Annotated in this window: 49 protein-coding genes, 1 pseudogene and 2 riboswitches (2 of these 52 running past the window's edge); of the genes and pseudogenes, 23 read left to right on the plus strand and 27 right to left on the minus strand. The window is 66.2% G+C overall.

Annotation, left to right across the window (positions count from 1 at the left end; genetic code table 11):
- The 14 genes from AC5I49_RS11565 to AC5I49_RS11630 all read left to right on the plus strand — a co-directional run.
- Nucleotides 1-170, plus strand: the final stretch of a protein-coding gene (locus AC5I49_RS11565; RefSeq protein ID WP_495789360.1) for a phage protein Gp36 family protein. It extends 337 nt beyond the left edge of the window; the window shows 170 of its 507 coding nt (coding positions 338-507); the start codon falls outside the window, past its left edge; the stop codon is at nucleotides 168-170.
- Nucleotides 170-655 (plus strand): phage tail terminator protein, encoded by a 486-nt coding sequence (locus AC5I49_RS11570; RefSeq protein ID WP_495789361.1) that lies wholly within the window; start codon nucleotides 170-172, stop codon nucleotides 653-655. Before AC5I49_RS11565 ends, AC5I49_RS11570 begins: the two co-directional genes overlap by 1 nt.
- Before the next feature lies 1 nt (nucleotide 656).
- Nucleotides 657-1421: a phage tail tube protein gene (locus tag AC5I49_RS11575; protein WP_495789362.1), complete on the plus strand. Its 765-nt coding sequence runs from the start codon at nucleotides 657-659 to the stop codon at nucleotides 1419-1421.
- An 81-nt stretch (nucleotides 1422-1502) separates the two neighbouring features.
- Nucleotides 1503-4916, plus strand: coding sequence for a tape measure protein (locus AC5I49_RS11580; RefSeq protein ID WP_495789363.1), 3414 nt, complete (start codon nucleotides 1503-1505; stop codon nucleotides 4914-4916).
- Nucleotides 4913-5296, plus strand: a complete 384-nt coding sequence (locus AC5I49_RS11585) for a hypothetical protein (protein WP_495789364.1) — start codon at nucleotides 4913-4915, stop codon at nucleotides 5294-5296. The genes AC5I49_RS11580 and AC5I49_RS11585 overlap by 4 nt, the downstream gene beginning before the upstream one ends.
- A 1-nt stretch (nucleotide 5297) precedes the next feature.
- Nucleotides 5298-6995, plus strand: a complete 1698-nt coding sequence (locus AC5I49_RS11590; RefSeq protein WP_495789365.1) for a hypothetical protein — start codon at nucleotides 5298-5300, stop codon at nucleotides 6993-6995.
- Between the two features lie 9 nt (nucleotides 6996-7004).
- Nucleotides 7005-8927, plus strand: coding sequence for a hypothetical protein (locus tag AC5I49_RS11595; protein WP_495789366.1), 1923 nt, complete (start codon nucleotides 7005-7007; stop codon nucleotides 8925-8927).
- A gap of 26 nt (nucleotides 8928-8953) precedes the next feature.
- Nucleotides 8954-10114, plus strand: a complete 1161-nt coding sequence (locus AC5I49_RS11600) for a hypothetical protein (protein WP_495789367.1) — start codon at nucleotides 8954-8956, stop codon at nucleotides 10112-10114.
- Between the two features lie 2 nt (nucleotides 10115-10116).
- On the plus strand, nucleotides 10117-10914 hold the full coding sequence (locus AC5I49_RS11605; protein ID WP_495789368.1) for a hypothetical protein: 798 nt from the start codon (nucleotides 10117-10119) through the stop codon (nucleotides 10912-10914).
- On the plus strand, nucleotides 10911-11351 hold the full coding sequence (locus AC5I49_RS11610) for a hypothetical protein (RefSeq protein WP_495789369.1): 441 nt from the start codon (nucleotides 10911-10913) through the stop codon (nucleotides 11349-11351). The genes AC5I49_RS11605 and AC5I49_RS11610 overlap by 4 nt, the downstream gene beginning before the upstream one ends.
- 7 nt (nucleotides 11352-11358) lie before the next feature.
- The gene (locus AC5I49_RS11615) at nucleotides 11359-13257 is read left to right on the plus strand and encodes a hypothetical protein (protein ID WP_495789370.1); all 1899 of its coding nucleotides are present in this window, start codon (nucleotides 11359-11361) and stop codon (nucleotides 13255-13257) included.
- Complete coding sequence (locus AC5I49_RS11620) at nucleotides 13250-13471, plus strand: hypothetical protein (RefSeq protein WP_495789371.1); 222 nt, start codon at nucleotides 13250-13252, stop codon at nucleotides 13469-13471. Before AC5I49_RS11615 ends, AC5I49_RS11620 begins: the two co-directional genes overlap by 8 nt.
- A 145-nt stretch (nucleotides 13472-13616) precedes the next feature.
- On the plus strand, nucleotides 13617-13820 hold the full coding sequence (locus AC5I49_RS11625; protein ID WP_495789372.1) for a Com family DNA-binding transcriptional regulator: 204 nt from the start codon (nucleotides 13617-13619) through the stop codon (nucleotides 13818-13820).
- The gene (locus AC5I49_RS11630; RefSeq protein ID WP_495789373.1) at nucleotides 13777-14790 is read left to right on the plus strand and encodes a hypothetical protein; all 1014 of its coding nucleotides are present in this window, start codon (nucleotides 13777-13779) and stop codon (nucleotides 14788-14790) included. The genes AC5I49_RS11625 and AC5I49_RS11630 overlap by 44 nt, the downstream gene beginning before the upstream one ends.
- A 75-nt stretch (nucleotides 14791-14865) precedes the next feature.
- On the opposite strand, the gene AC5I49_RS11635 is transcribed toward AC5I49_RS11630, so the two are convergent.
- The 15 genes and pseudogenes from AC5I49_RS11635 to gcvT all read right to left on the minus strand — a co-directional run bounded on the left by AC5I49_RS11635 (nucleotide 14866) and on the right by gcvT (nucleotide 33321).
- A complete protein-coding gene (locus AC5I49_RS11635; protein WP_495789374.1) occupies nucleotides 14866-15102 on the minus strand; it encodes a hypothetical protein in 237 nt (78 codons plus the stop codon).
- 175 nt (nucleotides 15103-15277) lie between these two features.
- Nucleotides 15278-17113, minus strand: a pseudogene (gene ligD / locus AC5I49_RS11640) (non-homologous end-joining DNA ligase); the annotation flags it as partial.
- Between the two features lie 134 nt (nucleotides 17114-17247).
- Nucleotides 17248-18222 carry a hypothetical protein gene (locus AC5I49_RS11645; protein ID WP_495789375.1) on the minus strand — a complete coding sequence of 325 codons (975 nt, stop codon included), beginning with the start codon at nucleotides 18220-18222 and terminating at the stop codon, nucleotides 17248-17250.
- 292 nt (nucleotides 18223-18514) lie between these two features.
- Nucleotides 18515-19291, minus strand: a complete 777-nt coding sequence (locus tag AC5I49_RS11650) for an SDR family NAD(P)-dependent oxidoreductase (RefSeq protein WP_047327489.1) — start codon at nucleotides 19289-19291, stop codon at nucleotides 18515-18517.
- The gene (gene pdxK / locus AC5I49_RS11655) at nucleotides 19288-20208 is read right to left on the minus strand and encodes a pyridoxine/pyridoxal/pyridoxamine kinase (protein ID WP_495789376.1); all 921 of its coding nucleotides are present in this window, start codon (nucleotides 20206-20208) and stop codon (nucleotides 19288-19290) included. Before pdxK ends, AC5I49_RS11650 begins: the two co-directional genes overlap by 4 nt.
- Nucleotides 20209-20375: 167 nt before the next feature.
- Entirely contained in the window at nucleotides 20376-21077 is a 702-nt protein-coding gene (locus AC5I49_RS11660; protein WP_026062223.1) for an ABC transporter ATP-binding protein, read from the minus strand.
- An 8-nt stretch (nucleotides 21078-21085) separates the two neighbouring features.
- A complete protein-coding gene (livG, locus tag AC5I49_RS11665; protein ID WP_016446336.1) occupies nucleotides 21086-21853 on the minus strand; it encodes a high-affinity branched-chain amino acid ABC transporter ATP-binding protein LivG in 768 nt (255 codons plus the stop codon).
- 52 nt (nucleotides 21854-21905) lie between these two features.
- A complete protein-coding gene (locus tag AC5I49_RS11670) occupies nucleotides 21906-23144 on the minus strand; it encodes a high-affinity branched-chain amino acid ABC transporter permease LivM (RefSeq protein WP_016451503.1) in 1239 nt (412 codons plus the stop codon).
- On the minus strand, nucleotides 23144-24070 hold the full coding sequence (gene livH, locus AC5I49_RS11675; RefSeq protein ID WP_016446334.1) for a high-affinity branched-chain amino acid ABC transporter permease LivH: 927 nt from the start codon (nucleotides 24068-24070) through the stop codon (nucleotides 23144-23146). The genes AC5I49_RS11670 and livH overlap by 1 nt, the downstream gene beginning before the upstream one ends.
- A gap of 100 nt (nucleotides 24071-24170) precedes the next feature.
- Nucleotides 24171-25292, minus strand: coding sequence for a branched-chain amino acid ABC transporter substrate-binding protein (locus AC5I49_RS11680; protein ID WP_016446333.1), 1122 nt, complete (start codon nucleotides 25290-25292; stop codon nucleotides 24171-24173).
- Between the two features lie 340 nt (nucleotides 25293-25632).
- Nucleotides 25633-26334, minus strand: a complete 702-nt coding sequence (locus AC5I49_RS11685; protein ID WP_016446332.1) for an RluA family pseudouridine synthase — start codon at nucleotides 26332-26334, stop codon at nucleotides 25633-25635.
- Nucleotides 26331-28559 carry a PAS domain-containing hybrid sensor histidine kinase/response regulator gene (locus AC5I49_RS11690; RefSeq protein WP_495789377.1) on the minus strand — a complete coding sequence of 743 codons (2229 nt, stop codon included), beginning with the start codon at nucleotides 28557-28559 and terminating at the stop codon, nucleotides 26331-26333. Before AC5I49_RS11690 ends, AC5I49_RS11685 begins: the two co-directional genes overlap by 4 nt.
- 155 nt (nucleotides 28560-28714) lie before the next feature.
- Nucleotides 28715-31606, minus strand: coding sequence for an aminomethyl-transferring glycine dehydrogenase (gene gcvP / locus AC5I49_RS11695; RefSeq protein WP_495789378.1), 2892 nt, complete (start codon nucleotides 31604-31606; stop codon nucleotides 28715-28717).
- 71 nt (nucleotides 31607-31677) lie between these two features.
- Nucleotides 31678-32052 carry a glycine cleavage system protein GcvH gene (gene gcvH / locus AC5I49_RS11700; RefSeq protein WP_012206130.1) on the minus strand — a complete coding sequence of 125 codons (375 nt, stop codon included), beginning with the start codon at nucleotides 32050-32052 and terminating at the stop codon, nucleotides 31678-31680.
- Between the two features lie 135 nt (nucleotides 32053-32187).
- Nucleotides 32188-33321, minus strand: coding sequence for a glycine cleavage system aminomethyltransferase GcvT (gene gcvT / locus AC5I49_RS11705; RefSeq protein ID WP_495789379.1), 1134 nt, complete (start codon nucleotides 33319-33321; stop codon nucleotides 32188-32190).
- 58 nt (nucleotides 33322-33379) lie between these two features.
- A riboswitch (glycine riboswitch) is annotated at nucleotides 33380-33498 on the minus strand.
- A gap of 15 nt (nucleotides 33499-33513) precedes the next feature.
- Nucleotides 33514-33625: riboswitch (glycine riboswitch) on the minus strand.
- A 169-nt stretch (nucleotides 33626-33794) separates the two neighbouring features.
- On the opposite strand from gcvT, the gene AC5I49_RS11710 reads away from it, so the two are divergent.
- Nucleotides 33795-35399 carry a fatty acid--CoA ligase gene (locus AC5I49_RS11710; RefSeq protein ID WP_392444514.1) on the plus strand — a complete coding sequence of 535 codons (1605 nt, stop codon included), beginning with the start codon at nucleotides 33795-33797 and terminating at the stop codon, nucleotides 35397-35399.
- 15 nt (nucleotides 35400-35414) lie between these two features.
- Here the strand turns inward: AC5I49_RS11710 and AC5I49_RS11715 are convergent, their stop codons facing one another.
- Nucleotides 35415-36344, minus strand: coding sequence for a LysR family transcriptional regulator (locus AC5I49_RS11715; RefSeq protein WP_461608111.1), 930 nt, complete (start codon nucleotides 36342-36344; stop codon nucleotides 35415-35417).
- Nucleotides 36345-36442: 98 nt separating this feature from the next.
- Here AC5I49_RS11715 and AC5I49_RS11720 point away from each other — a divergent pair, with 98 nt between their 5' ends.
- Nucleotides 36443-36934, plus strand: a complete 492-nt coding sequence (locus AC5I49_RS11720; protein ID WP_313282487.1) for a DMT family transporter — start codon at nucleotides 36443-36445, stop codon at nucleotides 36932-36934.
- Between the two features lie 51 nt (nucleotides 36935-36985).
- Here AC5I49_RS11720 and AC5I49_RS11725 read toward each other — a convergent pair whose 3' ends face one another.
- Nucleotides 36986-38632, minus strand: a complete 1647-nt coding sequence (locus tag AC5I49_RS11725; RefSeq protein WP_495789380.1) for a sensor histidine kinase — start codon at nucleotides 38630-38632, stop codon at nucleotides 36986-36988.
- A 458-nt stretch (nucleotides 38633-39090) separates the two neighbouring features.
- On the opposite strand from AC5I49_RS11725, the gene AC5I49_RS11730 reads away from it, so the two are divergent.
- The 3 genes from AC5I49_RS11730 (at nucleotide 39091) to AC5I49_RS11740 (ending at nucleotide 40761) form a co-directional block, all read left to right on the plus strand.
- A complete protein-coding gene (locus AC5I49_RS11730) occupies nucleotides 39091-39546 on the plus strand; it encodes an Lrp/AsnC family transcriptional regulator (RefSeq protein WP_012206124.1) in 456 nt (151 codons plus the stop codon).
- Nucleotides 39547-39551: 5 nt separating this feature from the next.
- Nucleotides 39552-40319 carry a helix-turn-helix domain-containing protein gene (locus AC5I49_RS11735; RefSeq protein WP_209668887.1) on the plus strand — a complete coding sequence of 256 codons (768 nt, stop codon included), beginning with the start codon at nucleotides 39552-39554 and terminating at the stop codon, nucleotides 40317-40319.
- Nucleotides 40320-40404: 85 nt separating this feature from the next.
- The gene (locus AC5I49_RS11740) at nucleotides 40405-40761 is read left to right on the plus strand and encodes a VOC family protein (protein ID WP_016451512.1); all 357 of its coding nucleotides are present in this window, start codon (nucleotides 40405-40407) and stop codon (nucleotides 40759-40761) included.
- 50 nt (nucleotides 40762-40811) lie between these two features.
- On the opposite strand, the gene AC5I49_RS11745 is transcribed toward AC5I49_RS11740, so the two are convergent.
- Both AC5I49_RS11745 and AC5I49_RS11750 read right to left on the minus strand, forming a co-directional pair.
- Entirely contained in the window at nucleotides 40812-42293 is a 1482-nt protein-coding gene (locus AC5I49_RS11745; protein WP_016446321.1) for an amino acid permease, read from the minus strand.
- A gap of 257 nt (nucleotides 42294-42550) precedes the next feature.
- Nucleotides 42551-43441, minus strand: coding sequence for a LysR family transcriptional regulator (locus AC5I49_RS11750; protein ID WP_016446320.1), 891 nt, complete (start codon nucleotides 43439-43441; stop codon nucleotides 42551-42553).
- A 91-nt stretch (nucleotides 43442-43532) separates the two neighbouring features.
- On the opposite strand from AC5I49_RS11750, the gene AC5I49_RS11755 reads away from it, so the two are divergent.
- The 3 genes from AC5I49_RS11755 to AC5I49_RS11765 all read left to right on the plus strand — a co-directional run bounded on the left by AC5I49_RS11755 (nucleotide 43533) and on the right by AC5I49_RS11765 (nucleotide 46332).
- Nucleotides 43533-44996, plus strand: a complete 1464-nt coding sequence (locus AC5I49_RS11755; protein WP_034366161.1) for an MFS transporter — start codon at nucleotides 43533-43535, stop codon at nucleotides 44994-44996.
- A 60-nt stretch (nucleotides 44997-45056) separates the two neighbouring features.
- Nucleotides 45057-45869, plus strand: a complete 813-nt coding sequence (locus AC5I49_RS11760) for an AraC family transcriptional regulator (protein WP_495789381.1) — start codon at nucleotides 45057-45059, stop codon at nucleotides 45867-45869.
- A gap of 76 nt (nucleotides 45870-45945) precedes the next feature.
- Nucleotides 45946-46332, plus strand: coding sequence for a cupin domain-containing protein (locus AC5I49_RS11765; protein ID WP_203400798.1), 387 nt, complete (start codon nucleotides 45946-45948; stop codon nucleotides 46330-46332).
- A 38-nt stretch (nucleotides 46333-46370) separates the two neighbouring features.
- On the opposite strand, the gene AC5I49_RS11770 is transcribed toward AC5I49_RS11765, so the two are convergent.
- The 5 genes from AC5I49_RS11770 to AC5I49_RS11790 form a co-directional block, all read right to left on the minus strand.
- The gene (locus AC5I49_RS11770) at nucleotides 46371-47303 is read right to left on the minus strand and encodes an ankyrin repeat domain-containing protein (protein WP_047216916.1); all 933 of its coding nucleotides are present in this window, start codon (nucleotides 47301-47303) and stop codon (nucleotides 46371-46373) included.
- Between the two features lie 102 nt (nucleotides 47304-47405).
- Nucleotides 47406-48200 (minus strand): ABC transporter ATP-binding protein, encoded by a 795-nt coding sequence (locus AC5I49_RS11775; protein ID WP_016446316.1) that lies wholly within the window; start codon nucleotides 48198-48200, stop codon nucleotides 47406-47408.
- Between the two features lie 169 nt (nucleotides 48201-48369).
- On the minus strand, nucleotides 48370-49254 hold the full coding sequence (locus AC5I49_RS11780; protein ID WP_016446315.1) for an ABC transporter permease: 885 nt from the start codon (nucleotides 49252-49254) through the stop codon (nucleotides 48370-48372).
- 124 nt (nucleotides 49255-49378) lie between these two features.
- Nucleotides 49379-50350, minus strand: coding sequence for an ABC transporter substrate-binding protein (locus tag AC5I49_RS11785; RefSeq protein WP_016446314.1), 972 nt, complete (start codon nucleotides 50348-50350; stop codon nucleotides 49379-49381).
- Nucleotides 50351-50754: 404 nt separating this feature from the next.
- The gene (locus AC5I49_RS11790; RefSeq protein ID WP_016446313.1) at nucleotides 50755-52455 is read right to left on the minus strand and encodes an electron transfer flavoprotein-ubiquinone oxidoreductase; all 1701 of its coding nucleotides are present in this window, start codon (nucleotides 52453-52455) and stop codon (nucleotides 50755-50757) included.
- A gap of 217 nt (nucleotides 52456-52672) precedes the next feature.
- On the opposite strand from AC5I49_RS11790, the gene AC5I49_RS11795 reads away from it, so the two are divergent.
- On the plus strand, nucleotides 52673-53110 hold the full coding sequence (locus tag AC5I49_RS11795; RefSeq protein WP_016446312.1) for an acyl-CoA thioesterase: 438 nt from the start codon (nucleotides 52673-52675) through the stop codon (nucleotides 53108-53110).
- Between the two features lie 168 nt (nucleotides 53111-53278).
- Here AC5I49_RS11795 and AC5I49_RS11800 read toward each other — a convergent pair whose 3' ends face one another.
- The 3 genes from AC5I49_RS11800 to AC5I49_RS11810 form a co-directional block, all read right to left on the minus strand.
- The gene (locus AC5I49_RS11800; RefSeq protein WP_017404854.1) at nucleotides 53279-54304 is read right to left on the minus strand and encodes a methionine synthase; all 1026 of its coding nucleotides are present in this window, start codon (nucleotides 54302-54304) and stop codon (nucleotides 53279-53281) included.
- A gap of 103 nt (nucleotides 54305-54407) precedes the next feature.
- A complete protein-coding gene (locus AC5I49_RS11805) occupies nucleotides 54408-55391 on the minus strand; it encodes a DUF1852 domain-containing protein (protein ID WP_034366714.1) in 984 nt (327 codons plus the stop codon).
- A 208-nt stretch (nucleotides 55392-55599) separates the two neighbouring features.
- Nucleotides 55600-56367, minus strand: the 3' portion of a protein-coding gene (locus AC5I49_RS11810; protein WP_016446309.1) for a LacI family DNA-binding transcriptional regulator. The gene runs 249 nt beyond the window's last position; 768 of the gene's 1017 nt are visible here — the last part of the coding sequence; its start codon lies off the right edge, out of view — the gene reads right to left on this strand; its stop codon occupies nucleotides 55600-55602.

Consider the following 56367-nt stretch of genomic DNA (forward strand, 5'->3'; position numbering starts at 1 on the left):
CGTCGGTGCCCGAGGATCTGCGCCGTGGTTCCGCCTGGGCGGATGACTACCTGGCCGGGTTGTCGAAGGGTACGGTCAGCCTGGGCGGTGGAGATGCCGACGTCGCGCAGCCGCCCGGCCGAATGGTTACACGTGCCCCGTCCAGTGCCTTCGATTGGGGAGCGTACTGATGTCTACGACCACCGCAGCCGCCACGGCGCACCCCAACAACTTCCTGGAGCCCGAGCCTCATATCGTCGCGCGCATCAAGTCGCTCCTGCCAGGCGTGCATGTCCTGACCGGCGCGGATCTGGCCGCAACGAAAGAGGAGTCGCAGCCGGTCCCTGCTGTGCATGTGATCTGGAACGGCTTTCGGGTACTGGAGACGCGGATTGACGGGCGAGTTTCTCGCCTCGATCACGAATGGCTGATCGTGTCGGCCGTTCGCAATGTGCGCGGGCTCAAGTCCGGCGCCGATGCGCGCGTCGAAGCCGGCGAACTGTCAGCCCGGGCTGGCGCCGCCGTGATGGGGTTTCGTCCGCCGAACGTCGCCGGGCCGATGCGCCTGGCGCCGTCGCCCGGCTCGGGCTACAGCCAGGCCGGCTATCTCTACCTGCCGCTCGCCTTCCTGGTGGAGTCGGTTTTCCAAAGCGCTGAATATTTCAAAGGAGCCTGACATGGCCGTCGAAGTCACCAAGCAAATCTACAAACCGTCCATGACCGTGGGGCAAGTCTATGCACGCGTCTATGGCTCTGCCGGACTGCCGCTGCCGATCGGCAACGTCCTGGAGCTGGCCCTGGAGCATTCCGAGGATGTTCAGACGCAGGAAGACATGACGCGCCTGGGCGGCGGCACGCACGCCGAAGTGCGCCGCGTCAAAGAAGTGAAGCTCAAGGCCAAGCTGGCGGACCTGAACGTCGTCAACATGGCTCGCAGTGTCTTCGGCACCGTGGAAGCGATCGGCGCCGGCACGGTGCAGGCTGCGCCCTACATCGCCACGCGCGGCGGCCTGCTGCCGATCGCCCACATCAGCCCCACGGCCGTGGAGGTCAAGAAAGGCACCGATGCGGCCAGTGCGACTCCCGTGCCCATGGCCGGCAACTACGAAGTCCGACCTGAGGGCATCTTCCTGCTCGCAGATGCGCCGGGCATCGCCGACTCGGACAAGCTCTGGGTGGACTACAGCTATGGGGCATATGCGGCGATCGAGGCCCTGACAACCAAGGCCGTGGAGCTGAACCTGGTGTTCGGCGGCTTGAACGAGGCCGACAGTGGCAATCCGCAGGTCGTGGACATCTTCCGCGCCAGCCAGGGCATCACCAAGGCCCTGACCCTCATCGGCAAGGGCTTCAACGCGCTCGACGTCGAGGGGACCGTGCTCATGGACCCGACGAAATCGGGGGACGGCGTCAGCCGCTACTACCGCACCCGCATGGGCTGATCACCACCGTCCGGCACCCGGGCCGCCGCCGCTGCATAGGCGGTGTGCGGCCCATCTTCTTTTTCTTGTTCGCCTTTCCCCATGTCCAACGACAACAAGCTCGAATTCCAAGTCAGCATCAAGCGCGACGGCGTGGGCGAGCTCGCGCAGGACCTGACAAAAGTCGAGTCGAGTGCTGAGGGCGCAGGCAAGGCTGGCGCGCAAGCCGGTACCGCGCTCGACAGGCTTGAGGACGCGGCCAAGCAAGCAGGGACTGGGCTGGACCAACTGGCCGCAGCAGAGGGCAAGGCAGAGCAGCAAGGCGCGCAGCTCAGCGCGGGAGCGAGCACAGCAGGCCAAGGCATGGCCGCGATGGGCCAGACTGCGGCTCAAGCCGGCCAGGGCCTGGCAGAAGTGGGTGGTGCGGCAAATAATGCCGAAGGCGAATTGGCCGGACTGCGTAAAGCGGTGGATGCCAAGACGCAGGCCATCAAGGCGGGACTGCAGGTCGAGCAAAGCGAGATCGAGCTGCAGCGGCAGCACCTGGCTGCCACCCGTGCCGAGCAGCAGGCGCGCCTACAGGCGGCCCAGGCCCAGGGCGATGAGGCTGCGGCAACGCAGGCGGGCAATGCCCTGCGCCAGATCGAGTCCGATCAGCTGGCGCTTGTGGCTCGGGCCAAGCGCGCAGAAGCCACGGCCATCCAGCAGGCCACAGATGCGCGGCGCGAGGAGCTTGGCGCTGTAGGTCCGTTGACAGCGGCACAAGACAAGGAGCTCCAGGCTGCCGAGAACCTAGCCAAGGCTCTGCGTGTAGAGGCAGCCGCAGCTGATCAAGCATCCCAACGTGCACGAGAGCTGGGCACAGCACACCAACGCAGCGCCTCGGCAGCCGATCAGTTGAACGGCCGGATCGCGAACCTCACCCAGATGCTGGGCCAGATGGCAGCGGCTCTGGGTGCTGCATTCACGTTCCGTGAGATGGTCACCGCCGCAGCGCAAATGGAGCAGTTGCGCAGCGGCCTGGCGGCAGTCACAGGTGATGCCGAGAAGGCCGGGAAAGAGCTGGAGTTCGTCCGCGTCGTGGCGTCGCGTATTGGCTCCGATGTCACCGAGGTTGGTAAAGCGTTCCTGGGGCTTTCTGCCGCAACGCGTGGCACAGCGGTCGAAGGAGAGCCGACGCGGCAAGTGTTTGAAGCCGTGGCAGCAGCTATGGGCAAGGCGGGCAAGTCGAGCGCAGAAACTGGCAACGCGCTCATGGCACTGTCGCAGATGGCAAGCAAGGGCGTTGTGCAGTCCGAAGAGCTGCGCGGCCAGCTCGGCGAAGCTCTGCCTGGCGCGCTGAATGCCGCAGCCAAGGGGCTGGGCCTGACAACGGCCGAGATGATGAAGCTGGTGGAAGAGGGCAAGATCACCGCTCAGGACATCTTCCCGGCTCTGGCACAAGGCCTAAACGAGCTGTATGGCGGCGCCCCGCAAGCGCAGACGCTGAGCCAAGAGTTCGTGAACGTCAAGAACGCCGCTGTCGATATGTCCGACCGTATTGGCCAAGCGGGCGGCCTGCGTGTGCTGAAGGTGGGCGCGGAGTTGGCACAAACGGCCATCCTTTTGCTGGGCGAGGGATTGGTCTCCACAGGTCAGCGCATTGGCGTGCTCATGGGCGCCCTGGCAACGCTGGACTTCAAGGGCGTCAAGCAGGCCTTTGCAGACATCGAAGCCGAGAGCCGCGACAAGCTGCTCAAGGCAGCCCAACACAACGGTGTGCTGCGAGACGCGATCATGGTGCTGGGGTCGGATGCAGAGAAGACCGCGCTCGCTCAACGGGAGCAGGCCCAGGCAACGATTTCTTCGGCCGCTGCTGCCAACCAGGCGAGTCCATCCTGGGTGAAGCTGCAGAGCGACTACGGCAAGGTCACGGAGTCCATCCGCGAGCAAATTGCCGAGACCGACAAGAGCGTCATTGCCCGCAATGCTGAAGGCAAGGCAGCGGTTGCGCTCGCAGATGCCTTTGGAACAGAACGCGAGCAGCGGGTCGCGCAAGTCAAAGCATCCGAGGACAACGCGGCCGCTCTGAACAAACTGGCAGCCCTCAAGGCGACAGAGCTGGCTGTGATGAAAGCAGAGCTTGAAGCCTTGCAGATGCTCTACAAGGAGAAAGCCAACCAATCGCCAGAACGCAAGAAAGAGCTGGAGGAACTGCAAAAGAAGATCGACCTGCGGCAGCAGGACACGGACAAAGCCGTTGCACAGGCTCAGGCATCGCGCCTGGCTGTCGAGCAGTCGAAGGCCGAAGCCGAGGCGAACAAAGACAACAGCAAACGCGTCATCGAGCTACGTGAAGCCTGGGAGCGTGCTCGGCAGGAGCTGGATCGTGTCCGTGCTGCGAAAGCTGCGGGCAAAGCCACCACAGAAGAACTAGAAAAGGCCGAGCTGGCGGCGGGCAAGGCTGCGTATGTCTACCGCGATGCCCTGCAGGACCAGCTCAAGACCATTGAGGCCAAGCGCAACCTGGCGCAGGCCGACATCGATGTCCAGTCGGCAACTGTGCGCGTCGCCATCGAACATCAGCGCGCAATCTATGAAGTCGCCAAGGCCCGAGGTGATGAGCAGACCGCCATGGCCGCTCAGAACGAGATCCGCCGCTTGGAGATCGAGTTGCTCACACTCACGGCACAGGCCAAGCGCCTGGAGGCGGATGCGGCCATCGCCGCCGCCGAAGCCAAGAAGGCCGAGCTGATCGCCTCGGGCGAGTACACGGGCGCCAAGAAACTGGAGATCGAAGCCGCAATCAAGGCCGCAGAAGTGAAACGCAAGGAGGGTGACATTGCCGAGATCACCGCCAACAAGCTGCGAAATCTTGCTCGCGTGCAAGACGATGTCAAAAACTCGGCGGACAAATCGACAGATTCCATCAACAAGCAGGCTGATGCCATGGAGCGCCTGGGCGACGGCGTGGAGAAAGTCGGTTCCGGATACCGCAACAAAGATGGCTTCACTTCGGATGCCAAGGGCAACGTCCAGTCCCAGTTCGTCTGGACGCGCGCCATGATCATCGACTACCTCAAGCAGGCTGGGCTCGACGAAAAGGTCGCCGCCGAGTTGTCCAAGCAGTTTGTGGATGCCAACGGCAATGTGCCCTACGAAGCCTCGGATGTGCAAAAGAAATGGGGCGGCAACTACGGCACGCTTGCGACAGCACTGGGCAAGATGGCCGAGTACTACAAGTACGACGACTCCGGCAAGCACGAAGCCGCGTACATGCTTGAGCAAGCCAACGGCAAAGACAAGCCCACGAAGCCCGCACCTGGTCCATCGCCAGCCCCCGGCCCGGCACCCGCACCTGGCCCAGCACCAGCCCCTGGCCAGGGCGGCAACACCTACGTCAACAACATCACGATCAACGGCGTGGAGCCCTGGGGCTTCTTGAGCGGCACGACGAGCCACACCAGCAAGCAGAGTGCAGACACCGAGGTCGATCTCATGCGCAAGCTGGCACAGGCGAAGGGAGTGGCCCAATGATCACGCTCACCCGCGCCGGAACGACGCTGGACCTGTCTGACCGCCTGATCTGGACGGACGAGTACGCCTGGAGCCCGGCCGTCACCGAGACACGCTACAGCACTAGCGGCGCGCTGCATGTGCATGTAGGGCTGCGCCAGGCCGGGCGGCCGATCACGCTCGATGGCCGCGATTCTCAGGCCTGGATCTCCCGTGCGCTGTGCGACCAGCTCAGGGCCTGGCAAGCCCTGCCCGGCGAGACGTTCCGGCTTGTGGTGCGGGGCGCACCGCGCACGGTGCTGTTCATGGAGTTTCTGGCCAATCCTATTTGGCGCCTGCTCGACGCCGAGCACACGGCCGAACTGCAGTACGTGCCGTCCTTTAAGTTCATGGAGATTTGATATGCCGCTACTCGCAGGCGATATCCGTTTTGCGCGCTCGGCGAATATGGCCGACGTCCCCGAGGGAGGAGGTCCGCCGTCCGCGCGGCTGCTCACATCGGGCAAATCGAATGAGATATTCCCCGACATTTCCGAAGAGACCCGGACCACGGGCCGGGTCGAGATCTATCAAATCTTCGGCGTGTTGCGCAATACGGATCGCACGCAATTCCTGGGCAGCAACGTGATTCTTGCGGAGCCACCTGCAGACCCGAATGTGTCGGTCACCCTGTTGTCGCTCAAGAACCCCTTTGCGACACGCGCTGATATCGCACGGCGCATTGAGTCCGGCATGGCAGCTGGCAGTGAGTTCGCGGGCTACTTGCTCGAAAACCACTACACGACGATGCGCAGCATCCAGATTTTTCAACGTCCCGGCATGCCGCCTCCGGCTATCGGACGCACCTTCGTGCTGGTCTATAACGAAGGGCTTGCTGGCGAGCGCCGGCAGCGCATCCGCGTGAAGGCCACGGACACGGTGATCCGCATGTTCACCGAACTGGTGGGTGGGCAACTGGTGGATTTCCAGGCCCAGGTGACCACATGTGAGCTGTTCGATGGGCTCCTATTTGACTTCCCCGGCTCCCCTGCAACGCGCACTTTCGCCCGTGCTGCAGGCAAGACGCTGTTGCGCGAGACCGTCTATAGCGACTCTGGACTGTTTTACAGCGCTACGCGCCTGACGGCCGCGACCGGTATCAATGACGCATGGCTCCAGCTGGCAAGCATCTACACGCAAGTGGTGCCCAACAGCCGCAGCGAAGTGGCCTCCGTCGACCAGATGCCAGCGGCACGGCGCAGCATCGTGCTTGCCGAGGCCCCCCGGCGCGTGGAAGTCGGTATCACGCCGCACACGCAAAGGTATGTGATCGACGAGGCGAGCGCTGGGCTGACATTCGTCTGGCAGTGCAACCCCTTGCCGGAGCCGGGCACGGTCTTCATCGACTTCTGGGCGCTGGGACAGCGCTACACATTGACTGATGACGGCGCGGGAAAGCTCGTAGGAGCAGGCGGCGGCGCGGTCAACTACCTGACCGGCAGCATCAGCGCCACGCTCAAATCCATCCCTGACATCGGCAGTTCGATCGCGCTGACCCATGGCGCCCGCGTGTCGTACACCTCGCGTGCAAACCAGGGCGCTGCGATCCGCCCCCCGGAGTATTGCTGGGTGGTCGGAGGGCAGGACGAAGCAACAAAGCACGACCGCATTGTTCCCGGCACGTTGGTGGTCAAGTACCCAAGTGCCGGCGTGGTGCGGACTGTCTCCGAGGCCGGCGCGGGCAAGCTGGCGGGCGATGCTGCAGGCGTTGTCGACTACCACAGCCGCACCGTGTTGCTGCGGCCGAACTTCATGCCCGACCCGGGCGCGGAGTTGCAGGTCGACTGCAAGCTGGAGACGATGGTGACCGAGATCATTCCCGGGGTCGGTCCTGATGCCGCCGGTTTCGCCGCATTTGGCCTGGCGCAACAACCGGCGGCCGGCACGCTGCAAATCGAGTGGTGCGTCGCGCGTGCGGTGAGCCAGACCGCAGGCGGAAGTTTGACAACCACCACAGCGAGCAAGACCGCAGACACCTCTTATGTGTTCAAGGCGGTCCCCGAGTGGCAGGAGCCGCAGTCACCGGGCCAGAACATCGCCATCAGAGCCGCATACGCATAGGACACCCCAATGGCTTACGAAATGATTTCTCGGCCTTTTGCCGTGACGACCACAAACGCCAGCAGCGCGAGTCTGACAGAACAAAGCGGCACCACCGCTGACAACCGTCTGGTCTCAATCAAGACCGTCACCGATGACGGCGCCGGCCGATTTGCCGCGGGCCTGGGCACTGTGGATTACGTGGGCAAACAGGTCTCGCTCAAGATGATCGAGTTCGACCGCAGAACTGAGGCCTACCGAAGCGACTATGAGGATGCAAAGCAGTTCTCGCGTGCCGTGAGCGATGGTGCGGGCGCGTGGCAGGACAACGGCCGCAAGGGCGGCACCTATGGCACGGCCGGGGTGGGCGAGGAAATGCTTGGAGGCTCCAGCATCGTCGCGCGCTACCGTGTCGGCGCCAGCGCACCACGCAACCACAGCGAAACATACAAGCCCGCCGAGGTCACGATGGACTTGTGCCCTTACACGTCGCAGCGCATCGTCGCGGGTAGCGTGCAGTTCAGGTGGATGGGCCAGGTCTACACGGACTTCGACGGCCTGATCTATCGAGGGCGCACCGCCATCGACCCGGGCATTGCAAGCGGCAAGATCGATTACGAGGCCGGCACCGTGGGCATGTACGACTATGTCGTGGGCGGAAGCGGTGCAACGGACTTCCAGCTGCAGAGCCTTTGGACGCAGGCGGGCCAATGGTCCACCGCCAGCGTGTTTTTCAACACAGATGCTGCGCCGCTACGGGCAGGAGCAGGCGGCTTCGTCCTGACCGTTGTAGACACGCGAGGCAACACGCTGACGGCCAACGTCGACGGGCAAGGCAATGTCACAGGCTCGCATATGTGGGGCCGCGTCGATTTCTCGCGCGGCGGTGTGCAGTTGATGTTCGGCGACTTCGTGTTCGACGCGGACCTCAGTGCCGAGGAAAAGGCCGAGTGGTGGTACAACGCGGCCGACGTAGGCGCGGTCCAACCTGGCCGGATCTGGCGGCCGTGGCCGGTCGACCCGACGACGCTGCGCTACAGCGCAGTGAGCTACATCTATCTGCCCGTCGACGTGACGCTGATGGGCATCGACCCGGCCGCGCTGCCATCGGACGGCCGAGTCGCGTTTGCCCGGCCTGGTGACACGTGCGTCATTGGCGTCACCCACGGCGGCGTCCAGTTCGCTCCCCAGGTCGGACAGACTTTCAGCCTTGGACACGAGCGCCTCTCGTTCGTCCAGGTGCTTGATGCGTCCACTGGCGCTGAGATCCGCACGGGCTACACCGCCGACCTGGATGCCGGCACCGTCAAGTTTGTGGACCTGACCGGCTACCCCGCAGCGGTCAAGGTCATCGGCCGTACCGAGGTCTATCGCCAGATCGCCGAGGTGCGGATCGACGGCAAGGTGAAGCTCACGCAGCCTGTGGGCTATGCCTTCCCGGCAGGAGCCGTCTTCTCGACAGCGCTGCGCTTCGGTGACCGCTTCTCGCGCGTGTCCCGGACCTACGACCAAGCTTCTTGGAGTGGCACGACCTGGTATGACGGCGTTGACCCGGCCAAAGGGGAAGCGGCCGCAACGTACAACGCGGCGGGTTTCCCAATTGAGGTCTCCAACCTTGGCGCGATCACCGAGCGCTGGGCCCTGCGCTTGCGCAGCGACAACATCACATTCGATCTCATAGGCCAACACCTTGGGCAGATCGCCAGCGGCACGATCAATGCTGACTTCAGCCCGCTGAACACTGCGGCTGGCGCGCCCTACATGACCGTGCGCGCGGCAGGCTGGGGCGCGGGTTGGGTGTCTGGCAATGTTCTGTTCGTTGACACGGTAGGCACCGAGGCTGCGATTGACGTGATCCGTTGCACGCAGCCGTCGAGCCCGGCTGGCATTGACGACAGCTGCTGGTTGGTGCAGCGCGGCGACGTGGGCCGCGCGCCCGAATCCGACTTTTAACCCCTCACTCAATACACCTGGTCATCATGATCTATCACTACGACTCGACCATGCCGGGCGCGCTGTCCTTGAGCGGCACGGCGGGCTCCTTGAAGGCTTTACTCAAGACCTACCTGGTGGACGGCGCGGGCACTGGTCCGGTCGCCTCGCTCACCGTGAGCGCGGGCGTTGCGTTGGCGTCCTACTCGTCCGGGCACCCCTTCCGTGCGGGACGCATTGCGCAGTTTGCTGGCGCCACGCCTGTGGCGCTCAATGGCCTCAAGATGGTATTGAGCACCACAGCGAACTCCGTGACTTTTGCGGCTGCAGGTGTGCCGGATGGCCCGGCTGCGGGCACCATCACCAGCAAGCTGGCGCCAGCAGGCTGGACGGAGCTGTATCCTGGCACCGCAAACGTGCTCGCACTCAGGCCGAGTTCCCCAGCAGCCTCCGGCTGTGTCTTGCGCGTCGACGACACGGGGACATTGACAGCACGGGTCCGGGGCTATGAGTCCATGACGGATGTGTCCACCGGGATGGGGCCAATACCGTTGGAGTCTCAAGCCAGTGGCGGCCTGCGCTGGCTCAAGAGCGCTGCTGCAAGCGCCGACGCTCGGGGCTGGACGCTGATTGCTGACGAGCGTGCGTTCTACCTGGCTGTCGACGCAGCAGGCAACGGGCGCTGCACGGTGTACCTGTGCGGAGACATCCAGAGCGTTAAATCGGGCGATGCTTGGCCCTGGGTGCTGACAGGGAACACCACTGAAGGCAGCACCACCTCATCGCCCCTCACAGGCTGCGTTGGCTATGCAGGACGCTCTGCCAGAGATGGTGCATACATTGCCAGGGCGCACACGGGCATCGGTGCTGCAATGCTGGCTCAGCGCATCGGACAGGCCCAAAACGGTACGGCCAGCGAGGCCTACAGCGGCACTGCCAATTACTCGATGCTGGGGCTTGGCCCCAATGGTCCCAACAATGGTCTGATCACATGTCCCGTGGAGTTGATCGTGCTGGGTCAGCGTGGCACCCTCCCTGGCTTGCATCACCTGCGCTCAGACTGGTCTGGTGCCATCGGCAATGGGTCGGTGATCGAAGGGACCGACGACCTGGCGGGGCGCAAGCTACTTTCTATCGCCGCTGGCCCCCCGGCCGGAAACGTCACACCAGGCGTCGTGATGGTCGACATCACCGGACCGTGGAGGTAGCCGTGGCAGTCTCCGCGCGCTTTTGGCGCCTGCTGTTCACTTCGGGCAACGGCAACGATATCTGGCTGGCCGAAGTCGAGTTTCTTGATGCCGCTGCATCTCTTGTCTCTCCAGCTGGCGCCGCTGTGATCAGTGGGGGCGACTGGGGTGCAGGCTACGAAAAGGAAAACGCCTTCGACGGGGTCAAGAGCGCCAGCAACAACGGCTGGGCGTCCAAGCCGGCTTTTCCGGCATGGATCGGGCTTGCATTTCCCTCACCAGTAGCTGTCTCCACCGCAAAAATCTACCTCTCGCCCATTGCAAGCGCATGGGACGAACTGCCAGTGCCAGGGCACGTTCATCTGCAGCACAGCGACGATGGGTGGCGTTGGGGCAACACGTTCCAGCGATTTAACGGGGACTATGTGGTCGGCGGCATTCTGTTGTCTCAGCCAGGAGGCCCCCTCACCATGTCCAACAACCATGCCCTGCTTGCCGCCAGCGCAGCGTTGGGCAGCACGCATGTCATGGGCTCACGCGCATTGCTCGCACGGGATATGGAGTTCGGGGGCGCGGGCCGTGTGTGGGGCACCAATCAGATCGAGCTGACAGGCGGCGCGCTGGTCCCTGCAGGTGGGCGTGTGGTGCTGCTGCGCCAGCGCGACAAGCTGGTCGTGCGCGAAACATGGGCAGACCCCATCACTGGCGCCTGGGAGTTCAGGGGCCTGGACACTCGGCAGGATTTCCTGGCCCTGGCGGAGGATCTGGCGGGCAACTATCGGCCCGTGGCGGCGAGCAGGCTCACTCCGGAGGTGCCATGAGTGTCAGCGGTGACTGGGAAATCAGCGCCGTCACTGCGTTGGCGCAACTGGCTGCGATCGTCGTGCGTGCGGACGTGGGCCCTGCCAACGCCCGACTGGCGCTCTACACGACAACGCGGCCGACGCTCATCACCGACATCCACGCAGACCCGGCACAGGCGCAGATCGTGCTGGCCAAGCCCTGCGGTGCCATCGTTGACGGCGCCTTGATCCTGCACGTGCGCGACCTGGCCGGCGCCCTGGTGCAGTTCAATGGTCAGCCTCGTTGGGCGGAGTGGATCGCGGCGGACGGCGCCGTGCTGACGCGCTGCGATGTCTCGGACATGGATAGCGGAGGCGGCATACGCATCATCGGCGGCACCACACCCGAGGGCCAGACATCGCCCATGCTGTACGCGGGCGGGCTGGTGCAGCTCGGCTTGGTTGCCCTGACTTGATAGACCCATGGCACAAGTACAGCTTGTCTTCAACCAGCAGGGCCAGCCCATCACTGGCGGCCCCGTGCGCCTGGTGTTCGGCGCCAGCGGCGGCGGGCCACAGCGGCCTGTGGTCGCGGAGGGCAGCGGCCGCATTACCGGGCTGCGTGGTCACCTGCGCATGCGTGTGGGCGTGCAGGCGTCAGCCGCAGCGCGCATCACCGGGCTGCGCGGCCATCTTCGCACTCGTTGGGACTCGAACGTCAGCCGGACCACTCGCGCAGTACTTGGCACAGGTTGGCAGACGGCTACGCCTGCAGCTGCCGCTTTGCACACGGCCTGGCAGGAGACAGCGGTGCTGCGCGTCGTGACTGCGAACCGATGGCAGCAGGCGCGTCCCCAGCACGGTGGCCTGCAGCCTCTATGGCACGAAGCGCTGCGCGAACGCGGAGCCGTCGTGAGCCAGTGGCAGCAGGGCGAGCCGGGCCGGGCCGGGCTGGACCTTTCCTGGCAAGAGGCCCAGCGACTGCGAGCTGTGAGTCTGATGGCCTGGCAGCAGGCTGACCTGCGCCGGGGCGCCTTGACCACGGCGTGGCAAGAGACCTTGCATCTTCGTGCCGCTATTCGTCGCCACTGGCAAGAGGCCGAGCAACTGCGGGCGTCCATTCGCAGCAGCTATGGCGATGGACAGCAGCTGCGCATCACGCTGCTGTCACGCTGGCAAGAGGCCATTCGGCCCGCCTCCGGCCAAAGCATCATCGTGTTGCCACCCGTGCGCCCGTGCTACGAGCCCACGCTGCCGGCGCGCCTGGTGTTCAAGCTACCGGCCAGCGGCGGGCTACCGGCGCGCCTGGTGTTTGTGTGTGATGGACATGGCAACCCCAACCCCCAGCCCGGCATCGTGGTGCCGGCGCGTAGGACCTACATCATGATCAACTCCGTCGAGATCCGGCGCGCGGACGCCCTGGCCGGCGACCCGCTGCCCAGCGAGAGCTTTCAGATGTCGCTCAACCGGCAATCATGGACATGGACTTTCTCGGCGAGCTTCCACGCCGCTGCGCGCGATGCGCTCATGCCCGGCCCAGGTGGTCAGCCCGTCGAGCTGGAGGTGCGCGTAAACGGTCAGCCGTTTCGGATGCAGGGCGAGCGTATCGGCCGCAGCAAGCGATTTCCCGAGCACCTGGTCACCGTGTCGGGCCGGGGCAAGGCCGCGCTGCTGGACGCGCCGCACGCTCCCGTGCAGACGTTCACGCACACGCTGGACCGCACGGCGCAGCAGCTCATGAGCGAGGTGCTGACGGTCAACGGTGTGGGCTTCGGATGGAGCGTGGATTTCCAACTGACGGATTGGCTGGTGCCGGGGGGGATCTGGATGCACCAGGGCACCTACATCAGCGCGTTGACCGATATCGCAACCAGCGTGGGCGGCTACCTGCAGCCGCACGACACGGCCCCCGTCCTACATGCGCTGCCGGCGTGGCCGCTGCCCTGGTGGCGGTGGAGCGAACTGGTGCCCGACATCGATCTGCCGGAGGGCATTGCCGAGGTGGACGAGACCGAGGTGATCGATGTGCCCGAGTACAACCGCATCTTCGTCGCAGGCGAGGCGGGCGGCGTCATGGGCGACCTGACCCGCACCGGCACCGCTGGCGACGTGCTCAAGCAGCCGATGGCCGTGCATCCACTCATTACGACCATCGGCGCCGCAAGGGCCCGCGCAATTGCCGAGTTGGCTGAATCCGGTCGACAGCTCAAACACAAGATGACGCTGCCCGTGCTTGCAGAAACGGGCGTGATCAAGCCAGGCCGCGTGCTGCGCTACTACGACGACTCAGGCACGCGGCGCCTGGGCATCGTGCGCGGCACGTCGATCTCGCAGCAGTACCCGGTTTTGACGCAGGCGCTGGAGGTCGACAGCCATGTCTAACCTCTACCTGCAGCTCAAAGAAATCCTCGCGCCTGGCCGCGTACAGATTGGCAAGGTCGTGGCCGTCGCCGATGGCGCGGTCACTGTGGAGCTGCCTGGCGCGGGCCGGGTTCGCGTCAAGGGCCAGGCCACCGAGGGGACCAGTGTTTTTGTTTTGGAAGGAGTGATCCAGGGGCCGGCGCCCGACCTGCCTGTTTATATAGACGTGATCTGAAAAAAGACGGGCGACCCGGCCAGGTGCGGTAACACCAGGTCGAACCCCGAACCTGCAGAACGTGCCTGCAAGCCCGGCCAGGCCCGCCACCCTCGCGAGAGCGGCGCCAGCATACCGGATTTTCCGTATAGGAAAGATGCTTGCAATGGAAGAAATACGCTGCGGCTCCTGCCGCCGCAAGCTCGCGGAGGGTGAGTACACCCGCCTGAGCATCAAATGCCCCCGCTGTGGAGCATTCAATCAACTGAGCGCCGAGAGCGCCCCCTCTGAACGCCCCTTGAGCGTCAAACAAAACCTAAGCTCAAATGACAGACGTTCAATTCCCGACTTTCACACAGCCCAACGATGACGCCGCCGTCAGCCTCGGCCGGGCACCTTCACTCGCAGACCGCTATCTTGCTGCCCCGTTCTCACTGCTGGACGCGCGCGCAGGCTGGTGGCGTGAGCGCAAGGCGGCCTGGTTATCTACCGGCATTCAATCAGAGTTGGGGCGCGCGGGTGGCCTTCTGTTCTCTACGTCAGCGCAGCCCCCTGCAACCTACGCTGCCAAGAATGCCTTCGAATCAACCCTCGGCCGCAAGGCGACTTGGTCAGAGTTCTCCCAAGCCCACCCCGACCAGATCAAACAACATGGCACGAGCGTTTTTGACCCCGTGCTGTGTGAGCTGATCTATCGCTGGTTCTCGGCGCCTGGGCACCAAGTGCTCGACCCGTTCGCAGGCGGCAGTGTTCGCGGCATCGTGGCCGCAGCCACCGGGCGGCACTACGCTGGCGTTGATCTGCGGGGTGAGCAGGTCGAGGCCAACCGAGCTCAATGGCAGATTCTTGGTCGGTCGAACATGCCGGCGCCGGAATGGGTTCAGGGCGATGCGCTGGAAGTGCGCCAGGCGTTGCCGGGTCTGCAGGCGGATCTACTGTTCTCGTGCCCTCCCTATGGCAATCTGGAGCGCTACAGTGACGACAAGGCCGATCTCTCGACCATGCGCTACCCGCGCTTCTTGCAGACATACCGATCCATCATCAAGGAGTCGGTGTCAATGCTTCGTCAGGACAGGTTCGCCTGTTTCGTCGTGGGTGACCTGCGTGACGGTCAGGGCCTCTATCGGGGCTTCGTCAGCGACACCATCGCAGCTTTCCGCGACGCGGGAGCTCACCTCTACAACGATGCCATCCTGGTGACTCAAGCGGGCTCTCTGCCGATCCGCATGGGGCGAGGCTTCGAGCTGTCGCGCAAGCTGGGCAAGACGCACCAGCATGTCCTCGTCTTCGTCAAGGGCGATCCAAGGCGTGCGACCGCTGCATGTGGTCCTGTCCGCTGAGGGCTTGGCTCTCCCCTGAAATGAAAACGCGCCAGGTTCATCTGGCGCGTTCTTTTTTGGGAAAGCTCATTCAAATTAGGTGAACCGCTCTCTCAACGCGGCATGCCCGGCCTCCTTGGCCGAGTCTGGATCGATGCCAAGCTGCTGGAGCCATCGGGGGTTCGTGTAGGCTGTGCGTGCGTCAAGGATGGCCGTGCGGTGCTTGTCCAGTTGACCGAACGCGGCAGCCATCCGTATGGCTTCAGCCCAGCGGCCGGCCGCCATGTGCTCACGGACTTGCGAGGCCTTGGATTGCGGGGGGGTGGTTTTCATCTCGGGCTCCTAAAGTCGGTCGGACTCTAGATGCAAGCCCCGCAAGGTGCGAGTCCGGAGAACTGCGGACGTGCCCCGTGATGTAGCGGCCGGACGGCGCTGGTTTGCAATTTGTTTTCTCAGTGCGCAACACAGCGGATCATGCATTTATTGCGCTGATGGCGGCGCATTTATCGCGGCGCGCTTCAATCTTGGTGATGCCGGTGGAGGGGTCGATGACACGCTCGGCATGGGTGATGGCGATCGTGGCGGGCAGGCGCGCCGCCTTGGCCATGCGGGGCGGGGCGGCTTTGTGGCGGGTTGCGGTGCGGGGTGAAGATGCGGTCGATGGCACGTGCTGTGGCTCCTCTTTTGCGATGCGGCGCGCAGGCTTGTCCGTGCGCAGGCCCTGGAATACGGCGTGGCGGATGCGGCCGTCCGCGGTCCATTGCGCGAACGAGACTTCGGCCAGCAGGGTGGGGCGCACCCAGTGCACCTGGCTGCCAAGGCCCCGGGTGTCTGCCAGCGGGGATGTGCCGGTGGCCAGGCCGTCCAGGCGCTGGCGCAGGTCGGCCAGGGTGCGTGCGTTGAAACCCGTGCCGACCTTGCCGGCCGCGTGCAGCTGCCCGTCCTCGCCATGCACGGCGAGGACCAGGGCCCCCAGGCCGGTGCGCGAGCCCTGGGGATCGGTATAGCCGGCGATCACGAACTCCTGGCGGTGGCCGCACTTGAGCTTGATCCAGTCCATGCTGCGCCGCGAGACGTAGGCGCTGCCGCGCCGCTTGCCGATCACGCCCTCCAGGCCCAGCCGGCAGGCGGCGGCCATCAGGTCGGCGGGCGGGGCGTCAAAGGCCTGGCTGAACCGAACGCGGTCCGACGGCGCCTTGTGCAGCAGCTCCTGCAACCGCTGGCGGCGCTGTTCCACGGGCTGCTGGCGCAGGTCCTGGCCGTCGTGCCACAGCAGGTCGAAGGCGAAGAAGACCAGCAGGTCGGTGTGCTCGCCGTCGAAGGCATTTTGCAGGGCCTGGAAGTCGGGGCGGTCGTCGCTGTCCAGCATCAGCACCTCGCCGTCGATCCAGCCTGTTTGCAAGGGCAGGGCCGCCAAGGCGCGGGCCAGGGCAGGCATTCTGGCGGTCCAGTCCTTGCCGTTGCGCGTGACAAGCCGCACGGTACCGCTGTCGATGCGGGCCAGCAGGCGGTAGCCGTCGAACTTGCTCTCGAAGATCCATTGCCCGGCCTCCGTGGGCGGGCGGTCCACCAAGGTCGCCAGCTGGGGGGCGATCTCCTGCGGCATGGTCGCGGTGCCAGCGTGCTGCTTTCGTGCTGCCGCTGGCGCTGTTGCTGTTGCTGTTGTTGTTTCTGTCGTTGCCGCTGCTGCAGGTTCCAGGGGAAGGCCGGCCACGCTGTCGGGCATGTCCTCGACCACGCTGAATTCGCCGGCGGCGCGTTCCAGCCCGTCATGCTCCTTGATCAGCAGCCACGCGGGTTTTTTGGCATCGTCCTTGCCGCGCATGCGCACCAGGGTCCAGCGGCCCTGCAGCTTGTGGCCGCGCAGCTCGAACTTGAGCTTGCCCTTGCGAAGGCCCTCGGCGGCGTCGCCTTGTGGCCACCAGGTGCCCCGGTCCCAGATGATGACCTTGCCCGCGCCGTACTGGCCCGGCGGAATCTGGCCTTCGAAGCGGTTGTAGGCCATGGGGTGGTCTTCCACCTGCACGGCCATGCGCTTGTCGGCCGGGTCGTAGCTGGGGCCCTTGGGCACGGCCCAGCTTTTCATGCTGCCGTCCAGCTCCAGCCGGAAGTCGTAGTGCAGATGGCTGGCCCAGTGCTTTTGAATGACGAATTGCAGGGCGCCCGCGCCGGGCTGCCCTGCAATCGCGTCGCTGGAAGGTTCTGCCGAGGGCTCCGGCGTGCGCGTGAAGTCGCGCTTTTGCCGGTAGGCCGCCAGCGAAGCGGCAGCCTTGTCCTGCCCGCCGGCCGCAGCAGCCCGCCGCGGCTGCTGCGTGACCGGGTGGCTGCGGCGCGGTGCGGGCATGCGGCGCTCCTTCAGAACATCAGTGCAATCAAAATGATGATGGGAATGGGCACGCCCAGAAGAAAAAGCAGTATGGATCGCATGAATGGCCTCCGTTCAATGAATGGTTGGATGGTGTTGACTGCGATGCAAAATCAAATGGCATCGCGTTGGCGGCCACCCCAGGTGGCGCACAGGCTGCCCACAAAGGCGCCCAGCATCAGGGAAACAAACAGCCAGAGCATGGAATGGGCGGTGGCCTTTCGCGTTTCTTCAGCGGCCTGCTTGGCCTTTTGCTTGGCCTCTTCTGCCTTTTGCTCGGCCTGCTTTATCTGCATCTGTACGGAATCAAAGGTGCTTCGCACTTTCTTTTGCGCTTCTTCCACCGGAATATCGGAATTGCGCGCAATCAGCTGGGCCAGATATTGCTCATCGGCCGCAGAAAGCTGGCCGGTGCGCAGCGACTGGGCAAAGATCACGCCGGCCTCCCGCGTGGCGCTGGCCATGTCGGCAGGCGTTGTGCTGCCGGAGGTTGCCGCGGAATTGCGGAACAGGCTGCCGGTCCAGTAGGCCAGGCCCTGGGGCGAGGCATCGGCGCCCGAGACACCGGCCATGGCTGCGGCACCGCCAGCAGCCGCACCGCCGGCGGCGCCGATCGCGCCGCCCACCACGCTGGAGGCGCTGGTGGCCACGGTCTGCGCCGCCTTGAAGGCGCCGGACACCGCACCACCGGCCGCAGCGCCCATCAGGGCCACCATGGCCAGCGTGGCCAGCGCCCAGGACAGAAAGCCGTGGGCCGTGTCGCGGAAGTAGACCTCGTCCGTATGCACGCCTTGCCAGCGGGTGCGCAGCCGCCCGGCCAGGTACCCGCCCACGCCGGCGGAGGCCAGCTGGGTGAAGGCGATCCAGGCTACGGCCGTCCACCCCAGGGCGCCGGCATCCATGCCTTGGCCGGTCCATACCGAGACAGACGACAGGCCCAGGCCCGTGCCCAGAATGAACAGCAGCAGCGACAGCGAGGCCGCCGCCATGGCGCCCGCGAATATCGCCGCCCATGAAACACCGCTGACGGATGTATTGGCCGCAGGGACCACTGGCGTTGCCAGGGGATCGGAATAGGCAATGGACATGGCTGGATTTCCTGGAGTTGAGTGCCCCATTCTTGCCAGCCGCAATAAATGCCACTGTAGGAGGATTGGAAAAGCGGGACTGGCAAACGCAGACGAAAAACGTCATCCTTTGCCAGATGACGGTTTCCAAGGCAATGCGCGGCCTGGATATGGGAAATGATTCCTGCAACCGGTAAAACTTGCGGAATATTTTCCAGGGCGAATGGCTGGATTGTTTCCGGCAGCACGGCGATATGTTTCTGTCTGCTGCCGGGGTTTTCATTTCTGCATCGGGCCTGCCAGACCCGTACGTTCAGGGCTGGCGCACGTCGGCCACGACCTGCTCGCCAAAATCCGCGCGCTGCAGCCAGCCCAGCACCAGGGTGGCGGCCTGCTCGGGCGTGGACAGCTTGCCGCCCTCCTTGAGCTGGGCGAAGTTGCCTGCGTCGGGAAAGGCTGCGGCATCGGCGCTGCGCAGCTGCACCTGCATGTCGGTGTCGATGACGCCGGGCGCCAGCGAGCAGATGCGCGCGCCGTGGGGCTTGAGCGCCTCGTCCAGCGCCACGCTGCGGCTGAAATGGTCCATGCCGGCCTTGGCCGCGCAGTAGGAGGCCTGCGAGGCAATGGCGCGCCGCCCCAGGCCGGAAGAGATGTTGAGCACCTTGCGCGGCACGGCCGTCCAGCCTTCGGTGGCGGCCAGGAAGGCGGCCGTCAGCAGCATGGGCGCCTCCAGTCCCACGCGCATGGCCTGGGCGATGTCGGCGGGCCGCAGCTGCGACAGCGGCGCGATCTGCGGAATCACGCCCGCGTTGTTGATCAGGGTGACGCTGGCGTAGCGCGTGGCGTCCAGCCCGGCGAGCCATTCGCCCAGCCTGCGGGCCGCTGCCTCGGGATCGCCCAGGTCCACGCTCCACTGCTGCAGCGGGGCGCCTGCCGTGGCGGCGGCCCGGTTCAGGTCTTCGCTGGTGGAGCGCGACAGCGTGACCAGCTCATGGCCGGCATCGAGCAGTTGCCGGGCCATGGCCAGGCCCATGCCGCGCGAAGCGCCCGTGAGAATCGTCAGGGAAAGGAGAGGCGATGCATTGTTCATGCGGGCGATGGTATCGCTTGTGCCCGTGCTGCCGGTGCTGCCTGCGCGGTCATTGCCCGGGCGGCGACGGGGTCCGAGGGCAGCAGCAGCTCGGCGCTGCGCGCCTGCCGCGTGCGCTCCAGCGCCTGCACGATGCGTTCGCAGGCGCGCTCGGCCGCCTCGCGCAGGCTGGCGCCCTGCAGCCAGTGGCCGGTGAGCGCGGCGCTGAACAAGTCGCCCGTTCCCTTGGGCACCGCATCCACGCGCGCGTGGGTGATCACATGCACGTCCTCGCGCGTGACCAGCGCCACGCGCATGCGCAGTGCATGCTCGCCGCCCAGCTCGGGCGCCGCGCTGGTCACGGCCACCCACTGCGTGCGGCCGGTCAGCAGGCTGCGCGCGGCCTGGACCACATCGTCCATGCCGTGCACAGGGCGCGCGGTCAGCCGTTCCAGCTCGAAATGGTTGGGTGTCAGCCCGTCGGCCAGGGGCAGCAGGTGGCGCTGGTAGGCCTCGACCATGGCGGGGTCCACATAGATGCCGCTGTCGTGGTCGCCGATCACCGGGTCCACCACCACGCGCAGGCCGGGGCGCTGCTGCAGCAGGCCCGCCACCCAGTCCGCCAGCAGCCCGGCCTGTTCCGGCCCGCCCAGGTAGCCGGCCAGCACGGCCTGCAGTTGCCTGAGCGCGCCGCGCGCGCCCAGGTCCTGCAGATAGCCCGCAAACCACTCGGCGGCAATTGCTCCGCCGTGGATGCTGGGATAGTGCGGCGTATTGCTGAACACCACCGTGGGCACGGCTGCCGCCGCCAGTCCCAGGGCCTGCAGCGTGGGCATGGCCACGTTGTTGCCAACGCGGCCGTAGACGACCTGGGACTGCACGGACACCACGTCGATGGCCAGGGGGTGCAGCATGTCATGGGGGGCGGGGGCGTTCATGGGCGTGGGGGAGCAATGAGAGGCAGGGACGTGTTTTATAACGCCTGCGCCCAGGCCGCAGACCCCACAATCGGCCGCGCAGGACCAGACCACTGTGCGATCTGCGCGTGAAAAGAAAAAAGCCCGCCAAAGGGCGGGCCCGTGGAGCGACAGGCGCCTGTGCGTTGTCAGGCGCCCAGGTAGGCGCGGCGCACGGCGTCGTTGGTCAGCAGGTTGGCGCCGGTGTCCTCCAGCACCACCTTGCCGGTCTCCAGCACATAGCCGCGGTCGGCGATCTGCAGGGCGCGGTTGGCGTTCTGCTCGACCAGGAAGACCGTGACGCCAGCGGCGCGGATGGTCTGGATGATCTCGAAGATCTGCGCAATGATCAGCGGCGCCAGGCCCAGCGTGGGCTCGTCCAGCAGCAGCAGGCGGGGCTTGCTCATCAGCGCGCGGCCGATGGCCAGCATCTGCTGCTCGCCGCCCGACATGGTGCCGGCGCGCTGGTGGGCGCGCTCGCGCAGGCGCGGGAAGAGGCCGAACACATGTTCGATGCCGGCCTCGATCTGCGGCTTGTCCAGGAAGAATCCGCCCATCTTCAGGTTGTCGGTGACCGTGAGGTCCGAGAAGATGCGCCGCCCTTCTGGCGAGACCGCAATGCCCTTGCGCATGATGTGGTGCGAAGGAAGCTGGGTGATGTCCTCGCCCTCGAACGAGATGCGACCCGAGCTGGCGCGCGGGTTGCCGCACACCGTCATCAGCAGCGAGGTCTTGCCGGCGCCGTTGGAGCCGATCAGCGAGACGATCTCGCCCTGGTTGACGTGCAGGCTGACGCTGTCGACCGCGCAGATGGCGCCGTAGTGGGTGGAGATGTTCTCCAGTTGCAGCATGGCAGGCATCAGGCTTCTCCCAGATAGGCCTTGATGACCCGTTCATCGTTGCGAATGGCATCCGGCAGGCCCATGGCGATGGGTTTGCCGTACTCCATGACCAGGATGCGCTCGGACACGCCCATGACCAGGCCCATGTCGTGCTCGATCAGCAGCACGGCAATGCCGTACTGGCGGCGCAGCTGGTCGATCAGGCCCTGCAGGTCCTTTTTCTCCTGCGGGTTCAGGCCGGCGGCGGGTTCGTCAAGCATGAGCACGCGCGGCTTGGTGATCATGCAGCGCGCGATCTCCAGGCGGCGCTGGTGGCCGTAGGCCAGGTTGCCGGCCTCGCGGTTGACGAACTCGCGCAGGCCCATCACGTCCAGCCAGTGCAGGGCGCTCTCGATCTTTTCCTCTTCGCTGCGGCGGTAGCCCGCCGTGTTGAACAGGCCCGACAGCAGGTTGACGCCGGAGCGGCGGTGCTGTGCCACCAGCAGGTTTTCCAGCACCGTCATGGACTTGAACAGGCGCACGTTCTGGAAGGTGCGCACCACGCCGTGGTTGGCCACGTGGTGGCTGCTGCGCCCCTCGATGGCGCTGCCGTCCAGCGCGATGGAGCCGCTGCTGGGCTGGTAGAAACCGCTGATGCAGTTGAACACCGTGGTCTTGCCGGCGCCGTTGGGGCCGATGATGGCAAACACTTCCTGCGGACGCACGTTGAAGCCCACGTGGTCCACGGCCAGCAGGCCGCCGAAGCGCATGCACAGGTCTTTGACTTCTAGCAAATACTCGCTCATTGCCGGCCCTTGCTGCTATCTGTTGTCCCAAAAATCATGGTGTCGGCATGCCTCATGAGCGCACCTCCACATGGCGACGGCGCATGGGCAGCAGGCCCTGCGGGCGCCAGACCATCATCAGCACCATCACCAGGCCGAAGATCAGCATGCGGTACTCGGAGAACTCGCGCGCCAGCTCGGGCAGCACCGTCAGCAAGATGGCCGCGATGATCACGCCCAGCTGCGAGCCCATGCCGCCCAGCACCACGATGGACAGGATCAGCGCCGACTCGATGAAGGTGAAGGACTCGGGGTTGACGATGCCCTGGCGCGCCGCGAAGAAGGCGCCGCCGAAGCCGGCGAACATGGCGCCCAGCGTGAAGGCCGACAGCTTGATCTTCATGGGGTTCAGGCCCAGCGAGCGGCAGGCGATCTCGTCCTCGCGCAGTGCCTCCCAGGCGCGGCCTATGGGCATGCGCACCAGGCGGTTGGAGATCCACAGCGTGACCACGGCCAGCAGCAGCGCCATCAGGTACAGGAAGATCACCATGTGCAGCGAGCTGAACTCCAGCCCCAGGAACTGGTGGAACGTCGTGCCGCCCTCGGTGGAGGGGGTGCGCGTCATCTCCAGGCCCAGCACCGTGGGCTTGGGGATGCTGGAGATGCCGTCCGGCCCGCCCGTGATGCTGGTCAGGTTGACCAGCAGCAGGCGGATGATCTCGCCAAAGCCCAGGGTCACGATGGCCAGGTAGTCACCGCGCAGCCGCAGCACCGGAAAGCCCAGCACGAAGCCGAACATCGCGGCAGCGGCACCGGCCAGCGGCAGCGCTTCCCAGAAGGACCAGCCGGCCCAGTGGAAGAGCAGCGCATAGGTGTAGGCGCCCACGGCGTAGAAGCCCACGAAGCCCAGGTCCAGCAGGCCGGCAAAGCCCACGACGATGTTCAGGCCCAGGCCCAGCATCACGTAGATCATGGCCAGCGTGGCGATGTCCACCGCGTTGCGGCCCGCAAAGAAGGGCCAGGACACGGCGATCAGCAGGGCCGCCAGCATCAGGCCGTTGCGGTGGCTGGGGCGCGCCTGCGGCAGCGAGGGCAGCGAGACCTTGGGCATCTTCGCCGCGATCAGCGGGCGCAGCAGCTGCACCAGGAAGACCAGGGCGCAGGCCCAGGCCACCACCGTCCAGTCGGGGTTGATGATGGTGCGGGTGCCGGCGCGTTCCAGGTGCAGGCCGAAGATGGGCGTGACGACCACGGCCGTCATCACCGTGGCGATCAGGGCGTCGCGCAGGTTCAAAGTGGGTTTGGTTTTCATCAGACCTTCTCCACTTCAGGTTTGCCCAGCAGGCCCGTGGGGCGGAACAGCAGGATCAGCACCAGCAGGCCGAAGGCCACGATGTCCTTGTACTCGGACGAGATGTAGGCTGCCGCAAAGGTCTCGGCCACGCCCAGCAGCACGCCGCCCAGCATGGCGCCGGGGATGGAGCCGATGCCGCCCAGCACCGCGGCCGTGAAGGCCTTGATGCCGGCCAGAAAGCCGATGAACGGGTTGAGCTTGCCCACGGCCAGCGCGATCAGCACCCCGCCCACGGCCGCCAGCATGGCGCCGAGCACGAAGGTGAACGAGATCACTCGGTTGGTGTCGATGCCCAGCAGGCTGGCCATGTGCATGTCCTGGGCGCAGGCGCGCGAGGCGCGGCCCATGCGCGAGTGGCGGATGTACAGCGTCAGCAGCACCATGAGCACGATGGCCACCACGATGATCAGGATGCGCGAGTAGGGCACATAGATCTCGAAGCCGCCTTCGGCACCGAAGCGCAGCGCGCCCGGCAGCAGCGAGGGCACGGCCATGTCGCGCGCACCCTGGCCCAGGGCCACCCAGTTCTGCAGGAAGATGGACATGCCGATGGCCGAGATCAGGGCCACCAGGCGGGGACTGCGGCGCAGCGGCTTGTAGGCCACCTGCTCCACCACCAGGCCATAGACGCCGGTGACGAAGACCGAGACCACCAGCATCAGGCCGATGATGGCCCACACCGGCAGGCCGCTTTGCGTGCCTATGGCCGACAGCGTGACCAGGCCGATGTAGGCCCCGATCATGTAGATGTCGCCGTGGGCGAAGTTGATCATCCCGATGATGCCGTAGACCATCGTGTAGCCGATGGCGATCAGGGCATAGATGGCGCCCAGGGACAGTCCGTTGAACAGCTGCTGTATCAGCTGAGGTAAGAGTTCTGACATGGTGTAATGCCGCCCCAAAACAGGAAAAGGCCTAAAAGGCCAGGATGCAGACGACCGGGACACGCCGAATGCGTGCCCCGGTCAGTCAGACGGAGGGGGATTACTTGGCAGCGACCGACTTGCTGCCGTCCTTGTGCCATTCGAACACCTGGAAGTCGAAGGACTTCAGGTCGCCCTGCTTGTTCCAGCCCACCGAGCCCAGAACGGTCTCGAAGTTGGACTTGTGCAGGTGGTCAGCCACCTTGGCGGGGCTGTCGCCCACGGCCTTGATGCTGTCCAGCAGCACTTGCGTGGCGGCAAATGCGGTCAGCTGGAAGGCACCCGAAGGATTGCGCTTCTTGTCCTTGAAGGCCTTGACCACGGCGGCGTTCTTGGGGTTGGCCGAGAAGTCTGCGGGCAGGGTCACCAGCATGCCTTCGACGGCGTTGCCGGCGATGGCGTTGACTTCGGGGTTGCCCACGCCTTCGGGGCCCATCATGCGGACCTTCAGGCCCTGCTCGGAAGCCTGGCGCAGCAGCAGGCCCATTTCGGGGTGGTAGCCGCCGTAGTAGATGAAGTCCACGCCGGCGCTCTTGAGCTTGGTGATGACGGCGGAGTAGTCGCTGTCGCCGGCGTTGATGCCTTCGAACAGGGCCACTTCCACGCCGGCCTTCTTCAGGTCGTCGCGCACGGAGGATGCAATGCCCTGGCCATACGACTGCTTGTCGTGCAGCACGGCAACCTTCTTGGGCTTGGCCTTTTCCAGGATGAACTTGGCGGCGGCCGGGCCCTGCTGGTCATCGCGGCCGATGGTGCGGAAGATGAAGTGGTAGTTCTTGCCGTCGGTCAGGGCGGGGGACGTCGCCGAGGGGGTCACCACGACCACGCCTTCGTTGTTGTAGATCGGGGCTGCGGCAATCGATGCGCCCGAGCAGACGGGGCCGATCACGTAGCCGATCTTGGCGTTGACCACGCGGTTGGCGGCCACGGGACCTTGCTTGGGTTCGCAGGCGTCATCGACGGACACCAGCTCGATCTTCTTGCCGTTGACGCCGCCGGCCGCATTGGCCATTTCCACGGCGGTGTTCACGCCTTCCTTGACCATGTCGCCGTACTGCGTCAGCGGGCCGGTGGTGGGAACCACCATGGCGATCTTGATTTGCGCATGCGCTGTGGAGAACAGGGCGGCGCCAGCCAAACCCAGGGCGGCGACGACGGTGTGCATGCGGAACGGAATGCTCATGAGTACTTCCTTCAACTTTGGGTAAAGCGTTCTGAAAAACGCGGTGGCTCCTGTAGGGGCTAGCCGCGCAAAGAAGCACAGGTTAATCGCCTGGTTACCAATGGCAACAGGGTATCCCGGGGCTGGCGCGGCAACAGGCTTTTCGCTAAGGCTCCCATCGCGGCCTGCGCCGTCGGGCGGGGGCTGTTTTGGCCGAAGAAAACGGCTGATGCCGACGATGCACCCTGACGGTGCTTCATGAAGTCAATATGACCAACTGCAAGAAGGGGAAACACGTACGCTGAATGTTGCATTGCAGCAACGTACGCGGTGGCGATGATTTGCGTGTTCCTGCGATGGATCAGAACGGCGCGGCGGATTCGAAACGCAGCGTCTCGCCAGACAGGGGATGCGCCAGCTCCAGCAGCTGCGCATGCAGCAGCAGGCGCGGCGACAGCGCCTGCACGGCGGCATCGGCATAGAGCGCATCGCCCAGGATGGGATGGCCCAGCGCGGCCATGTGCACGCGCAGCTGGTGGGTGCGCCCCGTCACGGGCTGCAGCTGCACCCGCGTGGTGATTGCATCCCGGACTTCGGTGGCTTGCGCGCCTGGCAGGGCGCGCCACAGGGTCTGGCTGGGCTTGCCCTGCACGGCATCGATGATGCGCAGCGGGCGCCGCTCCCAGTCGGCTGCAATCGGCAGGTCGATGCTCTGCCATGCGCCGGCTTGCCGCGCGGTGGGGCTGCCTGCCACCACGGCCACATAGCGCTTGTGCACGCGGCGCTGCGCAAAGGCCTCGCTCAGCAGGCGCTGGCTGGCCAGGCTGCGCGCCATGATCACCAGGCCCGAGGTGGCCTGGTCCAGCCGGTGCACGACCAGCGCATCGGGCCAGCGCTGCAGGGCGCGGGCGCTCAGGCAGTCCTGCTTGTCTGGGCCGCGCCCGGGCACGCACAGCAGGCCGCTGGGCTTGTCCAGCACCAGCAGTTCGGCATCCTCGTGCAGGCAGATGACGCCTGCGCCGTCACCTGCACTGGCGCCGCCATCGCGTTGCTCAGGGGTCAAGCCGTTCCCCGCTCATTCAGCAGCCTGTGCACCGTGGCGCACAGCTCTTCCACGTCGTTGGGCTTGTGGACCAGGGCCCTGGCGCCTGCAGCCAATGCGGCCTGCTCGATCTCGGTGGTGATGTAGCCCGAGGCCAGCGCGATGGGCAGCTGCGGCTGGATGGACAGGGCCTCGTGCACCAGGTCGATGCCGCTGTAGCCGGGCATGTTGTAGTCGGTGACCAGCAGGTCGCAGTCCTGGGGCGCGGCGCGCAGCGCCTCGATGGCCTCGTGCGGATCGGTGAAGCCGCTGACCTGGTAGCCGCGCCGGCGCAGCAGGCGCTGCACCAGAAAGACCAGGGCCTGGTCATCGTCCACGTACATCACATGCTGCTGCGCGGCCTGCGGGTCGGGCAGCAGGGCGAACTGCGGGCCGGTCGGGGTTTCCGCGGCCGCCAGGGGCTCGGGTGCGCTGGGCAGCGCCTGGGCGGCGAGGGGCTCGGCCGGTGCAGAGTCGGCCGGCGTCAGGGGGTCGGCCGGAGGAAAGTACAGCGTGAAGCGGCTGCCCTGGCCGGGGATGCTGTACACGTCCACGGCGCCGCCGTGGTTGCGCATGACACCGTGCACCACGGGCAGGCCCAGGCCCGTTCCCTGGCCCACGGGCTTGGTGGTGAAGAAGGGCTCGAAGATGCGCTGCAGCGTGCGTGCGTCCATGCCGGGGCCGTTGTCCTGCACCGACAGCGCCACGTAGCTGACGGGCGGCAGGCCCAGGCGTTCGCACAGGCGCTGGTCCGGGCGCACCAGGTCGGCATCCATCTGGATCAGGCCGCGCCGCTCGCCCAGGGCGTGCATGGCATTGGTGCACAGGTTGAAAAGGGCCTGCTCCACCTGCATGGCGTCGGCCAGCATGGGCGGCATCTGCGGCGGCACGTGCACCTGCAGCTCCACGGCGGGCGGCAGGGTCACGCGCAGCAGCCGCGCCGTGTCGCCCATGACCTCGCGCGCCTGCACGGGCTTGCGCTGCGGCGGTTCATTGCGGCTGAACGTCAGGATCTGGCGCACCAGATCGCGCGCGCGGCGGCCGGCCTTTTCGATCTCCTGCAGGCTTTCGATGGCTGCGGCATTGCCGCCGCAGTCGGCCTTGGCCAGCTCCACATTGCCCAGGATGGCGCCCACGATGTTGTTGAAGTCGTGGGCAATGCCGCCTGCCATGGTGCCCAGGGCCTGCATCTTGTGCGATTCGCGCAGCTGCTCTTCCAGCTCGTTGCGCTGGGCCTCGGCCTTCTTGCGGCTGGTGAGGTCGCGCGCGAACACGGTGGTGGTCTCGCCGCCGCTGTGGTGCTCGAAGGAGACGCTGACCTCGACCGGGATTTCGCGGCCGCTGGCCGTGCGTGCCGTCATCTCGCCCAGCACGGCCTGCGTGGTCAGCGGCGCAAAGGACAGGGCCTGGGCCGCATCGGGCAGGAAACGCTCCAGCGGACTGCCCAGCGCGTCGTGCGGCGGACACAGAAACAGGGCGGCAGCCGTGGGATTGAAGACGGTGATGCGCTGCTCGTGGTCCAGGCAGATGATGGCGTCCAGGGCCGAGTTGATGACCGATTCGAGCCGCCGCTCGCTCAGGAACAGCTGGTGGTTGCGCTGCTGCAGCGCCAGGCGCTCGGCCAGCAGCGGACCCTGGTCGACCACGGCGCACAGGTACTGCGCAATGGGCGGGCCGCTTTGCTGCGGGATGGCGATGCAGGCCACATGCAGGTCGGCGCGCAGCTGGTGCTGCTCGGTGATGTCGAAGCAGACCTCGTGGGCCTCGGTGCGGCCCAGCTCGCGTGCCGCAACGAAGGTCTCGCGCACGCGCTCGGCGTCGTCAGGGTGCACGAAGGGCGCGAAATTGACCAGCAGCCGGTCATGCTCGGTGGGCTGGAAGGCGCTGTGCGCCATGGCGTTGGCCTGCACCACCATGTCGTGCTCGTCCACCACCAGCAGGGGCAGGGGAATGCTGGCAAACAGGGCTTCGAAGCGCTCGGAGGCGCTTTCGGCCACGGCCTGGCTGTAGTCCAGCACGCGGTTCTGGATCTCCAGCTCGCGCTGGTAGTTGCGCAGCTCGGCGACCAGGGCCTGCAGCGGATCGTCTTCGGGCTGGAAGGGGGGGAAACGTTCGACGGGGGGCAGGTCGGCGCCGGGCGCCAGCAAGGCATGCAGGGGCAGGTGCTCGTCGTCGCGAGGCTGGTCGGAAGGGTCTTGGCTGCTCATCGCGTGCTGGCGCTGGGGAAAGCGGCATCTGCCGCACAAATCCTGGTCGCCCGCGCCTGGCGCCCGGCAGATGGACCGGGGCCCGGCGCGGGCAGGGCCGCAGTGTACGCGCGCCGGGCGGGGCGCCACAAGCGCCCCTTTGGGTGGCAGGTGCTTCAGCTCAGGTAAGCGTCGACCGGGATGCAGCTGCAGTAGAGGTTGCGGTCGCCGTAGACGTTGTCCACCCGGCCCACGGGGCACCAGTACTTGGACTGGCGCAGGGCAGCCACGGGGTAGGCGGCGGCCTCGCGGCTGTACGGGTGGGTCCATTCCGAAGCCAGCAGGGTCTCGGCCGTGTGCGGCGCGTTCTTGAGCGGGTTGTCGTCCTGGGGCAGGCGGCCCTGCTCGATGGCGCGGATTTCCTCGCGGATGGCGATCATGGCGTCCACGAAGCGGTCCAGCTCGTACAGGCTTTCGCTTTCGGTGGGCTCCACCATCAGCGTGTTGGGCACGGGGAAGGACAGCGTGGGCGCATGGAAGCCGTAGTCGATCAGGCGCTTGGCCACGTCCTCGGCCATGACGCCCGTGCTTTCCTTGAACTGGCGCAGGTCCAGGATGCACTCGTGCGCCACATGGCCGTGCTCGCCCGCGTACAGCGTGGGGTAGTGGTCGCGCAGCCGGGCGCTGATGTAGTTGGCGCTGAGGATGGCGGTCTCGGTGGCCAGGGTCAGGCCCTGGGCGCCCATCATGCGGATGTACATCCAGCTGATGGGCAGCACGGCCGCATTGCCCAGCGGCGCGGCACTGATGGCGCCCGTGCCGCCCGCAAGGCCCGTGGTGGCATGGCCGGGCAGGAAGGGCACGAGATCCTCGACCACGCAGACGGGGCCCACGCCCGGGCCGCCGCCGCCGTGCGGGATGCAGAAGGTCTTGTGCAGGTTCAGGTGGCTGACATCGCCGCCGAAGCTGCCCGGCGCGGCCAGGCCCACCAGGGCGTTCATGTTGGCGCCGTCCACGTAGACGCGGCCGCCGTGGTCATGCACCAGCTTGCACAGCTCCTTGACCTGGGTCTCGAACACGCCGTGCGTGCTGGGGTAGGTGATCATGATGCAGGCCAGGTTGGCACTGTGCTGCTCGCACTTGGCCGCCAGGTCCGCCATGTCGACGTTGCCGTTGGCGTCGCAGGCGGTGACCACCACCTGCATGCCCGCCATCTGCGCGCTGGCGGGGTTGGTGCCGTGGGCGCTGCTGGGAATCAGGCAGACGTTGCGGTGCGACTGGCCCCGGCTCGCATGCCAGCCCTTGATGGCCAGCAGGCCCGCGTACTCGCCCTGGCTGCCGGCATTGGGCTGCAGGCTGATGCCGGCGTAGCCCGTGGCCTGGCACAGCCAGTCGCGCAGCTGCTTGTCCAGTTCCGCATAGCCCTGCTGCTGGTCGGCCGGGGCAAAGGGGTGCACCTGGGCGAATTCGGGCCAGGTGATGGGAATCATCTCGCTGGTGGCGTTGAGCTTCATGGTGCAGGAGCCCAGCGGGATCATGCTGCGGTCCAGCGCCAAGTCCTTGTCCGACAGCTGGCGGATGTAGCGCAGCATGGCGGTCTCGGAGCGGTGGGTGTTGAACACCGGGTGCGTGAGGAAGGCGCTGCTGCGGCGCAGTCCGTCGGGAATCAGCGGCTCCACGCCCTTTTCGAAGGCGGTGAAGCAGGGCAGGGCCTGGCCGTCCCGGGCGAAGATCTTCCACAGCAGCTCGACATCGGCGCGCGTGGTGGTCTCGTCCAGCGAGATGCACAGGTATTCCTTGAAATACACGCGCAGGTTGGCGCCCAGGGACACGGCACGCTCCACGATGGCCTGGGTGGCCGCGCCCGTGTGCAGGCTCAGCGTGTCGAAGCTGGGCGCCTCGCGCAGCGGCGCGCCCAGCTCGGCCAGGCCGCGCGCCAGGATGGCCGTGTACGAGGCCACGCGGCGGGCGATGCGCTCCAGGCCCTCGGGGCCGTGATAGACGGCGTACATGCTGGCCACCACGGCGGGCAGCACCTGGGCCGTGCAAATGTTGGAGGTGGCCTTTTCGCGGCGGATGTGCTGCTCGCGCGTCTGCAGTGCCAGGCGGTAGGCGGGCTTGCCGTGCACGTCCACGCTCACGCCGACCAGGCGGCCGGGCAGGGAGCGCTTGAACTCGTCGCGGCAGGCCATGAAGGCGGCGTGCGGGCCGCCGGCGCCCATGGGCATGCCAAAGCGCTGGGTGGTGCCCACCACGATGTCGGCACCCCATTCGCCGGGCGGCGTGATCAGGGTCAGCGCCAGCAGGTCGGTGGCCACGATGAAGGCGGCCTGCTTTGCATGGGCCTTGTCCACGTCGGCGCGCAGATCGTCGATGCGGCCGCTGGTGGCAGGGTACTGGGCCAGCACGGCGAAGTAGTCGCCCTCCATCAGCTGGTTCCATTCCTCCAGCGAGTTGGCCAGCAGCACCTCGATGCCCAGCGGCGCAGCGCGCGTCTGGATGACTTCGATGGTCTGGGGGTGGGCATCGCCGGCCACCACGAAACGGTTGCTCTTGCTTTTGACGGAGCGCTTGGCCAGCGTCATGGCCTCGGCGGCCGCCGTGGCCTCGTCCAGCATGGAGGCGTTGGCAATCGGCATGGCCGTCAGGTCGCAGACCATGGTCTGGAAGTTGACCAGGGCCTCCATGCGGCCTTGCGAGATCTCGGCCTGGTAGGGCGTGTAGGCCGTGTACCAGGCGGGGTTCTCCAGAATGTTGCGCAGGATGACGCCGGGCGTGTGCGTGCCGTAGTAGCCCTGGCCGATGAAGCTTTTGAGCAGCTGGTTGCGGCCTGCCAGCGCCTTGAGTTCGGCCAGCGCCTGGGCCTCGGTGGCCGCTGGCGGCAGCGCCATGGGCTGGTGGCGCCGGATGGAGGGCGGGACGATGGCGTCGATCAGCGCATCGCGCGATGCCGCGCCGATGGCGCTGAGCATGTGGGCCTCGTCTTCGGGCGCGATGCCGATATGGCGGGCCACGAATTCGGTGGCGTTCTCGAGGGCGGCAAGGGGCTGGGTGGAGGACATCAGCATGGAGGGACCTGTCTCAAAAGCTGAAAAGCGCCAGGGCGGGCCCTGGCGCCCGTCCTGGCCGGAAAGTGGCGTCAGTTGCTCTGGGCAAAGGCCGTGTAGGCGGCTTCGTCGAGCAGCGCGGCCAGCTGGCCTGCGTCGCTGAGCTTGACCTTGAAGAACCAGCCTTCGCCCAGCGGGTCGCTGTTGGCCAGGGAGGGGTCGTCGCGCAGGGCCTCGTTGACTTCGACGATCTCGCCGCTGACGGGCATGTAGACATCGGCGGCGGCCTTGACGGACTCGACCACGCCGGCCACATCGCCCTGGTTGAAGCTGGTGCCCACGGCGGGCAGGTCGACGAACACCACGTCGCCCAGCGCGTCCTGCGCGTGGAGGGTGATGCCGACGATGGCCGCGTCAGGGTTGGCGGCGTTGATCCACTCGTGGTCCTTGGAATACTGGATGCTCATGGCTTGCTCCGATAGAAACTGAAAAGAAACCTGTGAAAGGCGGTTTGAGAAAGGTCAGTGCGCACTGTAGCGGCATGCGATGGCAGGAAAAACGAATCCGCCGAACTCGATCCACGCCAAGCGCGCAGGCTGTCCTCAACCGCGGTGATAGCGGGGCGCCACGAAGGGCGTGGCCTGCACCTGCATGGGCACGGCCTTGCCGCGCACCATGGCCTGCAGCGTGGTGCCGATGGCGGCGCTGCCCGGCTCCACATAGGCCAGTGCCACGGGCTGGTTCAGCGTGGGCGACAGCAGGCCGCTGGTGACCTGGCCGACCTTGCGGCCGCCGGCATCCAGCAGTTCCGTGCCTTCGCGCACGGGCACGCGCTCCAGGGCCACCAGGCCCACGCGCTTGCGCGTGAGCAGCTCGGGCGATTGCAGCTGGGCCAGCACGGTGGCCGCGCCGGGAAAGCCGCCTTCGCGCTCGCCACCTGCGCGGCGGACCTTCTGCACGGCCCAGTTCAGGGCGGCCTCGGCCGGGGTGGTGGTCGTGTCCAGATCGTTGCCGTACAGGCACAGGCCGGCTTCCAGGCGCAGCGAATTGCGCGCGCCCAGGCCCACGGGCCTGACTTCGGGCTGGGCCAGCAGGGCACGGGCAAAGGCCTCGGCGTGGCTGGCGGGCAAGGAGATCTCGAAGCCGTCCTCGCCGGTATAGCCGCTGCGCGCGATGTACAGCTCGGCCCCCTCCCAGTCGAAGTGGCCGCCTGTCATGAACACCAGGCCGGCCGTGTCGGGCAGCAGGCGCTCCATGGCGGCTGCGGCCTGCGGGCCCTGCAGCGCCAGCAGGCCCCGGTCGAACTGGGGCTCGATTTCACAGCGCTGGCCGATGCGGGCCTGGATGTGCGCCAGGTCTTCATGCTTGCAGGCGCCGTTGACGATCAGGAACAGGTCGTCCTCGCGGCGCACGAACATCAGGTCGTCCAGAATGCCGCCCGCCTCATTGAGCAGCAGGCCGTAGCGCTGGCGGTGTTCGCCCAGGCCCAGCACGTCCATGGGCATCAGCGACTCCAGCGCGGCCCCGGCGTCGGCACCGCGCAGGCTGATCTGGCCCATGTGCGAGACATCGAACAGGCCTGCCGCCTCGCGGGTGTGCAGGTGCTCGGCCATCAGCCCCTGCGGGTATTGCACGGGCATGGAGTAGCCGGCAAACGGCACCATGCGCGCGCCCAGTTCCTGGTGCAGGTCGAACAGCGGGGTCCTGAGCAGATCGGTGGTGGAGGCAGCGGACAAGGAGGGCTCTCTTTCAGGCAAGGAACAAGGCATAACGCCATCCCGGTCCTCCGGGATGTGCTGCCCTGCTGTCCGCTTTACCTGAGAGATTCACCCGCACCTTCCATGCGTGGGGCTTGCTCCTTCGGTGGATGGGGCACACCGCCGTGCCCTGCATCTCTCTCCAGCTAGGAACGCCTGCGGCCGTGGCGGCAGGCGGTGCCAGTCCTTTTGCCTGAGCGTTCGGGGCGAACCCTGCGCCTTCGGCGGTGCCGCTGCCTGCGACCGTTGCGGCCGGGCGGGCACTCTCTCCTGACCGGCGCATTCTAGCTGCGGCCAGCGTCCGCGCGGCTTCGGGATTTCCGCGGGCCGGCTGCAACTCCATGCGCTTGCCTGCATGGATGCATTTGCAAATTGCATAACTGTCTAAAAAATCTCCTACATTGAGGTGCATCGATATATGAAATCTCGTGAGCGAGAAGGAAGAAGCGCACATGCAGCAGACGCTGGGAGACACATTGGCCTGGCCGGCACGTTACCTGCCGAACAAGGAAGCCCTGGTCGCGTGGGAGGGCGGCGAGCGCCGCGCCTGGACCTACGCCCAGCTCGATGCCGAAGTCAACCGCCACGCCCATGGCCTGGCCGAGCTGGGCATAGGCCATGGCGACGTGGTCGCCGCCTTCCTCTACAACACGCCGGCCTTTGTCTTCACCATGCTGGCGGCCGCGCGCCTGGGCGCCATCTTCAACCCCATCAACTACCGGCTGGCGGCGCAGGAGCTGGCCTTCATCCTCAAGGACGGCGCAGCGCGCGCCCTGGTCTTCGAGCACGAGGGCGGCGAGGTGGCCGCACGCGCCCAGGCCCTGCTCAAGGCCGAAGGCGGCGGCACTGGCGCAGGCATCGAGCACTGGATCTTTGCCGACGATGCCCCGGCCGACCCGCTGCCGGTCTGGGCCACGCAGCGCCTGTCCGCCCTGGCCAGGGGCCGCAGCAGCGCGCCGCCCCAGGCCCATGTGCGCGAGAGCGACCCCTGCATCCTCATGTACACCAGCGGCACCACGGGCCGGCCCAAGGGCGTGCTGCATACGCACCGCAGCAAGCTGGCGCACAACGCCCTCATGCACCAGACCATGCAGTTCACGCGCGACGACGTGGGCCTGGCCATGGCGCCGCTCAACCACACGGCCGAGCTGCACACCAGCTTTCTGCCGCGCCTGCAGGCCGGCGCCACCCAGGTGCTGCTGCGCCGCTTCGACGTGGCCGAGGCCTGGCGCCTGATCCGCGAAGAGCGCGTGAGCTTCTTCTTCGCGGCGCCCACCATGATCACCATGCTGCTGGCCGACCCCATCGCCTCGCCTGAGCAGGCGCCCGCGCTGAGGCTGGTGGAGTACGGCGGCGCCTCCATGGCGCCGCACCTGATCCGCGAATGGACGCGCAAGGTCGGCAGCGACCTGGTCCAGGTCTACGGCACCACGGAAATGGGCCCCTGCATGTCCGTCCTGCTGCCGCGCGAGCAACTCTCGCACGCGGGCTCGGCCGGGCTGCCCTCCATGGGCCATGACCTCATCGTGGCCCGCTTGCGCGAAGACAACGCCCCCACCGACCCGGCCGAGGCCTGCCTGCCCGGCGAGGTGGGCGAAATCCTCGTGCGCGGCCCCTGCATGATGGCCGGCTACCTCAACCGCCCCGACGCCAACACCCGCGCCCTGGCGCACGGCTGGTACCACACGGGCGACCTGGGCCACATCGACGACGACGGCTACCTCTGGATCCGCGACCGCATCGACTACATGATCAATTCGGGCGCCGAGAACGTCTATCCCCGCGAAGTGGAAGACGCCCTGGTCGAGCATGCCGATGTGCTCGAGGTCGCCGTCATCGGCGAGGCCGACGAGCGCTGGGGCCAGATCGTCGCCGCCCACGTGGTCGCCAAGCCGGGCGCCACGCCCACGGCCGAGGCGCTGGACGCCTTCCTGGTCCACGGCGACCGCCTGGCTGCCTACAAGCGCCCGCGCCGCTACCACTTCCGCGAAGCCCTGCCCAAGACGGCCAGCGGGAAGATACAGAAGCAGTTGCTGAGGGTGGTGGTGGCAGCCTGAGGCTGCGGCCTGCGCTTACTTCTGTGTTTGCCCCTGCGCAGTGCAGCACTGCGCCATCGAGTTGCGCAGCCACCGATGCATGGCATCCCCCTGCTTGCGCACATGCCAGGCCTGCTGGTAGGCAAACCGGGGCAGCTCCAGCGGCGGAGCGAAACGGCGCAGCGTTTTGTGGCGGCGCAGGTCACCGATGGCGCGGCTGCCCACGGTCAGCACGAGGTCGGTGCCTGCCAGCACCTCCAGCGCCGCGCTCCAGTGGGGCAGGGCCAGCACCACGCGGCGGCTCAGGCCTTGGGCGGCCAGCGCCCGTTCGATCTCCTCGCTGGCGTCGGGCCGCATGGCCAGCATGACGTGCGGGCGCTGCAGCCAGTCCTGCAGTGACAGCCCGCCGCGTGCCGGCAGCACGGCCTGGTCGGCCACGCTCACGAACTGTTCCTGGAACAGATCCTGCACCTCGATGCCCTCGGGCAGGTCGGGTGCGTCGGGGAAGGGGCCCAGGGCCAGGTCCAGTTCGCCATCGGCCAGCTGGGCCAGCATCACCTCGCGCGTGGACTGGCTGATGGCCAGGTCCAGCCCGGGTGCGTGCTGGCGCAGATGCCGCATCAGCGGCGGCAGCACGATGCGTGATGCGTAGTCCGACAGCGCCAGCCGCAGCCGTCCGCGTGCGTGGGCCGGGTCGAACTCCGCCTGTGCCAGCAAGCCGTTGAGGCTGCCCAGCGCATCCGCCAGCGGTTGCACCAGGCCTTGCGCGCGTGCCGTCAGCGCCATGCGGCCACCGCGCCGCACCAGCAACGGGTCGCCCAGGTGCTCGCGCAGCTGCGCCAGCGAATGGCTCATGGCCGGCTGGCTCTTGTGCAGCCGCAGGGCCGCGCGCGTCACATGTTTTTCGGCCAGCAGGGCGTGCAGGGCCAGCAGCAGGTTGAGGTCGATACGGCGCAGTTCATCCATGCCATGAATATAGACCGTGCACACAAATGATTTCCATCAACGTGCTGGATGCGAGAGCATGCAGGCATCGATTGACAGAAGAAGAAAGGTCTTGCCGCATGACAGGTAAAAGCACATTCACCGCCCTTGCTCCCGTGGCCCTGGCGCTGCTGGCGGGGGCTATCCTGCCATTCCAGGCTGCCAGCAATGCCCTGGTGGGCCGCCTGCTGGGCCACCCGCTGTGGGGCGCGCTGGTCTCGCTGGCCGTGAGCGTCATGGTCGTGGTGCCTGCACTGTGGGTGCTGCGCGCGCCCGCTCCGGCCATGGCCCAGGCGGCAGCGGGGCCATGGTGGCTATGGATAGGCGGTGTGCTGGGTGCCATCTATGTGGCCAGTGCGGCGGCCGTGACACCCAAGCTGGGCGCAGGCGGCTTCCTGGTCTGCGTGGTGGCGGGGCAGATCGTGGTCTCGGTGCTGGTGGACCATTTCGGCCTGATGGGCCTGGGCGCCAGGCCGGTCAATTGGTCGCGGCTGGCAGGGGTGGCGCTGATCCTGGGCGGCGTGTTCCTGGTGGTGCAGGGCGGGACGGCCCGTGCAGCGGCGGCCCCATGAGCGCCGCGAGCACGCCCTGCTTCAGGGGCGAAGGCCCCGGCCTTGCCCGCGTCAGGCGGGCATGCCCGGCGGCACGGCGGCCGGCCTTGCCGCTGGCGGACGTTCCTGGCGGGCATCTGCCGTGCCGGGCAGGAACCGGCCCAGCCGGATGACAAAGCAGGCCCCGCCTCCGGCAGCCGGCTGGAAGAACGCGTCGCCTGCGTGCAGCCTGGCGATGCGCCTGACCACGGACAGGCCCAGGCCATGCCCGTTGACGTGCCGGGTGGCGCTTGCGCGTTCATAGGGCTCGAAAACCTGTCTTGCCGCTTCGGGCGCAAGGCCCGGTCCCTGGTCGCTGACGGAAATCAGCAGGCCACCGGACGCATCGCAGCGGGCGGCCAGGGTGATGTCGCCCGCCTTGGCATATTTGATGGCGTTGCCGACAAGGTTGGAGATGGCGATGCGCACCAGGACAGGGTCGCATTGCCATTGCTGCGGGCCTTGTTCCAGATCCAGTTTCAGGCGATGCCGCCGGGACCAGCCGACGAGCTCTGCAGACTCCTCCAGGAGTTCATCCAATGGCGTCTGCTCCAGTTGCAGCCGGAACGCGCCCGCGTCCAGCCGGTCGTTGATCAGGCAGGTGTCCACCAGGGTCATCAGCCGGCGCGAAGCCCTGCGTATCTGCGACGCCTGCTCGATGAGGGAGTCCGCGTCCGTCGTCGGGAACGTCTGCAGCTCGGTCGCGGCGCCGTCCACGATGGTGAGCGGGGTGCGGAACTCGTGGTTGATCATGTTGAAGAACTGGCGCTGTTCCAGCCGCATCTCCCGCTCGCTGTGCAAGGCCGTCTGCAGGGCCTGCTGGGCCGTTTGCAGCTGTGCGGTGCGCTGCAGCACCTTGGACTCCAGCTCGCGCTCGGCCGCCTGGGCGCGTGACAGGGCCTGCATCCGCTCACTGCGCAGGGCGCGCTCCGCCACCCGCGTGCGGTTGGTCACCGCCATTCCCAGCAGGATGGCCTCGGAAACACGCCCGGCAAACCACAGCATCTGGGCCGATGGCAGCGCGACATCGGGCAGCAGGCCCTGGGTTCTCAGCAGGTTCAGGATGCCCAGGGCGGATGGCACGGCAAACGCCAGCGCGCCCGGCAGGTATTGCCACTGCCTTCGGACCACCAGCAGGTACAGCACGAAGACGGCGCCGAATGATGTGGACACCAGGGCCGTGAACACCACGGCACGCGAGATCTGCGCATAGCCACCCAACAGTGCCAGGCCCAGTGCGATGGCATTCAGCCAGGCCACCACGCTGAAGAGGTGCGCAGCCCAGATCCAATGGCGGCGGAACTCGAACAATTGGCTGAAAAACACCGTCGCCACCACACAGAAGCTGCAGTAGGCGATGGACAGCGCATGCTGGGGCTCGTCGGCGCCGGGCAGCCACAGGCCTTCGGGCCGGTAACGGAAAGCAGCGTAGGCAAAACCGGCTGCCAGGAGCGCGGCGCAAAGAATGTAGAGCCTTTCCCTGAGCCAGCACCACAGGATCAGGCTCATCAGCGTGATGGCCAGGGCCGAGCCCATGTACGCGTAAAGCAGCATGGCGGCCGGCGCCATGCTCCTGCCGGGAAAGACCGCGATGCCCTGGGCTGCCTGGGGGTTGGGCAGCCAGCGGGTGAGCAGTGCCAGAAGCGCTGCGGCTGCCAGGGCTTGCGCCAGCCATCGCATTGCAGAATCCGTTGGCCAGTGCCTCCGGCGGCCTTCGGTGGGATTGTCTTGGGTGTGGATCAAGGGGCCGATTGGTTGATGTGGCGAGCGCCCATGCATGCCCGACGTCAGGGTCAGTGCATGGGCGTGCACGTTTGCGGGAGGCATTGTGCACCGGCCGCCGTTGCGGGAAAGCGCTGCCGGGTGTCTGCGGATGCCTGCCGGGTGCCCCAATGCAACAGGCCGCCCCACTGCGGATAAGCGGGGCGGCCTGTAACGGGTTCCTGAGGGGATCACGCATCCGGGCGCTGGCGGTAGTCGGCGGGGCTGGGTGAATGGTTTTGCTGCGCCGGTAAGCGTGCTCCCATGCAGACAAGTGTGCGCGTTTGGCCTCAGAAAATGCTGCTTTATTTCTTCAAAACAGGCGTTGCTACAGAAAATTATTCTGCACCTGCCTGTTTTGCAGTAGATTGCCGGCCATGGACATCCTCGACAGAAAGATTCTTTCCGCCCTGCAGGCCAACGCGCGCGCCAGCCTGCAGGAAATCGGCGCGGCCGTGGGCCTGAGCGCCTCGCCCTGCTGGGCACGCATCAAGAAGCTGGAAGAGGCGGGGGTGATCGAGGGCTATACCGTGCGCCTGAACCCGCTGGCGCTGGGCCTGGGCGATACGGTGCTGGTGCAGGTCACGCTGGACAGCCATTCGGACAACACGCTGGAGAAATTCGGCGAGATGCTGGCGACCATTCCCGAGGTGGTGGAGGCGCACCTGGTCTCGGGCGAGTACGACTACCTGCTGCGCGTCGTCGTCAAGGACACGCGCGACTACGAGCGCCTGCTGCGCGAGAAGCTCTACAAGATCAAGGGCATACGCCACAGCCAGTCCAGCTTTGTGCTGCGCACGCTGAAGAAGGCGGACCTGCCGCTGGGGGTCTGAAGTCCATGCCCTCTGGCCAGGCGCCGCCGCCCGCTCCCTACCGCGAACACTCCCCGCCGCCCGCCTTGCAGCCGCACTTCCAGTGCCTGTGGAGCAGCACCGTGGCCCCGGACTATGCCGGCGGTTTTCTCGTGGTGCCCGATGGCTGCGTGGACATCGTCTGCAAAGGCGGGCGGCTGCTGGCCGTGGGGCCTGACAGGGTGGCTGCGCGGCCTGCGCTGGTGCCGGGGTCCGAGGTATGGGGGGCGCGCTTCGGCCCCGGTGCGGCCAGCGCCTGGCTGGGCCTGCCCATGGACGAGATCGTGGGGCAGGCGGTGGAACTGGGCGATCTGCTGGGGCCGCGCGCGCGGGAGTGGTTGCATCGCATCAACGATGCGCAGCCGGGCGCAGGGCAGGCCGTGTTCATCCATGGACTGGTGCAAATGGGCCGCGACGCCCCGGAGCCCGACCGGCAGGCCATGCAGCTGTTCGGTGTGGCGGCTGCAGCCGGGCGGGACGAATCCGGTGTGCTGGCCGCCATGCGCGCGCAGCTGGACATGTCCGAGCGCAGCCTGCGCCGCCTGTGCCACGCGCAGTTTGGCTACGGCCCCAAGACGCTGGAACGCGTGCTGCGCTTTCAGCGCCTGCTGGCCCTGGCACGGTCTGACCGGCAGGCAGGTCTTGCGGCCCTGGCGGCGGAGGCCGGCTATGCGGACCAGGCGCATCTGTCGCGCGAGGTGAGGGCGCTGTGCGGCATCACGCCCCGCGCTGCCCTGCAGCAACTGCTGGATTGAGCGGCCCGGCTGGCCGTTTTGTTCAAGATGCCATGCCCCTGCGTGGCCGATGATGGCGGCCTACCGACATTCAATGGAGCATCACATGGGCATCAGGGGCAACAACCACCAGATCGACAACATCGAATTCAACGTGGCCGACATCGCACGCAGCAAGGCGTTCTACGGCGAGGCCTTCGGCTGGACCTTCACAGACTATGGGCCGAGCTACACCGAGTTCAGCGACGGCCGGCTGACGGGCGGCTTCACCACGGGCGAGGAGGTGCGGCCCGGCGGCCCGCTGGTCATCCTCTACGCCGACGATCTGGCCGAGGCGCAGCGTCGCGTGCAGGCGGCCGGGGCCGTAATCAGCCGCGCGGCGTTCGCGTTCCCGGGTGGCCGCAGGTTCCACTTCACCGATCCGGACGGCTACGAGCTGGCCGTGTGGTCGGCCGATGCCTGAAAGACGACAGCCCGCATCTGCGGGCTGTTTTCATGGGGACTGGGAGGGCGTCAGTCGACGTTGGAGCCCAGCTGCATGTCCTTGTACTGCACGATGTGCGTGCCCTTGACCAGGCGGTAGCCGCCCCAGATCAGCAGGAACAACGGCAGGCCGATATAGGTGGCGACCACGCCGGTCCAGTCGATGCGGTCTGCCATGAAGGCCTCGTAGTTCTGGCCCAGCGTGATCACCATGCACAGCACGAAGGCGAAGATGGGGCCGAACGGGAACCACGATGCACGGTAGGGCAGCCGGTTCAGGTCCAGGCCCTGGGCCTCGTAGCCCTTGCGGAAGCGGTAGTGGCTGATGGCGATGCCCAGCCAGGCGATGAAGCCCGTCATGCCCGACAGATTCAGCAGCCAGATGTAGACCAGCTGGGGGCTGAAGATGTTGGTCAGAAAGCACAGCGCAGCCACGACCGTGGTGGCCAGCAGGGCCATCGTGGGCACGCCGCGCTTGTTGACGTACGAGAACATGCGCGGCGCCATGCGCTGGCAGGCCAGCGTGTAGAGCATGCGCGTGGAGGCGTACATGCCGGAGTTGCCGGCCGACAGCACCGAGGTCAGCACCACGGCGTTCATCACGGCGGCGGCCGACAGCAGGCCCGCGCGCTCGAAGACCAGGGTGAAGGGGCTGACGCTGATGTCGCCCAGGTCGTTCTTGAGCAGTTGCGGATCGGTGTAGGGGATCAGCAGGCTGATGACCAGGATGGCCAGGACGTAGAACAGCAAAATGCGCCAGAACACCTGGCGCACGGCGCGGGGCACGTTCTTGGCGGGGTTCTCGGATTCGCCAGCGGCAATGCCGATCAGCTCCGTGCCCTGGAAGGAAAAGCCCACGATCATGGCCACGCCGATCAGCGCCGAGAAACCGCCTGCAAAGGGCGCATCGCCCTGGCTCCACAGGGCAAAGTTGCCCCAGATGCCTTCAGGCGCGCCGCCCCGCACGATGCCCAGGATCATGAGCACGCCCACGCCGATGAAGAGGATGACGGTGGTCACCTTGATGGCGGCGAACCAGTACTCGGCCTCGCCGAAGCCTTTGACCGAGATGGCGTTGAGGCCGAACATGATGGCCAGGAACAGGGCGCTCCACAGCATGCCGTTGCCGTCGGGGAACCAGTAGGCCATGACCAGCTGGGCGGCCACCAGGTCCACGGCAATGGTGACGGCCCAGTTGTACCAGTAGTTCCAGCCCAGCGCGAAGCCGAAGCCTTCGTCCACGTAGCGCGCGCCGTAGGTGGCGAACGAGCCCGAGACGGGCAGGTTCGCGGCCATTTCGCCGAGGCTGGTCATGAGGAAGTAGACCATCAGGCCCACGATCATGTAGGCCAGCAGGGCGCCGCCGGGGCCGGCCTGCGAGATGGTGGCGCCCGAGGCAACGAAGAGGCCGGTGCCGATGGAGCCGCCGATGGCGATCATGGACAGATGCCGCGCCTTGAGTTCGCGCCTGAGTGCGGTGGGAGCGGCGTTCTTGGAGTTGTCTGCTGCCATGGATGTGTCGATGGTTGGATCAGATCCCGCGTGGCCGCTGGCCGGCGCGGGGGCAGGAATGCAAAACAGGTAAAAACAAAAGAGCCGCGCTGTCGCGGCCCCATCAAGGTGCATGCACCACGAAAAGGCGTGATTGTCCGAGAACGCAGCCATCGTGGAAAGGCAGCAGTTTAATCTCCCTTCACCCGCATAAGCCGATCTGAATCAGCACCCACTGTGTGTGCGGCGCCACGCCAGCTCGGCTGGCCGCTGCCGCCTCACCACTGTGTCTGCGCCAGCAGCAGTTGTGCCAGTGCCTTGATGCGCGGCGAAGCCTGGCGCGTGCGCGGGTAGACCAGGGACAGCTCGCGGGCGCGGCCTTCGTGCTGGGGCAGCAGCCGCACCAGCCTGCCCGCCTGCAGGTGCTCGCGCACCGCGAACTCCATGACCTGGGCCACGCCCAGGCCGCCCAGCGAGCCTTCCACCAGCGGATCGCCGCTGTCGAAGGTCACGGTCTGCGGCGCCGGCCAGTCCAGCATCTCGCCGTTGCCCGCCAGGAACTGCCAGGGCACGCGCCGGCCCAGGTAGTGGTTGTAGACGGCCATGCAGCTGTGCTGTGCCAGCTCCTGCAGCGTCTGCGGCGTGCCGCGCGCCGCCAGGTAGGCGGGCGAGGCCACGGTCACCCAGCGCAGCGGCGGCAGGGCGCGGGCGATCATGCGGCTGTCTGCCAGCGGGCCGATGCGCACGGCCGCGTCAAAGCCTTCTTCCACCATGTCCACCATGCGGTCGGTGAAGCTGGTGTCGATCTGCAATTGCGGATGCTCGCGCAGCAACTGCCCCAGCAGCGGCACCAGCACGATGCGGCCCAGCATGGACGGCGCCGTCATGCGCAGCACGCCGCTGGGCGCGCAGCGCCGGTCGCTGACCAGCTGGCGCGCCTCCTCCAGCCCGGCGATCAGCGGGGCACAGCGGTCCACCAGCGCGCAGCCGTCTGGCGTGAGCGACACGCTGCGCGTATTGCGGTGCAGCAGCCGCGTGCCCAGGTCTTTCTCCAGCTGCGCCACGGCGCGCGATATGCGGGACTGGCTGGTGCCCAGCAGGCTTGCCGCCTGGGTGAAGCTGCGGCTTTCGGCCACCTTGATGAGCAATTGAACGGCGTTGAGGTCCATGGCGATGGCAGGTTTGATTGATTCGATTTTGCATAAGAAAAATGAATATCTGATGTTTATCTTCAGAAATGCATTAATTAGGATCGCTCCCATGCTTGTGAACGACTCCCCCGCTGGCGCCCTGCGCCACCCGCGCGCCGCGCTGGCGCTGCTGTCCCTGTCCCAGTTGCTGATTGCGCTGGATGCCACCATCGTCTTCGTCGCGCTCGACGCCATGGGCCAGCAGCTGCAGATGGATGCGCACCACCTGCAATGGGTGGTCAGTGCCTACAGCGTGGCCTTTGGCGGCTGCCTGCTGCTGGGCGGGCGCTGTGCGGACCTGCTGGGCAAGCGGCGCATGTATGTGGCGGGGATGGCGCTGTTCGGCCTGGCCTCGCTGGTCGGCGGCTTCGCCTCCCAGCCCTGGCAACTGGTGCTGGGCCGCGCAGGGCAGGGCGTGGCCGGGGCGCTGCTGTTTCCGGCCACGCTGTCGCTGATCAACACCTTGTATGCGGCCGGGCCCGAGCGCAATCGCGCCCTGGCCGTGTGGAGCATGGCGTCGGCCGGCGGGCTGGCGGCCGGCGCGCTGCTGGGCGGCGTGCTCACGCAGACGCTGGGCTGGAACTGGGTGCTGTGGGTGCTGGTGCCCGTGGCCTGGCCGTGTGCCATGGCGGCGCTGCGCTTTCTGCCGCCCTCGGCCCAGACCGGGCGCGCCGCGCCGGGCCAGGGCTTTGATCTGGCCGGCTGCCTTAGCGTGACCGTGGGCAGCAGCCTGCTGGTGACGGCCCTGGTGCAAGGCCCTGAATGGGGCTTTGCCAGCGCCGCCACTCTGGGGACGCTGGCCGTGGCGATCGCGGCGTTGGCGCTGTTCTGGCGCATCGAGGCCCGCATCGCCTCGCCGCTGATGCCGCTGTCCCTGCTGCGCGTGCCCAGCCTGCGCTCGGCCATGCTGCTGACCATGATCTTCATGAGCAGCTTTGGCGTGCAGTACTACTTTCTGGCGCTGTACTTCCAGCAGATCTACGGCTGGAGCCCGCTGCAGGCCGGCCTGGCCTTCCTGCTGCCCACGGCGGTCTGCACGCTGGGCATCCGCTGGGCCGAACACTGGCTGCACCGCTCCACGCCGCGCACCGTGCTCATGGGCGGCTGGGCCGCAGGCACCCTCGGCCTGGCCTACATGGCCTGGGCGCTGCCGCTGGGTGGCAGCTATGTCTGGCTGGTGCCCGGCTTCGTGGTGCTCAGCCTGGGCCAGGGCGCGTGCTGGACCGCCATGTGGGTGGTGGCCGGCCAGGGCGTGGTGGCTGCGCAGCAGGGCGTGGCCTCGGGCATTGCGGCCACGGCCCAGCAGGTGGGCGCAGCAATGGGGCTGGCCTTGCTGGTGATGGTGGCCACGGCGCCGCTGGCCGGCATCACGGCGCCCGATGCGCTGCGCGAGGCCACGGCCCGGGGGCTGCAGCAGGCCGAATGGGGTGCCGCGCTGATCGCGCTGCTGGGGTGGGTGGTGTCGGCGGCCATGCGCCGCTCACCGGCAATCCAGTCCGTGCCGGGCGCGGAGCAGCCTGCCTGCTCGCCTTGAGGTCACTGGCCCGCAGTTACCATCTGCGGCGGCTTTGCACACCCCTCACCACCAACCCACATGGCAGAAACGAGCATCTCCAGCGACTGGGTCCGGCATTCGCAGCTGGGCGCAGGCCTGGAGCGCATCGAGGCCTACTTCGGCGGGCACGGCTATGCGCCCCACAGGCACGACACCTACGCGCTGGGCCTGACGCTGTCCGGCGTGCAAAGCTTTGCCTACCGCCGCAGCCAGCGGCACAGCCTGCCCGGTGGCGCCATGGTGCTGCACCCTGACGAATTGCATGACGGCCACGCGGGCACCGACGCGGGCTTTCGCTACCGCATGGTCTATGTGGAGCCGGCCCTGATCCAGCAGGTGCTGGGCGGCAGGCCCTTGCCTTTCGTCGAGGGAGGACTTTCGGCTGATCCCCGGCTCAAGGCTGCGCTGCTGCCCTTGCTGCAATGCCTGGACGAGGACCTTGAGCCGCTGGCACGCGACGATTCCCTCTACGACCTGGCGCTGGCCCTGGAGGCCGTGGCCGGGCGGCGCAAGCTCAGGCGTCTGCCGGACCTGGTGGCCGTGGAGCGGGCACGCGCCTGCATCCATGATTCGCTGGAGCAGGGCGTAACCCTGGAGGCGCTGTCCCAGGCCAGCGGCCTGGACCACTGGCGGCTGTGCCGGGATTTCCGCGCGCTCTACGGCACCAGCCCCTACCGCTACCTGAGCATGCGCCGGCTGGACACCGTGCGGCGCCTGCTGCTGGCGGGGCAGCCCGTGGCCGAGGCTGCCCTGCAGGCCGGGTTCTTCGACCAGAGCCACATGGCACGCCAGTTCGCCATGGCCTATGGCGTGCCGCCCGCACGCTGGCTCAGGCGCCTGGGCGCGGCCTGAGCTGCACGATTGTGCAAGACCGCAGGGAAGGCGCTTCCTAGCATGGAGGCTTCACACGCTTTCATAAGGTCTGCCCATGACGTTCCCCGTTGAAAACCGCCCCTGCGAGGCCATCAACTTCCCCGACAAATTCAGCCGCTTCACCGGCCAGTGGAGCCCCCGCGTCGTTGCCGAAATGAACGACTACCAGTTCAAGATCGTGCGCGTGCAGGGCGAGTTCATCTGGCACTCGCATGCCGAAACGGATGAAGCCTTCCTGGTGCTGGACGGCGAGCTGCGCATCGACTTCCGTGATGGTCATGTGCTGCTGCGCCAGGGCGAGCTCTACGTGGTCCCCAAAGGCACGGAGCACAAGCCCAGCGCCGAGCGGGAAGCCCGCCTCATGCTGATCGAGCCGCGCGGCGTGCTGAACACCGGGGAGGAAGGCGGCGAGAGGACGGCGTCCAACGATGTGTGGGTTTAGCGGGCTGGCGGTTGGCTGTCGCCGGGATGGCCGGCCAGCTAGAGAATGTCGCGCTCCCACTTCTGCGTTCCGTGCAGGCGGCGCGCCAGGCTGTCGATGCGCCACTGTCCCGCCTTGCGATGTACGGAGAAACGGTGTTCGTATGCCATGGACTCGTTGGCGCGAAGAACGATGAGTTCCATTCTCGATGCGGATTGCTGGGTCACCGACAGCAGCAGGTCTTGCGCGGAGTGGTGGGTGGGTGTGCCAAAAGAGCTGTGGGCGTAGGCGCGCGGCTTGGAGGTGCAGTACTTGGCCACGATGTCCAGTTGCTCTGCCCAGAACTCAGGCGCGGATGCGGATGCTGCGTGCCTGGCGGCGCCTTTGCGTTCCCAGGCTTCCATGGCCAGGATGTAGGCGCGAACCACTCGTTCAGGCGTCTGCGTTTCGGTGCCCGGTGGTGTCTCTGGCCAATCCTGAGCCTGCGGTGCTACAGGCGGCGGCGGGCTGGCGCTGCCAGACCTCTCCAGCAGTGCCATGACCTGCGTATGTCCCTTGGCCCGGGCCAGCGCCCAGGCGTTTTCCTGGCGGAAATCCAGCGGTGCGGGATCGGCACCTGCCTCCAGAAGCAAGGCCACCAGTTCCGTATGGCCGGCCTGCGCGGCGCTCATCAGTGCCGTGCGGCCCAGCTCGGGCGAGGCGATTTCGATGTCGGCATTGTGCGAGAGCAGCATTGCAGCGATGGCCGCATCGCCCAGGCTCGCCGCCCAGGCCAATGCCGTGCTTCCAAGCGCCTTGCATTGCAGGTTGAGCGATGCTCCGTGGCGCAGCAGGGCGGCCACGGCCTGCGGCTGCCGCTGGATGCTGGCCTCGATCAGTGCCGTCCTGCCGGTTCCCTTGTGGCGCCAATCTATGTCTGCGCCGCGGGCCAGCTGGGCATCGATTGCCGCGACATCACCGGCACTTGCGGCCTTGAAAAGGAGATGGGACATGGGGGATCGGCTTTCTGAAGTCAAAAGGCCAGGGCAGGGGCCGTGAAAAAGGGCGCCGCAGCGCCCTTTTATCTTATGCGGGCTGTTTCAGCCCAGTTCAGCTCAGCCCAGCAGCAGCGCGTCGTCTGCCAGCTTTTCGCCGCGCACCTTCTCGAACATTTGCAGCAGGTCGGGCACGTCCATGCGGGCGCGTTCTTCGCCGCTGACGTCGAGCACCACCTGGCCCTGGTGCAGCATCACCGTGCGCTCGCCCACGTCCAGCGCCTGGCGCATGCTGTGGGTGACCATCATGGTGGTGAGCTTGGCCTCGGAGACGATGCGCGCCGTCAGCTGCAGCACGAAGTCGGCCGTGCGCGGGTCGAGCGCGGCGGTGTGCTCGTCCAGCAGCAGGATGCGCGAAGGCTGCAGCGCCGCCATCAGCAGGCTCACGGCCTGGCGCTGGCCGCCCGACAGCAGGCCGATGCGGTCGGTCAGGCGGTTTTCCAGGCCCAGGCCCAGGATGGACAGGCGCTCGCGGAAGTTGTCGCGCATCTCGGCCTTGACGGCGCGGCTCAGGCGGCGGAAGGTGCCGCGGCGCTGGGCCAGGGCCATGTTTTCCTCGATGGTCAGGTCCTCGCAGGTGCCCGCCATGGGGTCCTGGAAGACGCGGGCCACTCGCTCGGAACGTGCCCACACGGGCAGGCGCGTCATGTCCTGGCCGGCGATCTCGATGCGGCCCTTGTCCACGGACAGGTCGCCCGAGACGGCGTTCAGGAAGGTGGACTTGCCGGCGCCGTTGGAGCCGATGACGGTGACGAACTGGCCGTCGGGAATGTCCAGCGACATGCCGCGCAGCGCCCGCGTTTCGATGGGCGTGCCGGGGTTGAAGGTGATTTCGAGTTGTTGTGCGCTCAGCATGAGTGCAATCTCCGGTATTTCTTCGTTCAGTCGCTCAATGCGTGGTGCTTGAACTGACGCGGTCCAAACTCAGGGACGCCGAGCAAGGGCCGCCCCGCAGCGATGGCGTCGTTCCCCTCCCTCGCGCAGCGAGTAGAGAGGGGGAAGCGGCATAGCCGCTCAGGGGGTGTCATTTCCTTTGCGCAAATTTGCGCTTCAGTTGGGGGATCACCAGGGCGACGGTCACCAGCAGCGCGGTGACAAGGTTCAGATCCTGGGCCTTGAGGCCGATGAAATCGCTGTTGAGGGCCGCTGCAATGAAGAAGCGGTACACGATGGCGCCCACCACCACGGCCAGCGTGGCCCAGACGATGCGGCGCGAGGGCAGGATGGACTCGCCCACGATCACGGCAGCCAGGCCGATGACGATGGTGCCGATGCCCATGGAAATGTCCGAGCCGCCCTGGGTCTGCACGAACAGCGCGCCGGCCAGGCCGACCAGGCCGTTGGAGATCGCCATGCCCAGCAGGATCATGGCGCCGGTGTTCACGCCCTGCGAGCGTGCCATGCGGGCGTTGGAGCCCGTGGCGCGGATGGCCAGGCCCCGCTCGGTGGCGAAGAACCAGTCCAGGCCCAGCTTGGCCAGCACGACGATGACGAACAGGATCAGCGGGCGCATCACATAGTCGGCCACGCTGTCGGGCTGCAGCAGGGTGAACAGCGTGGTCTCGTTGATCAGCGGCACGTTGGGGCCGCCCATGATGCGCAGGTTGACCGAGTACAGCCCGATCATCATCAGGATGGAGGCCAGCAGGTCCATGATCTTCAGGCGCACATTGAGCCAGCCCGTGATCAGGCCCGCGACGGCGCCAGCGGCCGTGCCGGCCAGCGTGGCCAGCCAGGGATTGGTGCCCGTGGAAATCAGGATGGCGCAGACGGCGCCGCCCAGCGGAAAGCTGCCGTCCACCGTGAGGTCGGGAAAGCGCAGCAGTCTGAACGAGATGAAGACGCCCAGCGCCACCAGGCTGAAGATCAGGCCGATCTCGACGGCACCGAGCAATGAAAAGAGGGACATAGGAAGAGCGACAGGCGCGTGGGAACGGAAAACGACTTAAAAAAAGGGCAGGGCCATGTTGCCATGGCGCCTGCCACCGTGGGCGCACTGCCCGGGTTGGTCCCGGGCAGGCAAACCCCGGGTATTACTTGATCACCTGGGCGGCCGACTTGACCAGTGCGTCGGACAGCTTGACGCCTTGCTTCTCGGCGGCGCCCGGATTCACGAACAGCTCCATCTTGGTGCTGACTTCGGTCTTGAGGTCGCCGGGCTTCTCGCCCTTGAGGATGCGCACCACCATGCGGCCGGTCTGCTCGCCCAGATCGCGGTAGTTGATGCCCAGGGCCGCCACGGCGCCGCGCTTGACGGAGTCGGTGTCCGAGGCCACCAGCGGGATCTTGGCGTCCTGGCCGACCTTGACCAGCGACTCGTAGGCCGAGACCACGTTGTTGTCGGTATTGGTATAGATCACATCGACCTTGCCGACCAGGCTGCGCGCAGCGCTGCTGACGTCCACGGAGCGGGGAGCGGCGGCTTCCACCAGGGTCATGCCCAGCTTGGGCAGCAGGGTCTTGAGTTCCTTGACCACCACGGCGGAATTGGCCTCGCCGGGGTTGTAGACCATGCCCACGCGCTTGGCGTTGGGCACGACCTGCTTGACCAGCTCCATCTGCTTGTCCAGGGCCAGCAGGTCGGACACGCCGGTCACGTTGTTCTTGGAAGGCTCCCAGCTGGGCACCAGCTTGGCGGCCACGGGGTCGGTCACGGCGGAGAACACCACGGGCACGGTCTTGGTGGCGGCGACCACGGCCTGGGCCGAGGGCGTGGCGATGGCGACGATGGCATCAGGCTTGTCGCCCACGAACTTGCGAGCGATCTGCGCGGCCGTGCCGGTGTTGCCCTGGGCACTTTGGTATTGCCACTTGAGGTTCTTGCCGGCTTCGTAGCCTGCTTCCTTGAGCGCGGCCTGCACGCCGTCGCGCACGGCGTCGAGTGCAGGATGCTCGACGATGGCGGTCACTGCGACCGACTTCTCGTCAGCGGCGTGGGCGCCGCCCGCAATGGCGGAAATTGCCAGGGCCAGCGCGCCCAGGGGCGCCCAAGACAAGTGCTTCATACGTGTATCTCCAACGTGCTTGTGGTTGTTCCTGTTTGCTCAGCAGAAGGCCGCACAGGACGGTCGCGGCGCTTCGCGGCAAAGTCTACTGCAGCCGCCCTGTACGCCTTGGCGTTTGGACGACCCGGTTTTCACCTATAGGTTTGTATCTAAAAATTGGCATGAAATCTGCGGGGAATGCCCTAGGTGCAACTTTTTCATGCGTCTTGGACAGGTTTGGCGATGCAGGTTTGCGTCTTCAAGGGCCTGTTTTTGGCTTTGCCGTGCATTTTTATTGCGTGCGATGGCATTTCGGATGGCCTTCTATGCTTTCTGCACCGATGTTGCTTTGACGAGGCTCAAAGAAAAAGCCTGCACAAGCAGGCTTGGGCAGGCTTCAGGGAAGGGCCGGTGTGGCGTGCGGATCACATGCCCGCGTAGTTCGGCCCGCCGCCGCCTTCGGGCGTGACCCAGACGATGTTCTGCGTGGGGTCCTTGATGTCGCAGGTCTTGCAGTGCACGCAGTTCTGGGCGTTGATCTGCAGGCGCTTGCCGCCCTGGGCCGTGTCGTCCACGAACTCATAGACGCCGGCCGGGCAGTAGCGCTGCTCGGGGCCTGCGTACTTGGCCAGGTTGATGGCCACGGGCACCGAGGCGTCCTTGAGCGTCAGGTGGGCGGGCTGGTCTTCGGCGTGGTTGGTGTTGCTGATGAAGACGCTGGACAGTCGGTCGAAGGTCAGCTTGCCATCGGGCTTGGGGTAGTCGATGGGCTTGCACTCGGCCGCAGGCTTCAGGTAGGCGTGGTCGGGCTTGTCGCGGTGCAGCGTCCAGGGGATGTTGCCCTTGAGCACGAACTGCTCGATGCCGTTCATCAGCGTGGCCGTGGTCAGGCCCTTCTTGAACCAGGCCTTGAAGTTGCGCGACTTGTTCAGCTCTTCGTACAGCCAGCTGTTCTCGAAGGCCTGGACATAGGCGCCCAGCTCGTCGCCCTGGCGGCCCGCGACGATGGCGTCATAGGCGGCCTCGGCTGCCAGCATGCCGGTCTTGATGGCGGCATGGCTGCCCTTGATGCGGCTGACGTTCAGGAAACCTGCGTCGCAGCCCACGAGCGCGCCACCCGGGAACACGAACTTGGGCAGGGACAGCAGGCCGCCGGCCGTGATGGCACGCGCGCCGTAGCCCAGGCGCTTGGCCGGCTTGATGCCCTTGGACTCGTCGCCTTCCAGGTAGTAGCGGATGTTGGGATGGGTCTTCCAGCGCTGGAATTCCTCGAAGGGGCTCAGGTAGGGGTTGGCATAGTCCAGGCCCGTGATGAAGCCCAGCGTGACCTTGTTGTCGTCCAGGTGGTAGAGGAAGGCGCCGCCGTAGGTCTTGCTGTCCATGGGCCAGCCGGCCGTGTGCATCACGAAGCCGGGCTTGTGGCGTGCCGGGTCGATTTCCCACAGCTCCTTGATGCCCAGGCCGTAGCTTTGCGGGTCCTTGCCGGCGTCCAGCTGGTACTTGGCGATGATCTGCTTGCCCAGATGGCCGCGTGAGCCTTCGGCAAAGATCGTGTACTTGGCGTGCAGCTCCATGCCCAGCTGGAACTCGCCCGTGGGCTCGCCGTCCTTGCCGATGCCCATGTTGCCGGTGGCCACGCCCTTGACCGAACCGTCCTCGTTGTAGAGCACTTCGGCAGCGGCAAAGCCCGGGAAGATTTCAACGCCCAGTGCCTCGGCCTGCTCGCCCAGCCACTTGACCACGTAGCCCAGGCGAACGATGTAGTTGCCATGGTTCTGGAAGCAGGCCGGCAGCAGGAAGTTGGGCGTGCGCAGGGCGGATTTCTCGCCCAGGAAGACCATGGCGTCATCGGTGACGGGCTGGGTCAGGGGCGCGCCCTTTTCCTTCCAGTCAGGGATCAGCTCGGTCAGCGCACGCGGGTCCATGATGGCGCCCGACAGGATGTGGGCACCGGGCTCCGACCCCTTTTCCAGCACGACGACGGAGACATCCTGGCCTTTTTCGGCCGCCAGCTGCTTGAGGCGGATGGCCGTGGCCAGCCCGCCGGGGCCGCCGCCGACCACCACCACGTCGTATTCCATGGCTTCGCGCGGCCCGTACTGGGCCAGGATTTCTTCGTTCGTCATCGGGGTGTCTCGCTTGGATATTGAAAAACAGGATGGTCGGCAGACCGAACGTTTGTTCGGTTGCAGCGCAAAAGCCGCAATGCGGTGGATTCTATGACGTGCTTGGACCCTGCCGTTGCTGATAGGTGACAGCGCGGGAATCCGCCCTGCTGCACAGTGACCGGGGGCTGCGGGGCATGGTGCCTTGCGGTGGCGCTACAACAAGGAGACTGCAGGCATGCGCATAGAGATTCCAGAATATAAAAAATGGGTTCACGAGATGCGATTCAAAGTGCGCTGGGGCGACATGGACGCCATGGGCCATGTCAACAACGCCATGTACTTCCGCTATCTGGAGACTGCCCGCATCGACTGGATGGTCGAAGCGGGCATGGCGCCTACGCCGGGCGGGCAGGGGCCGGTCATCGTCAATGCTTTTTGCAACTTCCACCAGCAGCTGGCCTATCCCGACGAAGTACTGCTCAAGATGTACGTCAGCGACCCCGGCCGCACCACCTTCGAGACCTGGGGAACCATGGAACGCGTCTCCGAACCCGGCGTGATCTGCGCGGCCGGTGGCGGCACCGTTATCTGGGTGGACTTTCCCAGGCAGAAGGCCGTCGAGTTGCCGGGCTGGGTGCGGGAGATGGTGGGCGGCACGGCTGGCCCAGGTTGACTCAGGCTCGCCCGCTGTACCAGCCGACGTGTAGCCAGCAATGGCTGGCGGGGCTGGCCCGGTCCGGACGAACAAGCCCTTTGATGCAGGGTGCGCTGGGGTTTTTGTTCTGCCGCATTGCAGATCCATCGCAGCCCTGGGTAGCCCGGCGTGGCGGCCGGGCGCGACTTACGCAGCGGCCAACCGCTCCTTTGCCAGCCGCGTGCCTTCTGCCAGCGCTTGCAGCTTGCGCCACGCCACGTCGCGGCCCATGGGTGCGAGGCCGCAGTTCGTGCAGGGGAACAGCCGCTCCTTCGGCACGAACTCCAGCGCCCGGCCGATGGTGTCGGCCACCTCTTCGGGGGTCTCGACAACGTCGCTGGCCACGTCGATCACGCCGACCATCACGTCCTTGCCGGCCAGCAGCCTCATCAGGTCGGGCGGCACGTGGGAGTGGATGCACTCCAGGCTCACCTGGTCGATGCGGCTCTTGGCCAGCGCGGGGAACACCGTCTCGTACTGGCGCCATTCATCGCCCAGGGTGCTTTTCCAGTCCGTATTGGCCTTGATCCCGTAGCCGTAGCAGATATGCACGGCCGTCGTGCAGGTCAGGCCCTGCGCCGCACGTTCCAGCGCCTGCACGCCCCAGTCGGCGGCGTCCTTCATGTAGACGTTGAAAGCGGGCTCGTCGAACTGGATGATGTCCACGCCGTCGGCCTGCAGCGCCAGGGCCTCCTGATTGAGCAGCTCGGCGAAGGCGAAGGCCATCTTCACCCTGTCGCCATAGAAGCGGTCCGCCACGGTGTCGACGATGGTCATGGGGCCGGGCAGCGTGAACTTCAGCTTCTTCCTGGTGTGCGCGCGTGCCAGTTGCGCCTCGAAGGCATGCACGCGGCCCTTCAGGCGCAGGGCCGACACCACCTGCGGCACCATCGCGTCGTAGCGGTTGTCGCGGATGCCCATCTTCACCTTGTTCTCGAAGTCGATGCCCTCGACCTGCTCCAGGAAGCCGTGCACGAAGTGCTGGCGTGACTGCTCGCCGTCGCACACGATGTCCAGGCCTGCGTCTTCCTGGGCCTTGATCCACAGCAGGGTTGCATCGGCCTTGGCCTGGCGAAGCGCATCGCCTTCGGCCTTCCACTGGGGCCAGAGCTTGTTGGTTTCAGCCAGCCAGGCGGGCTTGGGCAGGCTGCCGGCGATCGAGGTTTCGAACATCTGGGAATTCCTTCAAATCAAACAGGGGTATGGCGGGCGTGCTCAGGGACGGTTTTCCCGGCCCGCCACGGATTGGGTGCCATGGCAGGCATGGCGGCGGATGCTACAGGGCGAAATCGGCAGCCCATTGCTCAAGCACATTCTTGTACGGCTTGATGAAGTGCTGCTCTGCAAACTTGCCCTGCTTGACAGCCAACTGGCTGCGCTCTTCCCGGTCATAGACAATCTGCGTCGACGAGTAATCGTGATTCTTCAGGCTGGGTTGATAGAGCATCCCGGCTGCAGAATTCGCGTTGTAGATTTCGGGGCGATAAATCTTCTGGAAGGTCTCCATGGTGCTGATCGTGCCGATCAGCTCGATATTCGTATAGTCGTTCAGCAGGTCGCCGTGAAAGTAGAATGCCAGTGGCGCAACGCCATTTGGAGGCATGAAGAAGCGAACCTGCATTCCCATCTTCTCGAAATACCGGTCGGTCGAGGAGAACTCGCTCTGCCGATACTCGATGCCCAGTATGGGGTGCCGGTTTCCGGTGCGCTGGTAGGTCTTGCTGGTGGACACGCTGATACAGATGACGGGCGGCTTGTCGAAGTGCTGCCTGTAGGTGCCTGAACTGGAAAATTGCCTGAACAGCTTTCCATGCAAGTCGCCAAAATCATCGGGGGTGCCGAATTCGGATCGGTTGGCGTTGTACTGCGCAAGCACAACGCTGAAATCGTAGTCGCGCACGTAGGAGGAGAAATTGTTCCCTGCGATGCCGTCTATGCGCTTGTGGTTCTTCTTGTCGAGGATGCTGGTCTTCAATATCTCGATCAACGGAAACGCACCAAGGCCGTTTCTGGCGCCAATTCCCATTTCGACCGAGATGATCTCGAGCTCCACCGAGTAGCGATCTCCCGTGGGATTGTCCCAGTGGGCCAGGTCGTTGAAGCGGTTGTCAATCATCCTCAGCGTGTTGCGCAGGTTCTGCTGCCGGCAATCGCCACGGGCCAGATTGGCAAAGTTGGTGGTAATTCGCGTGCTGTCCGATGGTTGATAGTCTTCATCGAAACGAATGCGCTTGAGATGGAAGCTGAGTTCTTGGTTCATTGTGATCTGCGACCTGATTCATGCCCTTGCCGAAAACTGCGGGCAAGCAATAGGTGCGGATGTTATGGACGGCAATCGATGAAGTAAAGTGGTCTTATCTCATGAAACCATGAGCCTGGTTCATCAAAAGCCGGCAGGCCAGAGCGCATCCCGCTCAGCGCGGTGGAGCCAGTCGGTATCCGGGCCAGTTCCGACCGCGCCGCGGTCTTCAGGCTGACTGGCGCAGCACCAGCTTGGGCCTGGCCAACAACTGCTGGCGGGGCTGGCCCGGATGGGCCATGCGTGCCAGCAGCAAGGTGGCAGCCTGTTCGCCAAGCTCGGCGGGGCGCACGTCCACCGTGCTCAGGGGGGGATGGGAATGCGCGGCATCGAACACGTTGTCGAAGCCCATGAGCGCGAAGTCTTTGCCTGCGCGCAGTCCGTTTTCGTCCAGGGCAGACAGTGCGCCAAAGGCCACCAGATCGTTGTAGCAGATGGCCGCCTTGATGGCTGGCTGCGCGGCCAGCAGGCTGCGCATGGCGTCATGCCCTCCCGTGCGCGTGGGGCTGGCGGAGAAAACCAGGTCTTCATCGAAAGCCAGGCCCGCATCGGCAAAGGCGGCCCTGCAGCCGCTCAGGCGCTGCTCCAGCATCAGGCCGTCCAGCCCTCCCAGAAAACCGATGCGGCGATGCCCGGCCGCCAGCAGGTGGCGCGTGGCCGCCATCACGCCGTGGGCGTTGTCGGCGCCTGCGAAGTCGTAGCTTCCCTCGCCCAGCGTGCGGATCATGACCACCAGGGGAATGCCCCATGACTGCAGGTCCTGCGCCAGCGAGGCCGGCGTGTCCAGCGCCGGGCACAGCGCAATGCCGGCCGCGTTGTGCTCGCGCATGGTGGTCAGCACTTTTTGCTGGCGCTCCAGGCTTTCGCTGGTGTGGGCCATGAGCGTGATGAAGCCGGCATCGGCCAGCCTGCGCTCCAGCCCCGCCAGCACCTCGGC

This window comes from Delftia sp., assembly GCF_059499305.1.

What these genes read in the sequence shown, in the direction of transcription:
- AC5I49_RS11630 (WP_495789373.1), top strand. Translation starts at nt 13,777, where the DNA reads ATGACAGACGTTCAATTCCCGACTTTCACACAGCCCAACGATGACGCC.
- AC5I49_RS11755 (WP_034366161.1), top strand. Translation starts at nt 43,533, where the DNA reads ATGCTTGTGAACGACTCCCCCGCTGGCGCCCTGCGCCACCCGCGCGCC.
- gcvP (WP_495789378.1), bottom strand. Translation starts at nt 31,606, where the DNA reads ATGCTGATGTCCTCCACCCAGCCCCTTGCCGCCCTCGAGAACGCCACC.
- AC5I49_RS11595 (WP_495789366.1), top strand. Translation starts at nt 7,005, where the DNA reads ATGGCTTACGAAATGATTTCTCGGCCTTTTGCCGTGACGACCACAAAC.
- AC5I49_RS11805 (WP_034366714.1), bottom strand. Translation starts at nt 55,391, where the DNA reads ATGAACCAAGAACTCAGCTTCCATCTCAAGCGCATTCGTTTCGATGAA.
- AC5I49_RS11660 (WP_026062223.1), bottom strand. Translation starts at nt 21,077, where the DNA reads ATGCTGCAACTGGAGAACATCTCCACCCACTACGGCGCCATCTGCGCG.
- AC5I49_RS11635 (WP_495789374.1), bottom strand. Translation starts at nt 15,102, where the DNA reads ATGAAAACCACCCCCCCGCAATCCAAGGCCTCGCAAGTCCGTGAGCAC.
- AC5I49_RS11770 (WP_047216916.1), bottom strand. Translation starts at nt 47,303, where the DNA reads ATGTCCCATCTCCTTTTCAAGGCCGCAAGTGCCGGTGATGTCGCGGCA.
- AC5I49_RS11785 (WP_016446314.1), bottom strand. Translation starts at nt 50,350, where the DNA reads ATGAAGCACTTGTCTTGGGCGCCCCTGGGCGCGCTGGCCCTGGCAATT.
- AC5I49_RS11690 (WP_495789377.1), bottom strand. Translation starts at nt 28,559, where the DNA reads ATGAGCAGCCAAGACCCTTCCGACCAGCCTCGCGACGACGAGCACCTG.
- AC5I49_RS11790 (WP_016446313.1), bottom strand. Translation starts at nt 52,455, where the DNA reads ATGACGAACGAAGAAATCCTGGCCCAGTACGGGCCGCGCGAAGCCATG.
- AC5I49_RS11740 (WP_016451512.1), top strand. Translation starts at nt 40,405, where the DNA reads ATGGGCATCAGGGGCAACAACCACCAGATCGACAACATCGAATTCAAC.
- AC5I49_RS11590 (WP_495789365.1), top strand. Translation starts at nt 5,298, where the DNA reads ATGCCGCTACTCGCAGGCGATATCCGTTTTGCGCGCTCGGCGAATATG.
- AC5I49_RS11670 (WP_016451503.1), bottom strand. Translation starts at nt 23,144, where the DNA reads ATGAAAACCAAACCCACTTTGAACCTGCGCGACGCCCTGATCGCCACG.
- AC5I49_RS11580 (WP_495789363.1), top strand. Translation starts at nt 1,503, where the DNA reads ATGTCCAACGACAACAAGCTCGAATTCCAAGTCAGCATCAAGCGCGAC.
- AC5I49_RS11745 (WP_016446321.1), bottom strand. Translation starts at nt 42,293, where the DNA reads ATGGCAGCAGACAACTCCAAGAACGCCGCTCCCACCGCACTCAGGCGC.
- AC5I49_RS11610 (WP_495789369.1), top strand. Translation starts at nt 10,911, where the DNA reads ATGAGTGTCAGCGGTGACTGGGAAATCAGCGCCGTCACTGCGTTGGCG.
- livH (WP_016446334.1), bottom strand. Translation starts at nt 24,070, where the DNA reads ATGTCAGAACTCTTACCTCAGCTGATACAGCAGCTGTTCAACGGACTG.
- AC5I49_RS11720 (WP_313282487.1), top strand. Translation starts at nt 36,443, where the DNA reads ATGACAGGTAAAAGCACATTCACCGCCCTTGCTCCCGTGGCCCTGGCG.
- AC5I49_RS11715 (WP_461608111.1), bottom strand. Translation starts at nt 36,344, where the DNA reads ATGGATGAACTGCGCCGTATCGACCTCAACCTGCTGCTGGCCCTGCAC.
- AC5I49_RS11575 (WP_495789362.1), top strand. Translation starts at nt 657, where the DNA reads ATGGCCGTCGAAGTCACCAAGCAAATCTACAAACCGTCCATGACCGTG.
- AC5I49_RS11735 (WP_209668887.1), top strand. Translation starts at nt 39,552, where the DNA reads ATGCCCTCTGGCCAGGCGCCGCCGCCCGCTCCCTACCGCGAACACTCC.
- AC5I49_RS11750 (WP_016446320.1), bottom strand. Translation starts at nt 43,441, where the DNA reads ATGGACCTCAACGCCGTTCAATTGCTCATCAAGGTGGCCGAAAGCCGC.
- AC5I49_RS11650 (WP_047327489.1), bottom strand. Translation starts at nt 19,291, where the DNA reads ATGAACAATGCATCGCCTCTCCTTTCCCTGACGATTCTCACGGGCGCT.
- AC5I49_RS11625 (WP_495789372.1), top strand. Translation starts at nt 13,617, where the DNA reads ATGGAAGAAATACGCTGCGGCTCCTGCCGCCGCAAGCTCGCGGAGGGT.
- AC5I49_RS11780 (WP_016446315.1), bottom strand. Translation starts at nt 49,254, where the DNA reads ATGTCCCTCTTTTCATTGCTCGGTGCCGTCGAGATCGGCCTGATCTTC.
- AC5I49_RS11600 (WP_495789367.1), top strand. Translation starts at nt 8,954, where the DNA reads ATGATCTATCACTACGACTCGACCATGCCGGGCGCGCTGTCCTTGAGC.
- AC5I49_RS11800 (WP_017404854.1), bottom strand. Translation starts at nt 54,304, where the DNA reads ATGTTCGAAACCTCGATCGCCGGCAGCCTGCCCAAGCCCGCCTGGCTG.
- AC5I49_RS11615 (WP_495789370.1), top strand. Translation starts at nt 11,359, where the DNA reads ATGGCACAAGTACAGCTTGTCTTCAACCAGCAGGGCCAGCCCATCACT.
- AC5I49_RS11645 (WP_495789375.1), bottom strand. Translation starts at nt 18,222, where the DNA reads ATGTCCATTGCCTATTCCGATCCCCTGGCAACGCCAGTGGTCCCTGCG.
- AC5I49_RS11760 (WP_495789381.1), top strand. Translation starts at nt 45,057, where the DNA reads ATGGCAGAAACGAGCATCTCCAGCGACTGGGTCCGGCATTCGCAGCTG.
- AC5I49_RS11620 (WP_495789371.1), top strand. Translation starts at nt 13,250, where the DNA reads ATGTCTAACCTCTACCTGCAGCTCAAAGAAATCCTCGCGCCTGGCCGC.
- pdxK (WP_495789376.1), bottom strand. Translation starts at nt 20,208, where the DNA reads ATGAACGCCCCCGCCCCCCATGACATGCTGCACCCCCTGGCCATCGAC.
- AC5I49_RS11730 (WP_012206124.1), top strand. Translation starts at nt 39,091, where the DNA reads ATGGACATCCTCGACAGAAAGATTCTTTCCGCCCTGCAGGCCAACGCG.
- livG (WP_016446336.1), bottom strand. Translation starts at nt 21,853, where the DNA reads ATGAGCGAGTATTTGCTAGAAGTCAAAGACCTGTGCATGCGCTTCGGC.
- AC5I49_RS11775 (WP_016446316.1), bottom strand. Translation starts at nt 48,200, where the DNA reads ATGCTGAGCGCACAACAACTCGAAATCACCTTCAACCCCGGCACGCCC.
- AC5I49_RS11725 (WP_495789380.1), bottom strand. Translation starts at nt 38,632, where the DNA reads ATGCGATGGCTGGCGCAAGCCCTGGCAGCCGCAGCGCTTCTGGCACTG.
- AC5I49_RS11680 (WP_016446333.1), bottom strand. Translation starts at nt 25,292, where the DNA reads ATGAGCATTCCGTTCCGCATGCACACCGTCGTCGCCGCCCTGGGTTTG.
- AC5I49_RS11585 (WP_495789364.1), top strand. Translation starts at nt 4,913, where the DNA reads ATGATCACGCTCACCCGCGCCGGAACGACGCTGGACCTGTCTGACCGC.
- AC5I49_RS11710 (WP_392444514.1), top strand. Translation starts at nt 33,795, where the DNA reads ATGCAGCAGACGCTGGGAGACACATTGGCCTGGCCGGCACGTTACCTG.
- AC5I49_RS11765 (WP_203400798.1), top strand. Translation starts at nt 45,946, where the DNA reads ATGACGTTCCCCGTTGAAAACCGCCCCTGCGAGGCCATCAACTTCCCC.
- gcvH (WP_012206130.1), bottom strand. Translation starts at nt 32,052, where the DNA reads ATGAGCATCCAGTATTCCAAGGACCACGAGTGGATCAACGCCGCCAAC.
- AC5I49_RS11795 (WP_016446312.1), top strand. Translation starts at nt 52,673, where the DNA reads ATGCGCATAGAGATTCCAGAATATAAAAAATGGGTTCACGAGATGCGA.
- AC5I49_RS11570 (WP_495789361.1), top strand. Translation starts at nt 170, where the DNA reads ATGTCTACGACCACCGCAGCCGCCACGGCGCACCCCAACAACTTCCTG.